The 57,671-nt window shown below is 69.4% G+C and carries 48 protein-coding genes and 2 riboswitches (2 of these 50 cut by a window edge); of the genes, 18 read left to right on the forward strand and 30 right to left on the reverse strand.

Annotated features, from left to right (window positions below):
• Positions 1-408, reverse strand: partial view of a class I SAM-dependent methyltransferase gene (locus tag ACZ3I4_RS19535; RefSeq protein WP_465383352.1) — the 5' portion only. It extends 300 nt beyond the left edge of the window; only the first 408 of its 708 coding nucleotides appear in the window; it begins with the start codon at positions 406-408; the stop codon falls past the left edge of the window.
• Positions 409-651: 243 nt separating this feature from the next.
• Between ACZ3I4_RS19535 and ACZ3I4_RS19540 the strand changes: the two genes are divergently transcribed.
• Genes ACZ3I4_RS19540 through ACZ3I4_RS19560 form a run of 5 tightly spaced genes read left to right on the forward strand, consistent with a single transcriptional unit; the run spans position 652 to position 5,318 of the window.
• Complete coding sequence (locus ACZ3I4_RS19540) at positions 652-1,770, forward strand: ABC transporter substrate-binding protein (protein ID WP_465383353.1); 1,119 nt, start codon at positions 652-654, stop codon at positions 1,768-1,770.
• Positions 1,763-2,662: an ABC transporter permease gene (locus ACZ3I4_RS19545; protein ID WP_465383354.1), complete on the forward strand. Its 900-nt coding sequence runs from the start codon at positions 1,763-1,765 to the stop codon at positions 2,660-2,662. The genes ACZ3I4_RS19540 and ACZ3I4_RS19545 overlap by 8 nt, the downstream gene beginning before the upstream one ends.
• A complete protein-coding gene (locus ACZ3I4_RS19550) occupies positions 2,650-3,453 on the forward strand; it encodes an ABC transporter permease (protein ID WP_465383355.1) in 804 nt (267 codons plus the stop codon). The genes ACZ3I4_RS19545 and ACZ3I4_RS19550 overlap by 13 nt, the downstream gene beginning before the upstream one ends.
• Positions 3,450-4,469 carry an ABC transporter ATP-binding protein gene (locus tag ACZ3I4_RS19555; protein ID WP_465383356.1) on the forward strand — a complete coding sequence of 340 codons (1,020 nt, stop codon included), beginning with the start codon at positions 3,450-3,452 and terminating at the stop codon, positions 4,467-4,469. Before ACZ3I4_RS19550 ends, ACZ3I4_RS19555 begins: the two co-directional genes overlap by 4 nt.
• A gap of 51 nt (positions 4,470-4,520) precedes the next feature.
• The gene (locus tag ACZ3I4_RS19560) at positions 4,521-5,318 is read left to right on the forward strand and encodes a M15 family metallopeptidase (protein ID WP_465383357.1); all 798 of its coding nucleotides are present in this window, start codon (positions 4,521-4,523) and stop codon (positions 5,316-5,318) included.
• Positions 5,319-5,343: 25 nt separating this feature from the next.
• Here ACZ3I4_RS19560 and ACZ3I4_RS19565 read toward each other — a convergent pair whose 3' ends face one another.
• Positions 5,344-6,339, reverse strand: a complete 996-nt coding sequence (locus ACZ3I4_RS19565; RefSeq protein ID WP_465383358.1) for a tyrosine-type recombinase/integrase — start codon at positions 6,337-6,339, stop codon at positions 5,344-5,346.
• An 86-nt stretch (positions 6,340-6,425) separates the two neighbouring features.
• A complete protein-coding gene (locus ACZ3I4_RS19570) occupies positions 6,426-7,034 on the reverse strand; it encodes a hypothetical protein (RefSeq protein ID WP_465383359.1) in 609 nt (202 codons plus the stop codon).
• Between the two features lie 964 nt (positions 7,035-7,998).
• On the opposite strand from ACZ3I4_RS19570, the gene ACZ3I4_RS19575 reads away from it, so the two are divergent.
• The 3 genes from ACZ3I4_RS19575 to ACZ3I4_RS19585 all read left to right on the forward strand — a co-directional run bounded on the left by ACZ3I4_RS19575 (position 7,999) and on the right by ACZ3I4_RS19585 (position 11,313).
• On the forward strand, positions 7,999-8,289 hold the full coding sequence (locus ACZ3I4_RS19575; protein WP_465383360.1) for a hypothetical protein: 291 nt from the start codon (positions 7,999-8,001) through the stop codon (positions 8,287-8,289).
• 271 nt (positions 8,290-8,560) lie between these two features.
• Positions 8,561-9,729 (forward strand): IS3 family transposase gene (locus ACZ3I4_RS19580; RefSeq protein WP_465383464.1). Its coding sequence is split into 2 segments (ribosomal slippage): positions 8,561-8,845 and positions 8,848-9,729, totalling 1,167 coding nucleotides; the frame shifts between segments, so codons are not numbered across the junction.
• 1,182 nt (positions 9,730-10,911) lie between these two features.
• Positions 10,912-11,313, forward strand: coding sequence for a hypothetical protein (locus tag ACZ3I4_RS19585; protein ID WP_465383361.1), 402 nt, complete (start codon positions 10,912-10,914; stop codon positions 11,311-11,313).
• Positions 11,314-11,963: 650 nt separating this feature from the next.
• Here ACZ3I4_RS19585 and ACZ3I4_RS19590 read toward each other — a convergent pair.
• Positions 11,964-12,911, reverse strand: a complete 948-nt coding sequence (locus tag ACZ3I4_RS19590; RefSeq protein ID WP_465383362.1) for a C45 family autoproteolytic acyltransferase/hydolase — start codon at positions 12,909-12,911, stop codon at positions 11,964-11,966.
• Between the two features lie 175 nt (positions 12,912-13,086).
• Between ACZ3I4_RS19590 and ACZ3I4_RS19595 the strand changes: the two genes are divergently transcribed.
• A complete protein-coding gene (locus tag ACZ3I4_RS19595) occupies positions 13,087-14,451 on the forward strand; it encodes a hypothetical protein (protein ID WP_465383363.1) in 1,365 nt (454 codons plus the stop codon).
• On the opposite strand, the gene ACZ3I4_RS19600 is transcribed toward ACZ3I4_RS19595, so the two are convergent.
• Complete coding sequence (locus ACZ3I4_RS19600) at positions 14,429-14,728, reverse strand: putative quinol monooxygenase (protein ID WP_465383364.1); 300 nt, start codon at positions 14,726-14,728, stop codon at positions 14,429-14,431. The genes ACZ3I4_RS19595 and ACZ3I4_RS19600 overlap by 23 nt on opposite strands.
• Before the next feature lie 65 nt (positions 14,729-14,793).
• On the opposite strand from ACZ3I4_RS19600, the gene ACZ3I4_RS19605 reads away from it, so the two are divergent.
• Both ACZ3I4_RS19605 and ACZ3I4_RS19610 read left to right on the forward strand, forming a co-directional pair.
• Positions 14,794-15,120: a hypothetical protein gene (locus tag ACZ3I4_RS19605; protein WP_465383365.1), complete on the forward strand. Its 327-nt coding sequence runs from the start codon at positions 14,794-14,796 to the stop codon at positions 15,118-15,120.
• A 20-nt stretch (positions 15,121-15,140) separates the two neighbouring features.
• Positions 15,141-15,503, forward strand: coding sequence for a hypothetical protein (locus ACZ3I4_RS19610; RefSeq protein WP_465383366.1), 363 nt, complete (start codon positions 15,141-15,143; stop codon positions 15,501-15,503).
• A gap of 7 nt (positions 15,504-15,510) precedes the next feature.
• Here the strand turns inward: ACZ3I4_RS19610 and ACZ3I4_RS19615 are convergent, their stop codons facing one another.
• Positions 15,511-16,008, reverse strand: a complete 498-nt coding sequence (locus ACZ3I4_RS19615) for a hypothetical protein (RefSeq protein WP_465383367.1) — start codon at positions 16,006-16,008, stop codon at positions 15,511-15,513.
• 77 nt (positions 16,009-16,085) lie between these two features.
• A complete protein-coding gene (locus ACZ3I4_RS19620) occupies positions 16,086-16,460 on the reverse strand; it encodes a hypothetical protein (RefSeq protein ID WP_465383368.1) in 375 nt (124 codons plus the stop codon).
• A gap of 490 nt (positions 16,461-16,950) precedes the next feature.
• Here ACZ3I4_RS19620 and ACZ3I4_RS19625 point away from each other — a divergent pair, with 490 nt between their 5' ends.
• The gene (locus ACZ3I4_RS19625) at positions 16,951-17,313 is read left to right on the forward strand and encodes a CU044_2847 family protein (protein ID WP_465383369.1); all 363 of its coding nucleotides are present in this window, start codon (positions 16,951-16,953) and stop codon (positions 17,311-17,313) included.
• Between the two features lie 6 nt (positions 17,314-17,319).
• Positions 17,320-21,294: a trypsin-like peptidase domain-containing protein gene (locus tag ACZ3I4_RS19630; protein WP_465383370.1), complete on the forward strand. Its 3,975-nt coding sequence runs from the start codon at positions 17,320-17,322 to the stop codon at positions 21,292-21,294.
• Here the strand turns inward: ACZ3I4_RS19630 and ACZ3I4_RS19635 are convergent.
• The 6 genes from ACZ3I4_RS19635 to ACZ3I4_RS19660 all read right to left on the reverse strand — a co-directional run bounded on the left by ACZ3I4_RS19635 (position 21,260) and on the right by ACZ3I4_RS19660 (position 29,852).
• Complete coding sequence (locus tag ACZ3I4_RS19635) at positions 21,260-23,080, reverse strand: glycoside hydrolase family 15 protein (protein WP_465383371.1); 1,821 nt, start codon at positions 23,078-23,080, stop codon at positions 21,260-21,262. The two genes, ACZ3I4_RS19630 and ACZ3I4_RS19635, sit on opposite strands and share 35 nt — an antisense overlap.
• 132 nt (positions 23,081-23,212) lie before the next feature.
• Entirely contained in the window at positions 23,213-23,785 is a 573-nt protein-coding gene (locus ACZ3I4_RS19640) for a DUF2087 domain-containing protein (RefSeq protein ID WP_465383372.1), read from the reverse strand.
• 42 nt (positions 23,786-23,827) lie between these two features.
• The gene (locus ACZ3I4_RS19645; RefSeq protein WP_465383373.1) at positions 23,828-26,041 is read right to left on the reverse strand and encodes a glycoside hydrolase family 9 protein; all 2,214 of its coding nucleotides are present in this window, start codon (positions 26,039-26,041) and stop codon (positions 23,828-23,830) included.
• A gap of 415 nt (positions 26,042-26,456) precedes the next feature.
• Positions 26,457-27,251, reverse strand: a complete 795-nt coding sequence (locus ACZ3I4_RS19650) for a class I SAM-dependent methyltransferase (protein WP_465383374.1) — start codon at positions 27,249-27,251, stop codon at positions 26,457-26,459.
• 354 nt (positions 27,252-27,605) lie between these two features.
• Positions 27,606-28,703: a hypothetical protein gene (locus ACZ3I4_RS19655; RefSeq protein ID WP_465383375.1), complete on the reverse strand. Its 1,098-nt coding sequence runs from the start codon at positions 28,701-28,703 to the stop codon at positions 27,606-27,608.
• A 222-nt stretch (positions 28,704-28,925) separates the two neighbouring features.
• Positions 28,926-29,852, reverse strand: a complete 927-nt coding sequence (locus ACZ3I4_RS19660; protein ID WP_465383376.1) for a hypothetical protein — start codon at positions 29,850-29,852, stop codon at positions 28,926-28,928.
• Positions 29,853-29,931: 79 nt separating this feature from the next.
• Here ACZ3I4_RS19660 and ACZ3I4_RS19665 point away from each other — a divergent pair, with 79 nt between their 5' ends.
• Positions 29,932-30,429 carry a DUF2238 domain-containing protein gene (locus ACZ3I4_RS19665; protein WP_465383377.1) on the forward strand — a complete coding sequence of 166 codons (498 nt, stop codon included), beginning with the start codon at positions 29,932-29,934 and terminating at the stop codon, positions 30,427-30,429.
• 68 nt (positions 30,430-30,497) lie between these two features.
• On the opposite strand, the gene ACZ3I4_RS19670 is transcribed toward ACZ3I4_RS19665, so the two are convergent.
• The 10 genes from ACZ3I4_RS19670 to ACZ3I4_RS19715 form a co-directional block, all read right to left on the reverse strand.
• Positions 30,498-31,535 carry an MSMEG_0565 family glycosyltransferase gene (locus tag ACZ3I4_RS19670; RefSeq protein WP_465383378.1) on the reverse strand — a complete coding sequence of 346 codons (1,038 nt, stop codon included), beginning with the start codon at positions 31,533-31,535 and terminating at the stop codon, positions 30,498-30,500.
• Entirely contained in the window at positions 31,532-32,356 is an 825-nt protein-coding gene (locus ACZ3I4_RS19675) for a carbon-nitrogen hydrolase family protein (RefSeq protein ID WP_465383379.1), read from the reverse strand. The genes ACZ3I4_RS19670 and ACZ3I4_RS19675 overlap by 4 nt, the downstream gene beginning before the upstream one ends.
• Positions 32,356-33,171: a carbon-nitrogen hydrolase family protein gene (locus ACZ3I4_RS19680; RefSeq protein ID WP_465383380.1), complete on the reverse strand. Its 816-nt coding sequence runs from the start codon at positions 33,169-33,171 to the stop codon at positions 32,356-32,358. Before ACZ3I4_RS19680 ends, ACZ3I4_RS19675 begins: the two co-directional genes overlap by 1 nt.
• Before the next feature lie 67 nt (positions 33,172-33,238).
• On the reverse strand, positions 33,239-34,588 hold the full coding sequence (locus ACZ3I4_RS19685) for an MSMEG_0567/sll0787 family protein (RefSeq protein ID WP_465383381.1): 1,350 nt from the start codon (positions 34,586-34,588) through the stop codon (positions 33,239-33,241).
• 141 nt (positions 34,589-34,729) lie between these two features.
• Complete coding sequence (locus ACZ3I4_RS19690) at positions 34,730-34,948, reverse strand: hypothetical protein (protein WP_465383382.1); 219 nt, start codon at positions 34,946-34,948, stop codon at positions 34,730-34,732.
• A 141-nt stretch (positions 34,949-35,089) separates the two neighbouring features.
• Positions 35,090-36,142 carry an MSMEG_0568 family radical SAM protein gene (locus tag ACZ3I4_RS19695; RefSeq protein WP_465383383.1) on the reverse strand — a complete coding sequence of 351 codons (1,053 nt, stop codon included), beginning with the start codon at positions 36,140-36,142 and terminating at the stop codon, positions 35,090-35,092.
• A 5-nt stretch (positions 36,143-36,147) separates the two neighbouring features.
• The gene (locus ACZ3I4_RS19700; protein ID WP_250029383.1) at positions 36,148-36,660 is read right to left on the reverse strand and encodes an MSMEG_0572/Sll0783 family nitrogen starvation response protein; all 513 of its coding nucleotides are present in this window, start codon (positions 36,658-36,660) and stop codon (positions 36,148-36,150) included.
• A 48-nt stretch (positions 36,661-36,708) separates the two neighbouring features.
• Positions 36,709-37,512: an amidohydrolase family protein gene (locus tag ACZ3I4_RS19705; protein ID WP_465383384.1), complete on the reverse strand. Its 804-nt coding sequence runs from the start codon at positions 37,510-37,512 to the stop codon at positions 36,709-36,711.
• A gap of 325 nt (positions 37,513-37,837) precedes the next feature.
• Positions 37,838-39,220, reverse strand: coding sequence for an MSMEG_0569 family flavin-dependent oxidoreductase (locus ACZ3I4_RS19710; RefSeq protein WP_465383385.1), 1,383 nt, complete (start codon positions 39,218-39,220; stop codon positions 37,838-37,840).
• A complete protein-coding gene (locus ACZ3I4_RS19715) occupies positions 39,217-39,495 on the reverse strand; it encodes an MSMEG_0570 family nitrogen starvation response protein (RefSeq protein ID WP_465383386.1) in 279 nt (92 codons plus the stop codon). Before ACZ3I4_RS19715 ends, ACZ3I4_RS19710 begins: the two co-directional genes overlap by 4 nt.
• Before the next feature lie 398 nt (positions 39,496-39,893).
• Here ACZ3I4_RS19715 and ACZ3I4_RS19720 point away from each other — a divergent pair, with 398 nt between their 5' ends.
• Genes ACZ3I4_RS19720 through ACZ3I4_RS19730 form a run of 3 tightly spaced genes read left to right on the forward strand, consistent with a single transcriptional unit; the run spans position 39,894 to position 47,575 of the window.
• Positions 39,894-42,455: a tetratricopeptide repeat protein gene (locus ACZ3I4_RS19720; protein ID WP_465383387.1), complete on the forward strand. Its 2,562-nt coding sequence runs from the start codon at positions 39,894-39,896 to the stop codon at positions 42,453-42,455.
• A gap of 15 nt (positions 42,456-42,470) precedes the next feature.
• Entirely contained in the window at positions 42,471-45,020 is a 2,550-nt protein-coding gene (locus ACZ3I4_RS19725; protein ID WP_465383388.1) for an ATP-binding protein, read from the forward strand.
• 14 nt (positions 45,021-45,034) lie between these two features.
• Entirely contained in the window at positions 45,035-47,575 is a 2,541-nt protein-coding gene (locus tag ACZ3I4_RS19730) for an ATP-binding protein (RefSeq protein ID WP_465383389.1), read from the forward strand.
• Between the two features lie 64 nt (positions 47,576-47,639).
• Here the strand turns inward: ACZ3I4_RS19730 and ACZ3I4_RS19735 are convergent, their stop codons facing one another.
• Positions 47,640-49,553 (reverse strand): hypothetical protein, encoded by a 1,914-nt coding sequence (locus ACZ3I4_RS19735; protein WP_465383390.1) that lies wholly within the window; start codon positions 49,551-49,553, stop codon positions 47,640-47,642.
• A gap of 814 nt (positions 49,554-50,367) precedes the next feature.
• On the opposite strand from ACZ3I4_RS19735, the gene ACZ3I4_RS19740 reads away from it, so the two are divergent.
• The gene (locus ACZ3I4_RS19740) at positions 50,368-51,189 is read left to right on the forward strand and encodes a tetratricopeptide repeat protein (protein ID WP_465383391.1); all 822 of its coding nucleotides are present in this window, start codon (positions 50,368-50,370) and stop codon (positions 51,187-51,189) included.
• 63 nt (positions 51,190-51,252) lie between these two features.
• On the opposite strand, the gene ACZ3I4_RS19745 is transcribed toward ACZ3I4_RS19740, so the two are convergent.
• The 6 genes from ACZ3I4_RS19745 to ACZ3I4_RS19770 all read right to left on the reverse strand — a co-directional run.
• Entirely contained in the window at positions 51,253-52,692 is a 1,440-nt protein-coding gene (locus ACZ3I4_RS19745; RefSeq protein ID WP_465383392.1) for an L-serine ammonia-lyase, read from the reverse strand.
• Positions 52,693-52,733: 41 nt separating this feature from the next.
• Positions 52,734-52,818, reverse strand: a riboswitch (glycine riboswitch).
• A 3-nt stretch (positions 52,819-52,821) separates the two neighbouring features.
• Positions 52,822-52,915, reverse strand: a riboswitch (glycine riboswitch).
• Between the two features lie 85 nt (positions 52,916-53,000).
• Complete coding sequence (locus ACZ3I4_RS19750) at positions 53,001-54,191, reverse strand: glycoside hydrolase family 16 protein (protein WP_465383393.1); 1,191 nt, start codon at positions 54,189-54,191, stop codon at positions 53,001-53,003.
• A gap of 38 nt (positions 54,192-54,229) precedes the next feature.
• On the reverse strand, positions 54,230-55,108 hold the full coding sequence (locus ACZ3I4_RS19755; RefSeq protein ID WP_465383394.1) for a carbohydrate ABC transporter permease: 879 nt from the start codon (positions 55,106-55,108) through the stop codon (positions 54,230-54,232).
• Entirely contained in the window at positions 55,105-55,995 is an 891-nt protein-coding gene (locus ACZ3I4_RS19760) for a carbohydrate ABC transporter permease (protein ID WP_465383395.1), read from the reverse strand. Before ACZ3I4_RS19760 ends, ACZ3I4_RS19755 begins: the two co-directional genes overlap by 4 nt.
• Complete coding sequence (ngcE, locus tag ACZ3I4_RS19765; protein WP_465383396.1) at positions 55,995-57,416, reverse strand: N-acetylglucosamine/diacetylchitobiose ABC transporter substrate-binding protein; 1,422 nt, start codon at positions 57,414-57,416, stop codon at positions 55,995-55,997. The genes ACZ3I4_RS19760 and ngcE overlap by 1 nt, the downstream gene beginning before the upstream one ends.
• A 15-nt stretch (positions 57,417-57,431) precedes the next feature.
• Positions 57,432-57,671 carry the 3' end of a sugar isomerase domain-containing protein gene (locus tag ACZ3I4_RS19770; protein ID WP_465383397.1) on the reverse strand. The gene runs 507 nt beyond the window's last position, so 240 of the gene's 747 nt are visible here — the last part of the coding sequence; its start codon lies beyond the right edge, outside the window — the gene reads right to left on this strand; it ends in the stop codon at positions 57,432-57,434.

Raw genomic sequence — 57,671 nt, forward strand, 5'->3', positions numbered from 1 at the left:
CCCGCCCGGTGCGAGGTGGGCGGCGGCGTTGCGGAAGGCCTGCTGCTGCTCGTCGCGCGTCGTCAGGTTGGTGATCGTGTTCCGCAGCAGGTATACGAGCGAGAACGTGCCGTCGACGGTCGTGGTCGCGTAGTCGCCCACGGACACGTCAACGCCGGCGCCGCCGGGCTGCGCGCGCAGTTCGGCGACCATCGCGGGTGACAACCCGACGCCGTGCACGGGAACGCCGCGGCCGCTCAGCGGGATGGCGATCCGGCCGGTGCCGACGCCGAACTCCAGCGCCCGGCCGCCCGCTGCGAGGCGGCCCAGGAAGGTCACGGTCGCGTCGATGAGGGCCGGCTCGAACAGTTCGGGCCACAGCACCGCGTAGTTCGCGGCCGTCCACTCGTCGAACCGGCTCTCCGCCATGAGCCTGACTGTAAATCAGCCCATCGCGCTACCGCGTCTTCTTGATCTCGGCGTTTGTGCAGCTATATGCATCGATCGGTCGCGGCTATACGATCACGACGACGGCTGGGAGCGGCTGGTGGAGTCGCCGGATCAGCGACGGAATGTCGCCGGGCCGACGTGTTCTGGCCGCCTGCTGTCAAGCAAGCACTTTCATGATCACCCAGCGCGTACCGGCCCGGTGCGCGTAGAGGGAGGAACACGGTGCGTACTTTCACCCGCACGATCGCCGTCGCTGTGGCGGCCACCACCATAGCCGCGGTCGCGGCCTGCTCGCCGCCCGAGAAGGAGTCCGCGTCGTCGGGATCCGGCGCCGCGAGCGCGACCAGCGCGGCCGACCTGGGCGGGCTGGACAAGCTCGTCGAGGCGGCCAAGGCCGAGGGCCAGCTCAACGTCATCGCGCTGCCGCCGAACTGGGCCAACTACGGCGAGATCATCAAGGCGTTCGGCGACAAGTACGGCATCAAGGTGAACTCGGCCCAGCCGGACGGGTCGAGCCAGGACGAGATCAACGCGGCCAACCAGCTCAAGGGTCAGGGCGGCGCGCCCGACGTGTTCGACCTGGGCGCCACGGTCGCCACGGCCAACGTCGCCATGTTCGCCGCGTACAAGTCCGAGAAGTTCGCCGACGTGCCAGAGGACCTGAAGGATGCCAACGGCGCCTGGGTCAACGACTACGGCGGCTACATGTCGATCGGCTACGACAGCGCCAAGGTGCCCGCCCCGACCAGCCTCGACGACCTGCTCAAGCCCGCGTACAAGGGAAAGGTCGCGCTCAACGGCGACCCGACCCAGGCCGGCGCGGCGTTCGGTGGCGTACAGATGGCCGCGATCGCCAAGGGCGGGACCGTCGAGGACATCAAGCCCGGCGTCGACTTCTTCGGCCAGCTCAAGAAGGCGGGCAACCTGCTGCCGGTCGACCCCGACTCGGCCTCCATCCAGTCCGGTCAGACCCCCGTGGTGTTCGACTGGGACTACCTGAACGCCGCCGAGGCCACCAAGCTCAAGACCTGGAAGACCTTCGTGCCCAACGGCGCGGTGCTGGGGTCGTACTACGTGCAGGCGATCAACAAGGACGCCCCGCACCCGGCCGCCGCCCGTCTGTGGCAGGAGTTCCTCTATTCCGACGACGGTCAGAACCTGTGGCTCAAGGGTGGCGCCCGCCCGGTGCGCGCCGAGGCGATGGAGAAGGCCGGAACGATCGACAAGGCCGCGTTCGAGGCGTTGCCCAAGGTCGACGGCACGCCGGTCATCCCGACCGAGGCCCAGAATACGAAGGCCAAGGAATACCTGTCGGCGAACTGGGCCAAGACCGTTGGCTGAGGTCGCCGCCACCGCCCCGCGGAGTGTGGCCAAGCGGCCGCGCCTGCGGGGCGTCACCTCCCTGCTCGGCACGGTGCCGTTCTTCGCGTACGTGACGATCTTTCTGCTGATCCCGACGCTGGTCGTGGTGATCGGGGCCTTCGCCGGCAACGACGGCGGCTTCTCGCTCGACAGCGTCAAGGCGCTGGGCAACCAGGTCGTCCTCGATGCGTTCGGGCGCAGCATCGCCCTTTCGGCCATGAGCGCGCTGGTCGGCGCGGTCCTGGGTGCCCTTCTCGCGTACGCCCTGGCCACCGCGAAACCGGAGGGCGTGCTGCGCCGGACGGTGACCGCGGCGGCCGGCGTTCTCGCCCAGTTCGGCGGCGTCACCCTGGCGTTCGCGTTCCTGGCCACCATCGGCCTGTCCGGGTTCATCACCGTGTGGCTGCAGGACACGTTCAACGTGGACCTGTTCGAGAACGGCGTCTGGCTGTTCGAGCTGCCCGGACTCACGCTCGTCTACACGTACTTCCAGATTCCGCTTATGGTCATCGTGTTCCTGCCCGCGCTCGACGGGATCCGTCCGCAGTGGCGTGAGGCGACCGAGAGCCTCGGCGGCACCACCTGGCAGTACTGGACGAAGGTGGCCGGTCCGCTGCTCGCCCCCGCTTTCCTCGGCTCGACCCTGCTGCTTTTCGCCAACAGCTTTTCCGCGTACGCCACCGCGGCCGCCCTGGTCAGCCAGGGCAGCCCGCTCGTGCCGCTGCAGATCCGCGGCGCGCTCACCAGCGAGGTCCTGCTCGGCCAGCAGAACGTCGGCAAGGCGATGGCGCTCGGCATGGTCGTCGTCGTGGCCGTGGTGATGGCGCTGTACACACTGCTCCAGAAACGGACGTCCAGATGGCTGGGGTAGTGGCGCGGCGTGCGCGCAGACAACGCGCGTTCCGCTGGACGGTTCTGATCGTTCTCGGCGTCTTCTTCCTGCTGCCGTTGGTCGCGATGGTCGAGTTCTCCACCCGCGACTCCGAGACGTGGCCGCTGCTGGTCAATTGGCCGGAGTTGAGCGAACGCTATCCGGCGCTGGCCGAGGGCATCACCAACTCGCTGCTGCAGGCCGCGCTCACCGCCGTGCTCATGCTCGTGCTGCTCGTTCCGACGGCCGTCTGGGTTCGTCTGCGGCTGCCCCGGCTGCGACGGCTGGTCGAGTTCATCTGCCTGCTGCCGTTGACGATCCCGGCGATCGTGCTGGTCGTGGGGCTGGCGCCGGTGTACGCCTGGGTCACGTACTTCCTGGGCGGCTCGTCGCTGACGCTCGTGTTCGCGTACACGGTCCTCGTTCTGCCCTATGCCTATCGCGCCCTCGACGCCGGGCTGTCCGCCATCGACGTGAAGACCCTGGCCGAGGCGGCCCGCTCGCTGGGCGCCGGCTGGGGCACCGTGATGTGGCGGGTGGTGCTGCCCAACATCCGCTCGGCGGTGCTGTCGGCGGCGTTCCTGACCGTGGCGCTCGTGCTCGGCGAGTTCACCATCGCGTCGCTGCTCAACCGGACCAACCTGCAGGTCGCGATCAACTTCCTGGGCAAGAGCAGCGCGACCATGTCGGTTGCCGTGTCGCTCACGGCGCTGCTGCTCGCCTTCGTCCTGCTGCTGCTTCTGTCCCTGCTCGGCGGGCGACGCCGATCCTCGAAGGAGACCCTGACATGACCGGCGTCGCCGTACATCTGCGAGGGCTGCGCCGCTCGTTCGGCACCACGCAAGCCCTCGACCACCTCGACCTGGCCATCGAGCCGGGTGAGTTCGTCGCGCTGCTGGGCCCGTCCGGCTGCGGCAAGACGACCGCGCTGCGCGTGCTGGCCGGCCTGGAGGACGCCGACAGCGGGCAGGTCCTGGTCGGCGGCAAGGACGTCACCGGGCTGCCCGCCAACCGGCGTGACATGGGCATGGTCTTCCAGGCGTACAGCCTCTTCCCGCACTTGACCGCCCTGGCCAACGTGTCGTTCGGCTTGTCGTTGCGGGGACGCTCGCGCTCCTCGCGCCGGGCGCAGGAAATGCTCGAGCTGGTCGGGATCGCCCCGTTCGCCGACCGCTACCCTCACCAGCTCTCGGGCGGGCAGCAACAGCGGGTCGCCCTGGCTCGCGCGCTGGCCATCGAGCCGAGCGTCCTGCTGCTCGACGAGCCGCTGTCGGCGCTGGACGCCAAGGTGCGGGTGCAGCTGCGCGACGAGATCCGCCGCATCCAGACCGAGGTCGGCACGACGACGCTGTTCGTCACGCACGACCAGGAGGAGGCCCTGGCCGTGGCCGACCGGGTGGGTGTCATGCGGGCCGGCAAGCTCGAGCAGCTGGCCGCGCCGGCCGACATCTACCTCACCCCCGCGACGCCGTTCGTGGCCGAATTCGTGGGTCTGAGCAACCGGCTGCCCGGCACCGTCATCGACGGCGAGGTCGAGGTTCTGGGCACGCGTCTGCCGCTGCTCTCCCCGGCGTCCCAGTCGTCGGTCACGGCCCTCATCCGGCCCGAGTCTGTGCAGGTCACCCCGGACGCGGACGGCGCCGGGAAGGTGCTGACGACCAGCTTTCTGGGGCCGATCAGCAAGGTCACCGTGACCGTCGGCGAACAGTTGGTGGTGGCCCAGGTGGCGACCGACCGCCTAGCGTCTCTCACTCCCGGCACGCCCGTACGGGTCACCCTGTCGCCGAATCCCGTCGCGCTGGCCTGATTTTCGCGTTTCGCTGCGACCCGCCCGGGACCCTTCGTACGGTCTGTAGCCGTGCGTAAACGTCTGATCGCGGTCCTCACCGCCCTGCTGCTCCTGCCGGTCCTCGCCCCCACCCCGGCCGGGGCAGCAGCAGCAACGGTCTGGCACGTGGTCCGCCCGGGCGAGTCCCTGGCCTACATCGCCGCGCTACGCGGGGTCAGCCCCACCGACCTGGCCTCCTGGAACGGCGTCCCCGTCAGCGCCCCCGTCCAGGTCGACGCGGTGCTGCGGCTCAACCCCCCGGCCATCCCACTTCCCCCCTTCCGTACGCGCATCGAGCCCGTCACCGCCGGCTCGGTCAACTGGAACCCGCTCAAGCGCTGCCCGGTGCTCCCCATCAACCTGCGCCGGGTATGGGTCTCCTACATCGACTTCAACGGCGCCTACCACGACGGCAGCGTGGTCGTCCGCAAGGACGTGGCCGCCCGGGCCCAACAGGTCTTCGGCACCCTCTACCGCTGGCGCTTCCGCATCATGGGCATGGCCCCCATGAGCATCAACCACCCCACCGAATCGAACATGGCCACCGTGACCGCCGCCTACAACTGCCGCGCCGTCGGCGGAACAAAGGTCTGGTCCGAACACGCCACCGGCACAGCCATCGACATCAACCCGTTCCAGAACCCGATGATCCGAGGCCGCTCCGTCTCCCCGGCGGGCAGCCAGTTCTACTTGCAGCGCGGCCGCTACCTGATCGGCATGCTCCACCCCGAGGGGGCCGCGCGTGCCTTCACCTGGAACGACTTCTATTGGGGCGGGCGCTGGACAAGCCTGAAGGACTACATGCACTTCAGCCTGACCAACCGCTGATGACCTGCGCATACGTAGATCCTCTCTACCGCTGGGCCGTCGCTGGGCCGTTGAAGCCATCCGGGCCGGTAAACAGCGCATCCAAAGCCCGCCGGGCACGGCCGGGACTCTCCGGCATCAGATGCGCGTACACGCGGAGCGTGAAAGCCGCGTTGGCATGCCCCAGCCACTCAGCGACAGCCTTGATGCTCTCTCCAGCATCCAGCAGCGCTGAAGCGTAGAAGTGCCGAAGGGCGTGCACCCCGTTGACCCGCTCGACCGCCACACCCGCACGCCGGAGGGCCGGGTGCCACGCGGTCGTGGCGAACACGTGCTGCCGGACCACAGTGCCGTACGTCGTCGTCAGAAGCAGCGGAACGGTGACCTGCCGGCCATGCCGCGGGTCCTCCCAGGGCAACGTGATATCCACTGGAGGATAGGCCGCGAGGTGCGCACGGACGGCGTCCGAAACCGAGCCGGGCAGAGGCACCCTCCGCTCCTTGTCATTCTTCGGCAGCCCGAACACCATCTGGGCACCTACACGCTTAACCTGCCGCCGGATGGTCAGCCAGCCACCGTCAAAGTCGAAGTCGTCCGGCGAGAGGCCGAAGATCTCTCCGCGGCGGGCACCGCATCCGGCCCCGATGTCCACCACGGGCTGGTAACGCGGCCGCAGACCGCCGCGGATCGCCGTGACTGTGGCCATATCCCACGGCACAATCTTCGGAAGATTAGGCGTCGGAGCTGAAACCGACCGCGCCGAGCACGGATTCTTCGGGATCAACCCGTCGTCGACGGCGGCGGTGAAGATCCCGCTGAGGTGAGCGAAAAGCACGGCCCGGGTGTTGGCGGCGAGCTTCTTCTCAATCAGCGCCGCGTCCCACTCCAGCACCATGCTGGGCTGGACGGTTCCGATGCCCCGCCGACCGAAAAACGGGATGATGTGCTTGCGGACCCGAGCGCGCACAGGTCCTCTCGCCGATTCGTCGAACCGGTGCGTACGTAGCCATCGTTCGGCGAATACCGAGACTTCGGCGGGCATGCGCCACCTGGCCGAGGACCGGTGTCATGCGTAAGCCAGTTCAAATTGACCTACTCGAACCTTTGTTCTAGCGAGGAGAGGTGGGCCTACTGGGCGCCTTCGGCAGTCCGGCGCTTGAGGTGCTGCACCTCGATGTCGATGCCCTCCATGTAGGCATTGATGCACATGCCGAGGATAGTCAAGTACGGCGACCTCGCGTCGCTGGTGGAGACTTCGCCGAGGTGCTCGAAGTTGCCCATGTCGATCTCCATCTGGATCCAGAATTGCCGGATGGCGCTCAAGATCTCGATGGCGTCTCTGAAGAGGTCCATGTCAGGTTCGAAGGCGGGATCGACCAGATACTTCAAGAGCTCGTGGGCGAGGTCATTGCGGTGGCTGTAGATGGCCGTAAGCTGGTCGGCCTGCGCCTCGGTGACGGCACCGCCGTTCAGCAACCACGTCAGAGACGCAGGGAACACCTTGCCCTTCGGGTGGAGGCTTAGCACGGCTTGCGCATATCGAACCTTGTCCTTAGCTGTCGCCGGCTCGACGAACGGGTTGATGTAGAAGCCCCGTACGTCATCGACCACGGCGATCTCGATCATCTGATGGGCGAGCTGGTACAGGCCGGCGAAGCCGAGTGTTGTTCGGATGCGCCACGGCTCGAACTTGGCCAGGATCTGAGCCTTCATCGCTTCGCGCTGGTCTGCGTCCACAGCGTCGAGTGTGAAGACGTTGCGGAGAAGCGGTCAATCGGGTTCGCTGGCGTTCGTAATGAGCCCTCGCTTGTAAGTCTTGGGCGACGTGTCCGGATCCGTCCGTTTACGGTTGTGACCTCGGAAAGCCGTCCACCGGTGCGTCGCGTTAGCCGAGACCATCCGGGTCGGTTGCTGTCAGCGTTGCTGTCACAGCTGCTCGCTGACGTCGGGCCAGGCTCAGATGAGCATGCACTATCGTCGATCTCGTGCTGCCTGCCTCGTTCTGGTCCTGGCCCGGTTGGAGTGCCGTTGAGGCGCTTGGTACTTCGGCCGCCGCCACCGTAGCCCTTGTGGTCTACATGAATGAGATCGCGAGACGCCGACGAGCTGACAGGAACTCAGTTCGGGTCTGGTCCGTGGCTGAAGACGGATTAACGGCGGTGCACGTAGTCAACGACTCCAGTGTTCCAATCGTCGACACTCGAATTCTCATCGTCTACCAGGCAAGCGCATGGCTTGCCGTATTCCCCCCAGGCATTAGTTGGAATGCAGTGGGATTGACAGGTAGTGGGCCAACGGTAATTCACCCCGGCCAGACGGTCATACTCGTCATGAGGCGAACACCGAGGCCCCGTGCCGCTCACTTGAATAAGCTCGAAGAGACACATCCAGCAATGGTGCAATTGACTTATGAGGCTAGCGCTGAAATAAGGAAGACCTATTTCCGACGGCAAAAACGCGCCCCACGCAAGCTTGTCATAGTTGGTTTCGCAAGGTTTTCCTTAGAGCGCCCGGTGCCATCTGCCACCGCCTCACGCACTTGACCCCCAGGCAACTTGCAATCTTGGATGAGCTTGGTCAACATGCCGTTAGCCTGCATGAATCAGTCCGTCGGCGTCCACAGACGTCCGCTGCCCTCATCGACGGTTGTCACCCAGTTAGTCACTCACGCCTGGCGCAACGATGACCTAGCCTGCCAAACATGAAGGCGACGATCGTTGCAGCATGGCTAGGTCTTGCGGTCAGCATCCTCAACCTCTTTCTAGGCGTAGCACGCACTTGGCTCAAAGACAGGACGGCCACGCCGAGGGCGCAGCTTGACCTAGTTCAAGCCCAACTGAAGTCGGGACCATCGAACGAAGTTCGACTCCTCATCACGAACCAAGGGCCGGCCATCATGAAGCAGGTCGAAGTCCAAGTCTTCGATGAGGATGGGATGTCCCTTGAGGTGACAGAGCCTGACATCTCGGCGTTCGGCCCAAGATGCCCGTAGGTGAGATGTTGCCGAATCAGTCGTTGTACCTGACGCTCAATCGATCACTCGCAACGCGGGATGCGCGGCAGGCACTTGTTCGCTGGCACGACAAACGCTCCGGTCAGCAGTCACGCATGATTCCTCTGTCCTACAACCGTGTCTAGCGTCGTCCAAGGACTGTCAGCTTGGGGAATCATGTTGAGTAAGGCGCTCGACCGGTGGGGTCTGCTGCACCGATAGGTGACATCTGAGATGGCTTGCCGTGATGGCGAGCTGGAAGGATGTTGCTGTGCCCAAGCCTTACCCTCAGGAGTTTCGCGACGATGTCGTGCGGGTCGCTCGTGATCGGGGCCCTGGCGTGTCGGTCGAGCAGATCGCTAAGGACTTCGGGGTCCACCCGATGACGTTGTTCAAGTGGCTGCGCCAGACCGACACCGACGGCGGCGTCAAACCCGGTGTCAGTGGCAGCGATGCGGTCGAGCTGCGCGAGGCGCGTAAGCGGATCAAGCTCCTGGAGCAGGAGAACGAAGTGCTGCGCCGGGCCGCGGCGTATCTGTCGCAGGCGAACCTGCCGGGAAAAGGCTCTACCCGCTCGTGAGCGAGCTCGCCGCCGACGGAATTGCCGTGGCGGTGACGTGCCGGGTATTGAATATCGCTCGTCAGCCCTATTACCGGTGGCTTGCCCGGCCGGTCACCGACGCCGAACTCGTTGCGGCTTACCGCGCGAACGCGTTCGTGGACGCGCACCGTGATGACCCGGAGTTCGGCTATCGGTTCCTAGCCGACGAAGCCCGCGCCGCCGGACAGCCGATGGTCGAGCGCACCGCCTGGAAGATCTGCTCCGGCATGGGCTGGTGGAGCGCGTTCAGCCGCAAACGGCGACGGGGTAAGGGCGGCAAGGTCGGCCCGCCGGTGCATGACGACCTCGTCAAGCGCGACTTCAACGCCAACGGCCCGAATCGGTTGTGGCTGGCCGACATCACCGAGCACCGCACGGCTGAGGGCAAGCTCTATCTGTGCGCGGTCAAAGACGTGTGGTCGAACCGGATCGTCGGCTACTCCATCGACTCACGCATGAAGTCCAGGCTGGCGGTCAACGCGGTCCACAACGCCGTCGCCCGACGCGGTGACGTGGCCGGCTGCGTGCTGCACACCGACCGCGGGTCGCAATTTCGCAGCCGAAAGTTCGTCCGCGCCCTGAACCAGCACCACATGATCGGGTCGATGGGCCGAGTCGGCGCCGCCGGCGACAACGCCGCCATGGAATCGTTCTTCGGCCTGCTGCAGAACAACGTCCTCGACCGCCGAACCTGGACCACCCGGCAACAATTGAGGACCGCAATGGTGACCTGGATCGAACGGACCTACCACCGCCGCCGACGCCAACGATCCCTAGCCCGATTGACCCCTATCGAGTACGAGACCATCATGACCCCACCGGCCAGTCAGGCCGCGTGACTTGAACTGTCACCTGCCGGTGCAGCAGACCCGTGTGAGCTGTTGATAGGCGGGACGGGAAGTGCGTAACGGATGCCGTTGTTATCCTCTGCTTACTTGTCGAACGGGCACGCTGCGGGCACGAACCCTGCTCGAAGTCTCCGAACAATCACCATGCACGTTCGACTAGGGGTGCGACGAGCCTTGGTGTCACCTTTCAGGTTCGATTTCCTCTCGTAGGATCCACAGATGGTCACTGCCTAACCGCTCTGTCAGGATTTTCTTGACTCGGTCGGCAACTCTTGATGAGAAATGATGTTCTACTGCGTCCTTAGTTACTTCTCCGTTCGCGTTGTATTCCTCCTGATCGCCTGTCCATGGCACCTTTCCCTCGATGGTCACATAGGATTGGCGAAAAGCTGGCCTCTAGGTTCTCTAGATAGTCATCCGACATGCATGCCAGCATCGCATCTTCGGCGTGTTTGGTGTCAAGAAGGAATTGACGTCCGGAAGGATGAACGAGTCGGGTGCCGGGTTTGGCGGCGCGCAACCTGTGAGGGCAGGCCATCGGCCTGCTCCTGACTCCTGCCCGAGGGTCGCAGAGGCTCCGACGCTCAAGGGCGGCCGGTTTGTGGCCGTCGCTTGCGACGCGCCAGCGCCCTTGACGTTGGAGGGGCGGCCCGGCACACTCGCGCAGCCAACCGCGGCGACCGACGACCGCGAGCTGCCCCGCGTCCTGGTGGAGCCGCCACGGCAGCACTGTCTAAGCCGAGCCAGTCGGCCGCCGGCCAAATCCTCTCCACCCAACCTCGTACCCGTGGCGAGTCTTCGGCAGGCCCGCTCTCCTGTTTTCCACGTCAGCCGACGGGCTGCCTGCGTGGCCGTCGTGTGCGACAGCTAAGCGACGGACTCGCGCCCTGGCGGCGGCGTGAGCGGCCCGGTTCGGGCCGCCTTGAAGACGTACAGAAACTCTGAACGACCGATCTGACGGTGAGAACTTTCTCTACATCTTCAAGGCGCGGCTCGGGTCCGGCGCCGCCGGCCTTCGGCCTTGGCGCCGGCCCGCCCGCGCAGACCGTCGCAAAGTCCGCCGTAAACGCAACAAGCCCCGGCTGCTCCACCAACGAGCGTCCGAGGCCGGGCGGTGTCCATCATCCGATTAGGGTCTGCTTCTACCAACCTTCATCGCATAGCTTCGATGCCATGGTGGACATCGTCTTTCGCGTGTGTCAGGTGGAGCCGGACCAGCCGCTGGAGAGCAAGCTGACCGGGTGGGAGTTAACTGAGATCGTTGTCGGGGCGATCAATAGCGGCTTGGCCGCGACGGCGAGGGTGCAGGCTGCGGTCGGGAGTGGCCCAGCGACAATCACCAGCGGATCGCTCGAGCCCTTGGCCTTCGAGTGCGAGGTCAGCTGCGACGATGCCATCATTGGAATGATTCGCAGCGCGGAGGACACTGACGAGTCGTTTGCCTTTTTCGTGACGGAGCAGTTGGCCTCGGAGGTCACGTTCCGGGCGGACGATGAGAATGCGGCGGATCTCGATCCAGAGGAAGACGCTGTCTTTGGCGTAGCCATCAAATCGGTAGGGGCAAGCGAGCAATAGGCAACCTATGCGGTACTGGACGCGTCTTCGCCAGATGCCTGCCTCCGGCGGGCAGGATCTCCGACCCTGCACCCGGGGCATGCCTCCGGCGGCCGGGCTACCCGCCCTGGACCCGGCGGCTCTGGGATGCCGAAGCTCGGCGGGTCTCCATCGCACACCGGGAGGCAGCCAGACCGCGCCTGCCCGGGCAAGGTCGTTCAGACGTAGGGTGCTCCACCTTGCCCGGGCAGGCGCGGCCCGGCCGGGCGTAGCCTGCGCGACGGGATGCCCGCTCAGGTAGGCGATTCCCTCGCTTGGGAGAAATCTGGGAGACGATCTTGCAACCCACACCGCCAGAAGCCCCGTCAGACCGATCAACACCGCCACTCCTACCAGGTCTTTAGAACGCTTGTACTGGTGAGCACTTGACTCTGACCCTGCTGGGGGTCAAGAAGTCGCGGATTCAGCCGACGGCCGATCCTGGGCCGTCTGTGGGCCGTCCGGGCCGTCAATGGGCCGTCAGATGGCGACCAACGTTGACCGCCGATGGGTAGTACTGACGTACGAATTGCCTGACGGTATGGCGTACTTAGCGCCGTCACCAGCAGGCAGATCAAAGCCCGCAGGAGAACATGCACTTCAGCCTGACCAACCGCTGATCCCACCAGCACTCAGACGATCCGGCCCAGGGTCACGGTGCGGGATCCGGGTGTGAAGTCGCCGAAAGACTGTTGCCAGGACTCACCGGGCCAGTAGTACGTCACCCGGCCGTCGACGGGGCGGTAGTGGGCTGTGTAGAGCGTTCTTGACCCCTGCTCGTCGACGGATCGGTACAGCGGCGGCTTCAGCATCGCCGCCACGTCGTCTGCACCCGCGGCGCGAATGGCGCGCAGCCGCTCCTGCGTGCGCAGGACATGTTCCTGCTCGTCGGTCACCGGCAGGTGCTGGTGGTTGGCGGCGCAGGCATCCGGCGCCATCGTCGGTGACATATCCGGCCCCACGAACACTGTCACCGCCTTGGTGGGATCGACCAGGGTGAGGTTCTGGGGGACGGCGACCGGAAGGGACCGCAGCCGGCCGACCGCCTCATCGACGGTGTCGCACGTCTCCAGCAGGTAGCGCACCACGACGAGAATGGCGAAGCCGCGTCCGTAGGCGGAACGTCCGCCCCAAGTGAGCGAGACCGCGAGACCGGCGTCGTTCATCCCGTCCAGCAAGCCCCACAGCATGTCCTGCATTTCGATCACGGGACGCAGGTAGCAGGAGGAGGCGATGGTCCCCTCGCACTGATCGGGCCGCAGGTCATAGTTGCGCAGCAGAGTGCCGTTCTCGCCGATCTGGGTGCAGGACTGGGTGAACGGCCGCAGTGCCGCGTGGGTGAGGAAGGCTTCCGCCTCGGGCCGGTCGAGTTGGCCGGCCAGGCGGTCCAGAACCGGGACCAGTTCCGGCATGTGCGTACGGAACAGTGCCCGAACACGGTCCGCGCCCTGCGGAGTGCGGCCCTCCTCGGTCAGCAGGCCCTCCATCTCCGGCCACAGGCTCCGGGCGTAGGCGGCCCACCGTCCGTCGCCGCCGTCGCCGACCTCGATCGACTGGAAGGTCTTATGGTCTTGCCGCACGGCTGCCACTCTCCCTGTGAGAATCGGCCGGGGTGAGGACAACCTAGCTTGATGGCCCCGCGGCGAGAAGGCCATCGGCGCAGGGATCGAATCACGTCCATAATAAGGCCGCTCGCTGCCCCGCGTCGCTCGGGTGAAAGGCCGTTACCCCGCTTCGGAAGCGTCCGTAAGGTCGGTGCCTGTCAACGGTGCGAGCGAGGAGGACGCCCTGCTGGTCGACGAGGCTCACCGGTCCTGGAACCCCGAAATGACACGCGCCCGGGTGCGCGGGCTGTCGCGCAACCCCGCTGTTCCGGACAGGCTGGTGCTGCGGCTTCTGGAACACCCCGCGGCCTCCATGGTCGAGGTCATGTACGGCCGCGAGTTGTCGGACGAACTGTTCGGCATCATCGCCGCCCATCCCGACGTCCACCTCCGGGCCATGGTCGCCCAAAGCCCGGCGGTGACCGTGGAACAGCGGGTACGGATGCTCGGCGATCCGGCCTTGCCCGTGGCGATGGCGCTGCTCGAGGGGCCGTTCGCCGTGGACCCGCCGCCGCTGCCGGCGTGGGCGTATCGGAAGCTGGCCGAACGCCCCAAGGTGCGGCGGATGCTGCCGCTCCTGCACCCGAGGGAGGTGTCGTCCGCCGCCGTAGCAGCGTTGGCCGGCATGGACGACGAGGAGATCGCCTCCTGGGCCCTGACCACGGCGGCGCCACCGGAGCCAATGAGCGTCGAGCGCGCCCGCGCGATCGTCACCGGCGGCTCGGCTGACGAGAGGGTGACCATCGCCCTCGAGCCGGATCTGCCGGACGACCTGGTGTCGTCTCTGTCGGCGGATCCCGACCCGGGAGTCCGTAAGTACGTCTCGATGCGGCCCGGGCTCAGCGAACGGCAGCGCACCGCGATCGGTTATGAGGTGTCGGAGGACGACCGCCTGCCCCGGCTCGGCTGGGTCCTCGAAGCCGAGGGTGAGCTGTTGCAAAGCTGCGTGTCCTCGGCGCACCCGGGATTACGTCGCAGCGCGGCCTGCAACGAAAAGTTGACCGCGGATCAGATCGCGACGCTCGCGGCCGACGAGGACTTCCCGGTCCGGTTGCTCCTCTGCGAGAACCAGAAGGCCGTGCCGACCGATCTCGTCGTGCGCGTCTTCCTGGAAGCCCGCGTCATTACCCGAGGCCAGTTGCTGTCGCATCCGGCGATCACCGGCGCGGACCTGACCCGATATGCGGACTCACCGCACTGGGGCGCGCGCGCCCTCGTCGTGCGAGACCGCCGCGCACCGGCCGAGCTGATCGAACGCCTCAGTCACGACGAGCATCCCGGCGTCCGGAGCTGGGTCGCCCGCGACGCACGGCTGTCCCTGGAGCGGGTGCTGGAACTCTTCGAGGATCCGGAAACTACCGAGGGCGCGGCCGCCAATCCGAACCTGCCCGTCGAGCTGATGACGGCCGTCCTCGAGGCGCCGACCGATCCCGACCCCCAGCCGGAGAACACGGTCCTGTGGCTGGGGCACACCACGCCGTCGCACGAGCCGATCAGACCCCCAGACCGCCCCTGATACGCGTCTCCTGGCTGGTGAACTCGCCGGTCAGCATCGGCATGGCTTTGGCGATGGCGGCCCGGGTCTCGGGGAGTTGCAGTGACGCGTCGTGGGCCTCCTTGCTGTCCCAGGCCTCGGTCACCCAGATTGTGACGTCGTCGGTGGCGTCGAGCCCGACCACGTAGAGGTGGCAGCCCGCGGCCCGCAGCCCGTCGGCGCCGCTGGTGAGAATGGCGGCGACCTCGTCGCGGTGGCCGGGCTTCGTCTTCATCGAACCCTGATATCCGTAGAGCATTCGATCATCTTGGCACGCCCGCTTGTTTCGGGTTCGGGGACTAAGGCCTCACGTAGCCTCGGGTCATGGCTGAGCTGGACGTCCTGACTCTGGAGGCGGGGCTGTTCGTCGAATACCTCGACGTGACGACATTTGACTTCCTGGTCGTAGGACTCGGAGACCCCGCTCCCCTCGGTGATCGGCTGTGGCACGGCCATCCCGGAACGATCCAGGACCCCGCGCCGCAGCACGTGCTGGTCACCTGGGTCGGGCTGGAAGACACGGTCGCCAGCTTCGCCCTCGGCTTCAGCTGCGACGACCAAGGGCGATACGCCGGATTGGGTGTCATCTCCGCTGCGGAGTATGCGACCCGGCGACTCCGTGTGCTGGCCGGCCAAGCACCGAGTGGATGAAACCGGCGTAGGTTGTCGGGGTGGATGACGACGCTCGGGTGCTGGTGATCGGACTCGACCCGTTCCGGGTGCCCGGCCCCTGGGATCCCGCGCCCGTCGCCGAGGGCATCGCCATCGGGATGGCGCGGTTTGCCGAGGCGGGCGTCGGCGCGCGCAAGTGCCTGGTCGGGCTGGACGGCAGCGACGACATCGAGGCGGTGGTGACGGCGGCGCTTCGCGAGCAGGATTGGCCTGTGGTCGTCGTCGGTGGAGGCATCCGCGGTGACCTGGAGCTGTTCGAGCGCGTCATCAACCTGGTGCGCCGGCACGCGCCGGGCTCGGCGATCGCCTTCAACAACACCCCGGACGACACGTACGCCGCCGCGGCGCGCTGGCTGAGGTGAGCCCCCGTCACCGGCGCGGCTTGCGCACATAGGAACCGGCCAGACGCGCTTGCCGGCGAGCGACGGTTCTCGCGCGGCGCAGGATGACGACGGCTCCAAGGACCACGATGCCGTTCGCGGCTCCGATGATCAAGAGCAGCCCCACGTACGAGGGGTCGTCGATCTCGAGCAGCACGAGGCCCACGGGGAACGACGTCAGATACAGCGCCGTGTCCGCAATGACGAACACGGCCAGGAAGCGAGCCCGGCCAACCGCCCGGGGCCGGCCGCCGCCGGCCTGGATCGCGACCACCAGTCCGGCCACTGCGGCGACAACGGCGGCGGGATATTCGATCAGCGGCGCGGCGGCCCCGAAGGTGAACCAGAGCGGGAGCGCGGCCAGCCCCAGCAGCGGCCCGGCCACGAAAAAGGTGCCCACGCTGACCAGAGCCCGCAGGACCACGGCCACCAGCACGGTGGCGAACGTCCACCAACGCAGGCTACTTGTTTGAACGCGTTCAACCACACATCCATCATAGACACGAAGCGATGGAAAGGGGTGACCCGCGAACCGGGCCCGGCCGCCACCGGGCCCGGCCGGTCTCAGCGGCACCTCGACACGGTGTAATTCTCTCCGGTGGAGACGTGCAGGGTGCCGATCAGGCAGGCGCCGGGGTTGGTGCCGTTCCAGGCGAACGAGTACTGGTTGACCCGGCTGGCCGTGAACCAGCCGTTGTCCCAGTGAGTGAACGCATTGGAGAGGTTGGTCCGGTAGCTGAACCGGACCGTCACCGGGTTGCCGGCCCGCTTCCAGTACCACATGTTCACGCCGGTGTTGCCGTTGATCTGCTGGATGCAGAGCTCGTTACCCGCCGTCCCGATCGAGGTACACGGATAGGGACTCGCCTGAGCCGGCGCGGCCAGGCCGGCCACCGCCGCGGCCGTCACGATCGCCGGCACCGCCAGCGCACTAGTCATGGAAAGACGCATCGGAACTCACCCCCGTGGATTGGATGGCCTGACGCTAACCAGGCACTCCATTCGGCACGGCAACCCCGGACAATCCCGGACGGTCAGCGCAGCCCCTCGGCGACGCGCGCCTCGGTCGGGGCCCGCGACGCCGTCTTGGAGTCCCAGGCCTCCGTCACCCAGATCGTGACGTCGTCGGTCGCGTCCAGCCCGACCACTTAGAAGGTGGCAGCCCGCGGCCCGCAGACCGTCGGCGCCGCCGGTGAGAATCGCAGGTGCCTCGTCGCGGTGGCCTTCAACAACATCCCGGACGACACGTACGCCGCCGCGGCACGCTCGTGGAGGTAGGGCTTCACCAGGCGCGCCCACGGACCCGGCACTCTGATCCCGGAGAATCTGGACAGCTACGGACTACACCCGGCAGATCCCATCGCCCGGTCGGCGGCTATGGATGCTTTGTAGAGGCCGGTACAGTCCAGCCAACACGGACGTTAAGCGCATGAAGGCGGCGACATTGATCGAGGCCACCAGAATTGTTCCTGTCGAATTCGACGACGGTGTCGTGGTTTACATCGAGGCTCGCGACCTCGATGTAGAGGAGTTGGAACACGGCACCGAGCGGGACATCGCCGGCCGGGCGCCCTCGATCGACCAGATCACCAAGGGCATCGGCCGCTTCGCGCGCGAAATGACCACGTCGATCGCCGAGACGATGACTGACGTCGGCGCGACCCGCTACGCGATCGAGTTCGGCTGTGAAGTGGCCGTCGAGTCGGGCTCGTTCATGGCCATGATCGGCAAGGTTGGCGCAAAGTCTCAGTTCAAGGTCACCGTGGAATGGAGCCGGGACGCGAAGGTCTAGCCGAACGTGACCGGGCGCGACAGCATCGTCCGGGCCGTGGGCGTGGCCACGGTCGCGATCACGTGCGGCCGCAACGAGGGCACCGGGTTCTTCGTTGGGCCCGGGCTCGTGCTGACGTGCGCGCATGTGATCTGCGCGCCGGGCGATCCCGTGCCGCCGGCGGCGACCGTGCGATGGCGCGGCCAGGAGCTGACGTTCGAGGTCGTCGAGGATTGGTTCTACCCCGGTCCGGACGGGCCCGACATCGCCGTGCTGCGGGCCGGGCAGGATTTGGAGAACGACTGGGCATGCCTGGCTGAGGCCGTACAGCCTGGGGATCAACTGTGGGCATACGGACATCCCAGCGGGAACTACCGGCCGGGCGACGCGGTTCGGTTCGTCTACGACGGGCCCTCGCAGCACCAGGGCCGCCCGGCCACACTGCGCGCCACGAAGGGCAAGGCGACCGGCGGTTTCAGCGGCAGCCCGGTGGTCAACTGGCGTACGGGCGGGGTCTGCGGAATTCTGCAGCGCTCGGACCTCAGCGGCACTCCGATCGCCCGGCTCGTTCCCGCGGCCGAAGCGCACGCGCGGTTCCCCTGGCTGCGCGGCCACACTGAACGCGAACCCCGACGCACGTGGCTGTCGCACCTCGACGACGACCAGCTGATGGCCGGCGAGTGGCGACATGCGGGACCACGGCTGCGCAGCTATCTGCGCGCGCTGGTGGATGTCGCGCGCGAGCACCCGTACGCGATGGCTTTGCCGACCATGCCGAGGCTGAATACGGTCTATCTCCGGCAGCAGGCCAAGCAGCGAACCGCCACGGCTACGGACAATGGTGCGGCAGTCTCGGCCGAGCGTGTGCTCCAGCGCGACGAGAAGGGCATGGCAATCTTCGGCGGTCCCGGGGCGGGCAAGTCGAGCCTGATTCGGCACCTGGTTGATCTCACCGCCCTTGGCTGGCTGACCGATCAGCCGTACGTGCCCTTCGTGCCGGTGTGGGTGCAGGCCGACGCGTTGTCCGGGGCGAAGTCTTTCCCGGAGGCCCTGGCCGACGGGGTTGCGGCGCTGGCTGGGTCGCGGATCGCCGACCGTGATCTAGCCGAGTTGTTCGAGCGGGAGCCAATCGCGGGGGTGCCCTGGCTGGTCCTCGTGGACGGCCTGGATGAGCTGCTCGACCCAATGGTCCGTCGGCGGGCGATTCAGGCCGTCTCGTTCCTGATCCAGAACCGGCCGGACTGCCGCTTCATCGTGACCAGCCGCGAACTGCCGGAGGCCGAGCTCGGGATGCTGCACGGTTCGGGCCTTCGAACGTATGACATCGAGCCGTTCACGTTTGAGCAGTTGCCGGTATTCGCGGAGCGCTGGTTCACGGCGCTCGGGGTGCCTCACCCCAGTGCGGCCGCCGTGCGGTTCATGGACCAGCTCGAACGCAGCCGCCTACGTTCCCAGGCCCGGGTGCCCCTGATCGCGACCATGATCTGTGTCGTCTTCGCCAGCGACGCCCAGGCTCGGCTGCCGCTGAGCCGGGCCGAGTTGTACGAGCGATTCACCGAACTGTTCCTGGCCAAGCGCTACACCACATCGGCGACGGAACGGCTTGGAGTCCGGACCAGGAGATTCGGCGCCGCCGTGACAACCGCGATCGACCAGTTGTCGATCGGCATCGAACGCTCCCTGACCCAGATCGCCGTCGAGTTGGAGAGGGCCTCCTTCTATCACGGAGACATCATGTTGGTGGCACGGAAGCTCTTTTCGACCTTCCAGCCCGGCGGTATCGGACAGCGTGATTGGGACGATCTGGTGTCCGAGGTGCTCCGCTTGAGTGGTCTCGTGGTACAACGCGGTCAATCGCTGGTCTTTATTCACAAGACCTTCCAGGAGTACCTCGCCGCCTGTACCGAGGCGGCAGGTGATCCCACCGAACAAAAGCTCACCGCTTTGCTCGGCGGCCAGCAGGGTGGCCGGTCCTACACCTTGTTTCGAATTGCCGTTCTTCTGCGCCGTGACCCAGGGATTGGCACCGTGGTGACGCGGACGCTGCTGCGCTCCGTCGCAGGAATGGAGTATCTGGTCGCTGACCTGCTCAATGATGGTGTGCCCGTCGACGAGACAGTGCGGCGGGCTGCAGTCGCCGAAGCGGAGAACGCCTATCGAACCGGCCCGCAACTGTCGATCAGGTTGGGGGCGCTCCGTAACCTCGCGACTCTCGACTACGGGCGGGCGGAGAGCCTCTGGAACGAGATGGCGGCAGCGCCGGAAACCTCTGTTCCCGATGCGGTCGCGCTACTCGAGGCGATGGCCGACGCCAACCCGGACCAATTGGTCCGGCTGGCTTCCCGGCTGGCGGCCAACCCCGCCCTCGACATGCGCTTCCGGCGATGGGCCTTCGACGAGCTCCGCCAACAGGTTGTCCTTGCTCGCCGCGGGCTGTCGGCCGTCGTCGCCGAGCCCGGCCATGACCCGGAGATGCGACGGTGGGCTGAGGACCGGCTGACGGAGATTCAGTCCGGCCAGTTCGCCGAGGCCATCGTCCGCCTGGCCGAGGATCCCACGGTTCCGACGTATTACCGCCGGTGGGCGGCAGAGTCGCTCGCCGACCTGGAGCATCCTCGTGGGGTCGACGTGATGGGCCAGATCGCCAACGACCAGCTGATCTCCGCGGTCGATCGGATCTGGGCGGCTACGCGCCTGAGAGACTTCAACCGCGAAGCGGCGAACGAGGCCCTTATCAGGATAGCCGTCGACGGCTGGAGCGACGCGACCGATCGCGTGCAAGCAGCTCAGCTTCTCGGCGCGGATGAGCCTGAGCCCGCGGCAACCGCCCTTGCCGTTGTGGCGGCCGATGAGACGGCCGCGGACGACGCCCGGCTCCGAGCGGCACTCACCCTCCTCGACCTCGACCTCCCGCAAGGGGTGCTGGTGGTGGCCAGACTCGCTCTTGATCCGGGCGTGGGGTCGGCCGCCAGGGTCGAGGCGGCGACGGAACTCGCGTGGATCGACCCGGACGCGGCGACGCGTGCCATGACAATTGCGGCGCGCGACCCGACCTTCGACCCGTCCTGGCGGTCCTGGCTCGGATCCCGGCTTCTCGACATCGACGAGCGGGCCGGACTCGCCGCGCTGGAGGAGTTGGCGGCAGACCGCGACCTCAGCGTGGATCTGCGGGCTCGCTCGGCCATCACCGTGGCTGGCGTCCATGCTGGGCGGGGAGTCCCGTTGCTGCTGTCCGTCGTCGCCGACCCCGAGCTGACCCCGGACCGGCGACGCGATATTGCTCTTGACTTCGCCCAGGTGGATCCGTCAGCGGGTGTCCTCGTGCTCGATGCGCTGGCGCGAGACACCCGGATGCCAGGAACGCATCGTCTAGAACTGGCCGGCCGAATCGCCCAGGCCGAGGCCGTTCCGGCACTCCTGGCGATCGTGCACGACCCCTTCGCGGATGCCCATCTGCTCCAAGAGCTTCGACATGACCCGGGTCGCCGCGGCCGGTTGAAGGGCGCCACCACCCCACGGCATGAGCGTTCGGGCGTCGATGACTGGACGGCACCGTTGGAGGTCCCACCACCACTACTGCCGCTGCGGGAGGCGACCGTCGAGGCCGAGCCCCCCTCGTTGTGGAAGCGGGCCAAGTCCTGGCTCCGCCGGGGTGGGAAGCAGCCAGTCGAGGAGGAACTCACGGTTGGACTCCTGACTGCCCGGCTAGCCCGCCGAGGGATGACGGCTCGGGCCGCCCTGAAGTTGGTTCGAGAAACGAGCCCAAGGGCCGACCGGGTCACGGCTCCGGTCCACGTTCGGCTGGCGGTCGGCGTGTCCGGACCGCAGGACGAGCTGTCCGTGCGCGTCTTGGCGGCTCGACGCATTGCCCGGGTGCAGTGGCTCGTCAGCCTGTCGGCCCTCGCCGAGCTGACCTATGACGACTGCCCTCAAATTGCCGCCCAGGCCCGCGCCGCCTACGACCAGCTCAGCGCAGCCCCTCAGCCACCCGAGCCTCGGTAGGCGCCAGTGCGGCCGTCAGGGTGCGGGCCGTGTCGATCAGCGGGACGTGGCTGAACGCCTGGGGGAAGTTGCCGACCAGGCGGCCGGCCTCGGTGTCGTACTCCTCGGACAGCAGGCCCACGTCGTTGCGCAGGGCCAGCAGGCGTTCGAAGGTCTCGCGGGCCTCGTCGTGGCGGCCCATCAGGGCGTAGTTGTCGGCCAGCCAGAACGTGCAGGCCAGGAACGCGCCCTCGCCCGGCGGCAGGCCGTCGACGTCGGTTTGCGGGTGCTGGGTGTAGCGCTGGACGAAGCCGTCGACCATCAGCTCGCGCTCGATCGCCTCGACAGTCCCGATGACGCGCTCGTCGTCGGCGGGCAGGAAGCCGACCAGCGGGACCATCAGCAGCGCCGCGTCCAGCTCGGAGGAGCCGTAGTACTGGGTGAACGTACGGCGGGAAGGGTCGTAGCCTTTGGCCAGGATCTCGGAGGCTATCTCGGATCGCAGCGCTCGCCACCGATCGATCGGGCCGTCCAGGTTGAACTCTTCCACGGCCTTGACGGCGCGGTCGGCCGCTACCCAGGCCATCAGTTTGGAGTGGACGAACTGCTGCGGACCGCCGCGGACCTCCCAGATGCCCTCGTCGGGGTCGCGCCAGTGTTCCTCGACGAACTCCATCAGCTTGCACTGCAGGCCCCACGCCGGGTCGTCGGCCTTGAGGCCCGCGCGGCGGCCCTGGTGCAGGGCGTCCATGACCTCGCCGTAGACGTCGAGCTGGAACTGTTCGGCGGCCGCGTTCCCGATCCGTACGGGATTGCCGTCATAGCCGGTCAGCCAGTCGGCGATGTACTCGTCGAGGCGCCGCTCGCCCGCCACGCCGTACATGATCTGCAGCTCGGCTGGGTTTCCGGCGATCGCCCGCAGCAGCCACTTGCGCCAGGCCGTGGCCTCGGACTGGAAGCCGCTGAACAGCAGCGACTGCAGCGTGATGGTGGCGTCGCGGAGCCAGCAGAAACGGTAGTCCCAGTTGCGGACGCCGCCCAGCTTCTCGGGCAGGCTCGTGGTCGCCGCGGCGACGATTCCGCCGGTGGGGGCGTACGTGAGCGCCTTGAGGGTCAGCAGCGAGCGCACGACCGCGTCCCGCCACTCGCCCTCGTAGGTGCAGGCCGACACCCACCCACGCCAGTAGCCCTCGGTGACGCCGAGCTGGTGCACCGGATCTTCGGCCGCGGGCGGCGGGAGATGCGACGGGCGCCAGGTCAGCGTGAACGGCACCCGGTCGCCGGCGCGGACGGTGAAGTCGGACCGGGTCGCCAGGTTCTCGCCGTGGCACGAGGCCGGCGTGCGCAGCCACACCGCGTCGGGCCCGGCCACCGCGACCAGCGCGCCCTGCTCGCGGTAGACCCACGGGACGACGTGGCCGTAGTCGAAGCGCAGCCGCAGCACCGAGCTCATCTCGACCTCGCCGCGCACCCCCTCGACGATGCGCACGACCGACGGCGACTCCGTGCGCGGCGGCATGAAGTCGATCACCCGGACCACGCCGCCGTCGGTCTCGAACTCGGTCTCGAGCACCAGTGTCTCGTCGCGGTAGCGGCGGCGGGCGGTGAACGAGCCGGCCGGGGCGAGCGTCCAGTGCCCGTTCTCCTCGTCGCCGAGCAGCGCGGCGAAGATCGCCCCGGAGTCGAATCGGGGCACGCAGAGCCAGTCGATCGACCCGTTACGCCCGACCAGAGCGGCCGTCTGTGTGTCCGCGATGATCGCGTAGTCCTCGATCGGCAGCGCCATGCCCGCACTGTTACCCAACAACCAAGATCACCAACAGCCCGATCCCGTACGCCTCGGCAACCGTGACAACCGCACCGGGACGGAACCGGGGGTGCCGGCGGCCCGGGCGGGGGTTGAGGCCGTAGCGCCCGCACGGGACAGTGGGCCGGACGGTCAGGCCGGGCCCGCCTGCTGCGGGACGAGCCGCCCGGCCCCGTACGTGGTGCCCGCCTGATCGCGTTCCAGCCAGCCCGTCTCGACCAGCATGCGGCGGGCCGCGGCGACGTCGTCGGTCACCTCGGCCAACCGGCGGTTGATCTCGTGTTCGGGGTGCAGGCCCTCGATCGCCAGGAAGCGTGACAGCAGTTCGCCGAGCATCATGTAGCGCTCGCTCATCGTCGGCGGCATCGTGCTCAGGCGCCCGTGCGTGAAGTTGCCCCGCAGCTGGGGATAGTACCCGAGGTAGGCGTTGATCGGCTGGGCCCGGTCGAGCGCCTGGGCCGCCTCGCGCAACTGCCCCGGCGACGCCCGGTAGACCCCGTTGCCCGTGCCGGTGGCCAGTTCGGCGCCGACCAGCCGGGCCAGGGTCTCGCCGGCGGTCTGCACGGGAACGTCCAGGATGTAGGCCAGCTCGGCGATCGTCGCGCCTTCCTGGCCGCGGTGCACGAGCTCCGAATAGGCCCGCAGACGCAACGGCGTGGCGAGCTGGCTCAGAATTTCGGCGGCGCGGGCGGCTTCGGACGACATTGCGTCAACCTATGCTCACCCGCGCCGCGTCAGCGACCCCTTTTACAGGGCCGCCACGTAAGCCGCGATCCACGCCAGCGGCGCGTTCCAGTTGATCGTCAGCTCGTTGGTCGACCAGGACTGGATGTCGTCGATGTAGCAGAACTGCCCGACGCATCCGGTGAGCTTGCTCTGGGCGTACGGGTCCTGGATGGAGGAGTTGGCGCCACCGGCGAGCGTGCCGACCGGCGGGTTGGGCAGGGCCGGGTCGAGCTGCTTGGCGTACCACCGGCTGTGCTGGTTGTGCGAGTTGACCTCGCCGTACCCGGTCACGTAGGAGATGTTCAGCGCGTTGCGGCCGAGGATGTAGTCGAGCCCGGTCAGCACGCCGTCGCGGTACCGGTCACGGCCGGTCAGCTCGTGCGCGGCCGCGATGACCACCATGTTGTTGAGGATGGTGCTGTTCGAGCCCCAGTCCCACATGTTGCCGGCGGGCGCGTACGGAACGCCGTACGGGTGCTGCTTCTGAATGGCCACGTACTTGTCGGCGCCGGCCACCACCGACGCCTTCACCTTGGCCAGGCCGGGCAGACGGTTCGGCACCAGCGCCAGGTCCAGGCGACCGGCCGCGGCCGTGTTCCCCCAGTCGAAGGCGCCGGCGCCGAACACGTCGGCGGTGTGCTCGGGCGACGCGAGCACGTCCACCTGGTACTGCTTCTCCCCCGTGGAGAGGAACAGTTCGGCGGCCGCCCAATAGAAGTCGTCGGACACCTTGGCGTCGTTGTAGGCGCCGCCGCCCACGCCGTCGGATTCCGGGGCGAGCAGGGCCGGGTTGGCCTTGGCGGCGGCGTAGGCGGTGCGCGCGGCGGTCAGCGCCTGCTGCGCGAACGCCCGGTCGTACTTCTTGTAGATGCGCGCCGCCTGCGCGGCCGTGGCGGCCAGGTTGAGCGTGGCCGCGGTCGACACCGGGTGCAGCTCGCGCGGTTGCGGGTCCAGGTTCGGCAGCAGCGGCAGCCCGGTCCAGTTCTGGTCGTGGATCTTGTGGTGCACCATGCCCGCGTACGGGTGGCCGGCCGGGACCTGCATCTTGAGCAGGAAGTCGAGTTCCCAGCGCACCTCGTTGAGCACGTCCGGGGTGCCGTTGCCGCTCTCCGGGATGGACAGGCCGACCTTGCGCAGGCCGAGCGGGCGCTCGTACGCGCTGAGCAGCTCCCACACCGAGATGCCGCCGTTCACCACGTACTTGCCGTGGTCGCCCGCGTCGTACCAGCCGCCGCGCACGTCCAGGCGGTAGTCGCACACGCCGGCCTGGCAGGGCACGTTCCCGTCACCCTGGTTGGGGGCGACGTCGACGTGACCGGCCGGGCGCCCGTAGCCGGGGCGCAGCGCGTCGTCGATCGCGATGCCGCTGCGCTGGGTGTAGTAGAACTTCAGGGCGTCGGTGCGCAGTTTCGCGTACGCGTCCGCGCTGATGTCGAAGGGCCGGCTGGTCTCGCCGTCCGCCGTCAGGGTGAAGCCGGCGCCCTGCTTCTTGTAGGCGCCGAAGTCGATCGTGTGCACGTTCTGCCCGCTCGACGCGTCGACCCCGCGCGGCTGCGTGCGGCCCTTGAGCAGCGACTTGCCCGCGCTGTTGCGCAGTTCCCACGCGACCGCCGTCGTCTTGTCCGTCACGACCGTGGCCGCCTTGGGCCCCTTGGGCAGGTACGCGACCTGGTTGACCCGCACTCGCGGTCCGGTGTCCGGCTGGTAGACCTCGGGCGGCACCCCGCCGACCAGCGACACGTTGTCCACGCAGAACCTCCAGGGGTCCGGGCTGCCGCCGAGCTGGAACGCGACCTGCCCCTGCGCGGTGCTCGCGCTCGCCGTGAAGGTCCACTCGTAGTGCTGCTTGTCGCCCAGCACCGGCGACTGCTCGAAGTAGGTGTCGTACGGGTCGACCGCCAGCCCGACCACCGCGCGCACCGACTTCGCCGCGCTGCCACTGGCGTCGAACGAGAACCGGTAGCTCTCCCCCGCGACCAGGTCGATGTCGTTCTGCCCGACGATCGCGTCCCATTTGTTGGCGGTGCCTCCCGGCACATCCACACAGGCCCCGCCGCCGTCCAGCGCGAGCGTCATGCCCCCGTTGGCCCAGAACGGATCCGTACCGTTGTCGAAGCCGCCGTTGACGACCTGCTCGACCTCTTCCGCGGCACTGGCCGGCACCGCCACACCAGCCGCGATCAAAACAGCCGCCCCGACCACGGCCACACTGCGGGAGCGCTCCCATAGAGACATGGAGACATATTGATGCAGGTGGTGACGCCATGTCAACGAGCCAGAAACAACGCGTTTATGACAGCGCTTCCAGTCACCCGCGCGTCCCCGGGCCCAGCCGCACGCGGCGGCGGTCGGTGCACGTCGGAGCCGCAGGCAGCAGCAGCACACAGCGGGCGGTCGCTGCACGCCGCGGTCGCACACGACAGGACGCCGGCCGCACGCCGCGGTCGCACACGGGCAGGACGCCGGCCGCACGCCGCGGTCGCACACGGGCAGGACGCCGGCCGCACGCCGCGGTCGCAACGGGCCGTGGATCGTCGGCCGCACACCGCCGGCGCAAGCCGGAGGCCATCGCCGCATACCGCCTGGCACAGCCATTGACCGTCGTCAGCCGCGCACCGCAGCCGCCGGCCACACGCCGGCGAAACGACCGTCAGCCGGCCCCACCGGCAGTCCGGGTGGCCTTGATGACGTAGTACGCGGGCAGTGCGGCGGCGGCTTCTCCCAGCCCCGCGTAGAGACGGGGCTCAGCCGCCTCGAAGAACTCGTCGATCCGGAACCCGGCCCCGACCAGCGCCATCACGACATCGCTGACCGGCCAGACGAAAGTCGAGAACCGCGGCGCATCCGCTTCTCCCCGAGCGCCCTCCGGCAGTTTGGCGTCGTCCTGCCCCGTGTGCGGCCGCCCCCGGCCGAAGTAGTCCCCCATCACCGCCAACCGGTCCGCCTCCCGGACGGACAGCACCTCCCAGGCCGGATGGTGATCGCACAACAGCACTGCCCCGCCCGGCCGCAGCCGCCCTGCCACCATGGACGCGAACCCGGCCAGGTCGGGAACCCAGCAGACAGCTCCCCAGCTGAGATGAACGAGATCCAGCCCGGCCAGATCCCCGGGCGGATCCATCATGTCCCCACGCCGGAAGTCGGCCGCGATCCCCGCTTCGGCGGCCCGCTCCCGAGCCCGTGACACCGCGACGTCGGAAATGTCGACCCCCGTCGCCCGCGCACCGAGGTTGGCCCACGAGAGCACTTCATCTCCGTACGAGCAGGCCAGCTGCACCACCCGCCGCCCGGCAACATCGCCGGCCAGCCGCAACTCGAAGTCCTCCAGGCACACCCCACCCGCCCGGAGCCGTTCGATGGCCACACCCGACCGCCGCCCCGCGATCACATTCCAGGCGGCCCGGTTGGCCTCGGTGACGTCCCGTCCCGCACCCAGTCTGCTCACGGGAGTTGAGCCCGCACCCCGCCCGTTACTCGGCGCCGCGCTGCCCGTAAAGCCCTCGGCACCCGTTTCCATGGCGGCCACCGTAAACCGGCGACGTACCGGACGCAGCCCGTTTTCCTCTGCTCACAACCCACCGAACCAACCCCGGCGAGTCCGCTCCGGCCCGGCGGGCGCCCGCGTCACGGCCGCGATCACGTCAGCGAAGACCCGCTGCTACCAGGTCCACCGCCCCGGTCCGCCGCAGACAGGACGAATCCCGGCACGGCCGCAAACACGTCAGCGCAAGTCCACTGGCGCCGGTTCGACCGCCCCGCTCCCCAGGGTTACGCCGGAGACCGGACGGCCGCGACCACGTCAGCGCAGGTCTGCCGGCGCCGGATCGGCCGTGTCGGTCCCCCGGGTCTTGGTCGGGACGGCGTTGACCAGGCGTTGCGCCCGCTGGTCGAGGTAGTGCGTGAACAATTGCTGGGCGAAGCCGAACACCAGGGCGTACGCGAGGATCTGGATCGGCTTGTCGATGGCGCTGAAGCCGGGCACGAACTCGCCGGCCAGCAGGATGATGCCGGCCAGGCCGGTCAGGGCGCCGGCCGGCAGTTTGAGCAGCGCCAACGGGACGGTGACGTTGTAGGGCGTGGCGTTGGCGTAGAGGTCGCGGATGAACAACGCCGAGGACAGGGCGCCGCCGAGCAGGCCCAGTGCCGCCACCACTCCGAAGTCCCATCGCGTGGGTGCGGTGTGCAACAGGCTCAGGTTGTCGTTGCGCAGCGCCCGGACCGGGCAGGCAATGTTGGGCAGCGGCGCGGCGGGCGGTGGCTCCTGCACGAAGCACAGCGGCGCCAGGTCGGGCCGGACGGCGGCCATCACGACGATCGCCACGAGCAGAAACGTGGCCAGGGCCATCCCCGTGATCAGCACGTTGCGGAACGTACGCAGGCGGGCCCGCTGCCGGTCGGCCGCGGCATGCCCAGCCTCGATCACCTTGGACAGGTCGGCGGCGTCGATCCGGGTGTGGTCCTTGCGGGCCTTCGCGAGATCACCGGCCAGGGAACGCATCGGGCTACTGGCCGGGATCGCCTCGATGGCCCGCCGCACCGCCTCGGGTGTCTCGGCCCGCAACTCCTCCTGGTTGTAGAGCAGGACCAGCATGGCTTCGGCGTTGTGCAGGTTGCGGAAGGCGGCCTCGATGCAGCTGCCCGACCACCAGCTGGACACCGCGCGATACCGCGGCGAGATCCCGCAGGCCGCGTCGGCGGCACACTTCAGCAGCCGCTCGACGCATTTGATGGTGACTTCCCGTTCCGCCGACGGATGCACAGGCAGGGTGCCACGGGCCACCGCGACGCGCGCCGAGGAGACCCGGAGCCGCGCCTTCAGCACTTCCACCTCGGCCATGGCGTCCTGCGCCCACAACTTGTGGCGCGGCGGCTTCTGGGGCTTCTCTTCGTCGGACACTGAGCCTCCCACTGTCGGAAGTCTCAGTAGACGGCGAAAACGGGGGCGGCCCCACCGTCTGCTCGGGCCGAGGTGGCGACCGGTCCGTGGAGGCATTCCGGGTCTCCGCCAAGGGCGGCCCTCCGCCGGCGACTCTGGAACCGGGGCGGCCGGCGACTCTGGAACCGGGGCGACGTGGACGCATTGCGGCGTCCGGGGTCAGGACGGTGGCCGGCTCACCAGTCACTTGGCGGGCAGAGCCCCCGTGTCGAGAGTCGCGCCGACGATGTTGCCGATGACGATGTCGCAGGACGTGTTAGCTGACCGATACACGCGGCCGGTGACGGCCCAGATCAGGGGACGCACCCCGGCGGGCTGCACACCGGAGAGGTGGCACAGTTCCCGGTAGCGGATGTCCTCGGTCGGCACCCGGCGAAGCGCCCGGTCGGTTGCCGAGACCGTCGTGGTCCAGCGTTCGCCGCTGTCGAGGATGTGGCCGACCGTCACGCGGCAGCCCCGGGCGGTCGCGATCGTCCGCCACTTGTCGTTTTCCTGGACCCGGGCGACGTTCACTGCACAGGACTCGCTCGGGCCGTAGATGAGGGCTTCGACCGGAAGCCACAAATTGGTGAGCGTCCGCACAATCATGATCAGCACGGCAATGCCGAGTACGGCCGCGCCGAAGGACGGACTTCCGACGAAACGCCACGGCCGGAAAGGCGGATTGTCCGGATGAATTCCCGATTTTCGGCGCCACCAGGAGGGAAAGGCGGATATCAGGCGCCCGGCGAAAACGAGACCGAGCCCGATAAGCGCGACAATTTCCAGCTGCTGCCAGAGATAGGGAGCCGGGGACACCGCCAGGGCCAGCACGGCACACAGCGTGGTGATCGTCGTGAGCGGCCCCCAGCCGTGCCGTCGCCACAGGAGGACGGCGCCGCCCGCGAAGGCGATGAAGAGCAACGGAAAGATCTGATAGCTGTACGAGGTCATGGTGCCCAGCAGCACGCTGATCGGCGCGGTGGTGAGGAGCGCAGCCGCCGTCGTCAGCGAGAAGTTCGCACTCGCGTACGCCTTGAGAAGCGTGAAGAGCACCAGCCCGGCCGCGCCATAGGTGGCCACATGCTGAAGATCCAGCGACGCGCCCTTGTCGTCCTGTTCCGTGCCCATTCCCGCGCCTCCCCGAAGTCGGTCGGCTTGACGACTCGGAGCCTATCGATTCACCCCGCCCCGGCATAGCATTCGCATCATGCCGGACAGCCGCATTTCCGACTGGACCGCCCGGGCGGGCGAATTCGTGGCCCTGGCCGGATTCGTTCTCATGCTCCTGCAATCGAGAAATGAACTCGCCATTCGATTTCTGATCTTGTCGGCGGCGATGGTTCTGCTGCGCCGGGCCGATCTGCGGCCCTCGGCGGCAGCGGCGGTCGCCTTCACCGCGGTGGCGGCCACGGTCGCCGCGACCACCAAGCTCTACGAGGTCCCCGGCGTCGACACGATGATGCATACGCTGGTGCCGGCGGCCATCGTCGTCGCGCTCGACGCCTCGGCGACACGCTTCCCGGCCGCCACCCTGGCCATCACGGCCGGCCTGGCGTGGGAGCTGTACGAGTGGCTGGCCGTGAACATCATCGGTGTCGGCTCGATCCGCATCGACGCCCCGGACACCGCCGCCGATCTGGCCGCCACCGTCGTCGGGGCGCTGGCGGCCACCGGTCTCGGACACGCCCGAAGGCTGACCGGATAGCCGCGCGCGGCAATCACAAAGGCGGGAAGCCACGCGCGCGAATCACAAGGACCGGACAGGCGCCGGAGTCAGAGGGACTCGTAGAAGGCGACGTGCCGCCGGGCGGCCGACTCCCACGTATGCGCGGCGGCCAACGCACGCCCGGCCGCCTGGCGCGCCGGGTCGGGTTCCTTGATCGCGGTGGTCAGCGCCTCGGCCAGCGACGCCGGGCCGGTGCCGTAGGTGACGGCGTCGCCGAAGACCTCGCGCAGCACCGGGAGGTCGCGGACCACCACCGGGACGCCGGCGGCCAGGGCTTCCATCGCGGCCAGTCCGAAGCCCTCCTTGGTCGAGGGAAAGGCGAACACGGCGGCGCCGGCCATCAGGGACGGCAGTTCGTCGTCGGGCACCGGCCCGAGTACCGACGGCGTCACGTCCAGCGAGGCGGCCAGGGCATCCCATTCGGCGCGATAGGCCCGGTAGTCGAACAGCGTCTCGCCGCCGGCGATGACCAGGCGCAGCGACCTGTCCATGAGGGCGTACGCCCGCAGCAGGTCCAGCGAGCCCTTGCGGGGTTCGATGCCGCCCACCGACAACAGGTACGGGTATCCCGGCGAAGCGGGCCGGGCCGAGGCGAAACGGTCGTACGCGACGCCGTTGGGGATCACGGTGGCGGTCCGGCCCCAGCCGTCGCGCAGCTCCGCCGCCACGGCCGACGAGACGCAGATGTGCGCGTACGGGCGGGTCAGGGCCTTTTCGTGGCAGGCGATCAGCTCGGGCGTCGTGAACTGGTCGATGTGGTGCACCGTGCGCACGCAACGGTCCACGGCGTTGGCGCTGATGCAGTCCTGGGAGTGCACCAAGTCGTACGCGCAAGGGGTGAAAGCCTCTCGCAGAAGCTTGATCGAACGCAAAATGCGGGCGCCGACGGACTCGCCGGGGCGGTCGGGGAACGGCACCACGGCGAGGTGCACGCGCGGGTCGACCGGACGGAAGAAGCCGCCGCCCCGGCCGAGGGTCCATACGGTGACGTCGTGTCCGAGGGCGGCCAGCGCCTCGGCCAGCGACAGGGTGTGCACGACCCCGCCGCGGGGCCGTGTCGAATAGGTCAACAGCGCGATCTTCACCGGTACGCTCCGGGACGCAGCTCGTCGAGGTGGCTCAGGACCCGTCGCGCGGCGGCGATCTCCCCCGCGACGTCCAGCTCGGCCACGGCCAGACCCGCTTTGGCCCACGTACGGGCGAGGACGTTGCCGGCCGGGCCGACCACCTTGGCCTGGCCGAGGAAACGCATGCCGCCCGCGGCCCCGGTCTGGTTGGACGACACGACGACGACCTGGTTCTCGGCGGCGCGGGCACAGTCATAAAGGTCGAACAGCCGCGACTGACGGTCCTGCGACATCTTCGGCGCGGCGTTGGTGATGCTCGCGGGCCACGCCGACAGGCAGGCCACGATCTGCGCGCCGTCGCGGGCCAGCGTGCGCGCCGATTCCGGGAACGTCTTGTCGTAGTCGATCAGCATGCCGATCCGCCCGACCGGCGTGTCGAACGCGGCGAACGTGTCCCCGGCCCGGTACGCGATGCCCTCGGCCGCCGGCAGGTGAACCTTGCGATGCCGGCCGAGCACGGCGTCGCCGGTCAGGCAGACGGCCGCGTTGTAACGATCGTCGCCGTCGGCCTCGCAGAACCCGACACAGACGACCATGTCCCGGGCCGCCGCGGCGATCTGCTCGAAGATCGAATCGTCCGGCTTGAGGGCGGGCGGCAACGCGGCCGGGTCGGGACGGCGCAGGTCGGCCAGGTATCCGCCGAGCGCCGCGTCGGGCAGCACGAGCAGTCCGGCCCCGGCGTCGCGGGCGTCACCGATCAGCTTTCCGATCCGCCCGAGGTCGTGCTCGAGGTCGCGCCCGAAATGCGCCGCGGCGGCCGCGATCCTGGTAACGGCCATCAGAGGTACGCGGCCGGTCGGCGATCGCGCAGATGTCCCATGTACCGCCGCGCGGCCGCGAGCGACCCGGCGACGTCAACGGTGGCGACGGCCATCCCGGGCGCGCAGCCGGTCGTGGCCAGCACATCCCCGCCCGGGTCGACGACCTTGGCGCTGCACACGAACCGCAACGACCCGAACGTGCCCGCCTGATTGGCCGACAACCACACCACCTGGTTCTCCAGAGCTCGGGTCCGGTCGAACAGGTCGAACCGGCGCGTCCACCGATCCTCGGCCAGGTCCTCCGGCGCGTTCGTCCGCGACCCCGGCCAGGCCGACACACAAACGATGATCTCCGCGCCGTCCAGGGCCAGCGAACGCGCCGACTCCGGAAACGCCTTGTCATAGCAGATCATCAGCCCGACCCGCCCGACCGGAGTGTCGAACGCCGCGAACGAGTCCCCCGACGAGTAACTGGCATCTTCGCGCAGCGGCTGGTGCACTTTCCGATGATTGCCGAGCACGCGCCCATCGCCGACGCAGACCACGCTGTTGTACCGCGCGCCGTCGCCCCCGTCCTCGCAATAGCCCGCGCACACCACCATGTCGCCCGCGAGCTCGATCAGCCGCCCGATCTCGGCCCCGTCGACGCGCAGTGCCGGAGGCCGTTCGGCGTCCCCGTCCAGATCGGCGAGATAGCCCCCCAGACAGGCCTCAGGCAGAGCCAGCAGCCGTACGCCCTCAGCCCGGGCCGCCGCGATCAGCTTCTCGATGCGGTGGAAGTCCTCGTCGAGATCACGGTCGAACCCCTCCGCGACCGCAGCCACTTTGATCATGCCGTCCCTCCTCGCACTCACCGTGCCCGCCGTTCATGCCACAGATCCGGTTTCCCGTACGCGCCACTCATGCCACGGCCCCCATGCCGGTCACGGCGCCGGCCAACGCGGTGGTGACTTCCCCGTCCGGCCAGCGCAGGCCGACGCCACGGCCGGCGACGAGTTCGCCGCATTCGGCGGTGACGGCCGGCCCGGTCGGCGCCGGACGCTGCGGCCCGGCCGTCAGCATCGCGAACCCCGGGAAACACGTGAGCCAGTCCCCCATCGTCGCCGCGGCCGGTCGTGGCACCGCCGCCACGTCGAGGACTGCCCCGCAGCCGCTGGCCTCGGCGAGCATCCCGAGCGTCCCGACGACACCCGCCATCGACACGTCCTTGGCCGCCGCGGGCCGGGCCGCCGCCACGAACCCCTGCATCGCCCGCAGATCCGCACCGCTTCGCCGGCTGGTGGAATCCCACTGCCGCCCCTGATATCCCGGACGCCACCCGCCACCAAGGTCGGCCGTGAGCCGAATCCGCTGGCCGGCCCGGCCGCCACCACCCGGCACCGGGTGCGCGGCCCGCCCAAGAGCCGTCGCCGACAGCGCCGCCGGCACGCCCAGCTGAGTGTGCCCACCCAGAATCGGGATCCCGTACGCCTCGGCGCCCGCCCGCAGTCCAGCAAGAATCCCGGCCGCGGCCGTCGCATCGCGCGCCCCCACCGCGTTGAGCAGCCCGACCGGCGTGGCCCCCATGGCCGCCAGATCATTCACATTGACCAGAACCGCACACCAGCCCGCCCAGGCCGGATCCCGCTCCACCATCGACGGCAGAATCGCATCACAGGCCGCAATCAGATCCGTTCCCGGTACGGGAGCCCCGTCGTCCCCGACGAACCCGGCCCCACCCGGGTTGAGCCCGTCCAGCAGCCCGCCCAGCGGATTCTTGGTCGCCGCAGCCAGGGCCGCGATCCGCCCGATCGGCCACCGCATCAGGTGGTGGGGCCGCCCGGCCACGCTCACTGCCCGCACCGCCTGCCAGCCCAGCCGCTCGAACATCCGCCGGAACCGAACCTGAACCGTCGCCTCGAACCGCAACGCCCCCGCCTGCTCCGCCGCCGCACACGCCGCACGCACAAGCGCCGGCCCGATCCGCTGCGCCCCCCGCACAGCCGGATCGACTACCAAACGGCCACCTTGCCACCACCCGATGTCCGGTCCCTCCGCAACCGGCCCCAGCCGTACCCCACCCAGCAGAGCCCCACTCGAATCGCGCGCCTCGAGCACAATCGTGCGCGAATCATCATCCCGGTCATCCAGGTCGCTACCCGCGAACAGCCCTTGCTCCCCCACGAACACCCGCCGCCGCAGCCGGTAGTAGTCAGTGCGCACTCGCGCAGGCTCAATCAAAAACCGCGGCGCCCCCAGCAGCGCCGGCACAAGATCAGTCACCGCCGCCCCCTAGAAAGCTCCGCTCAAAACAGCGCACTCGCTCATCCACGCGCACCCGCTCAGCCAGGTGCTCATCCACGCGCACCCGCTCAGCCACGTGCAGTCGCTCATCCACAAGCAACCGAGCAACTACGCGCGACCGTTCATCCCCGCGCATTGCGCCGATCGCCCACCGCCGCGAACCCACTCCCCGCTGCTCAAATGCGCATGACCGCTCAACTCTTCGCGCACCCGCACCCGCACGTGCCCGTGGTTGCTCAATCGCGCAGCGTCGCTCATCCCCGTGCAGTCGCTCATCGCGCACTCGCTCAACTGCGCGCAGTTGCTCATCCACGCGCGGTCGCTCATCCACGTACGGTCGACGGTCCTCGCCCGGTTGACCGTGTATGCGCGAGCTTATGAACATGAGCGGACGGTCGGCGGCTTGGGCGCGGGTGCTTTGTGCGGGAGTGGTTGACTGCGCGTTGCTGCGTGACGTTGCGCGTTTGGTCATCCGCCGGCCGCCTGCAGGACGCCGCAGGCGCCGCACGCGGCGCAGCCTGCGGTCTGGTCGGCTCCTAGCATTCCGGCTTCCTTCAGCAGGGCTGCTACTCGGGCGGAGACGTCGCGCACGAGCGACGGCGCCGGGGCGGGCACCCCGTCTCGGCGCGCGAGCGTTCCCGGCATCGGGCGGAACGGGACAACGAACGGGTAGACGCCGCGCGCGATCAGGTTGCGGCAGCCTTCCACCAGGTCGTCGGGGTTCTCGCCCAAGCCGATCAGCAGGTACGTCGAGACCTGGTTGCGGCCGAAGACCGAGACTGCGTAGTCCCACGCCGCCTCGTACTCGGCCATGGGCACGGAACCCTTGCCGGGCATCCATCTGCGGCGGATCTCGTCGTCGAGGGCCTCGGCGTGGATGCCGATCGACACCGCGCCGGCGTTGTGCAGGTCCTGGATGACGGTCAGGTCGCCGGGGGGCTCGATCTGGACCTGGATCGGCAGGCCGGGGACCCGGTCGAGCACCGCGCGCACCGAACGCACGAGGTTGCGCGCACCGCGGTCGGGGCCGACGGTGGTTCCGGTCGTCATGACCATCTGGCGGATGCCGTCGAGCCGGACGGCCGCCTCGGCGACCTCGGCCAGCTGAGCCGGTGTCTTGGCGGCTACGGTTGCGCCGGCGTGCAGCGACTCCTCGATCGTGCAGAAACGGCAGCGCTCGTTTTCCGCGTACCGGATGCACGTTTGCACGACTGTGGTCGCCAGCACGTCGCGGCCGTGCAAACGCGCAATTTTCTCGTACGGGATGCCGTCCGCTGTGGACAGGTCGTAGAAACGGGGGCGGTGCACGACTGTGAGCGAAAGGCCGGTGTCCGACTCGCCGAGCCACAGCCGGTCATCCCGTACGGAATAGGGACTTTGCGGGTTGATCGGGAGGGCGGCGTTGCCCCCGTCGATCACCAGGTGGCCGTCGTCGCTGGGACCGGCCCCCGCCGGGCGGCGCACGGGTGTGGGCACCCGCACGCCGCGTACGGCGAGGTCGGCTCGAACGTCGAGGGACATCGGGATCAGAGCTGGTACGTCGAGTTGATGATCGCGCCCTTGCGCGCATAGTGGATGAGCGCGTCCTGCACGTCGAGCGGGTGCGTGGGGATGACGCCCTCGATCAGGTCCTCCTCGCGCGCGCCGTGCAGCGACAGGCCGAACCGGCAGCAGTAGACCTTGCCGCCCTCGGCCATGAAGGTCTTGAGCGAATTGTTGATGTTGTGCTCGCCCGGGAAGGCGCTCGTGCCGGTGGTCGGGAAGCCGCGGGTGGCCAGGCAGTTCAGCGAGCCGGGGCCGTAGAAGTAGATCGCCGCCTCGAATCCCTTGCGCAGCGCCCGGGTGGCCTGCAGGACGGCGACGAAGCTGACGGACGACTCGTGCGCGATGCCGTGCACGAGCGTGAAGTAGCTCTGCCCCTCCTCGGCCTTGTAGTCGGGGAAGACCTTGGTGCCGCCGTAGATGCTGGATCCCTCGGACAGGGCCGGGTGCGGGATCTCGTTGAGGCTCTTCTGCTCGAGGTCGGTCAGATCGGTCACGGTCGTCTCCTTGTGTCTTGTGTCTTGTCGTCTTTGTTGTCGATGGGGTCAGCCGTACAGCTTTTCGAAATTGGTCCGGAAGACGGCGTCGCCGAGCTCACGCCCGGACGCCGCGGCTTGGAGGCGGGCCAGCTCGCCGGCGTGGTCGCCCCACGGCTCGTCGCTGGCGAACAGCACCCGGTCGTGCCCGATCCCGCGGTGGTCGATCTCGTCGGCCAGCCACCGCGGGGCGAAGCCGATGGCCCACGACAGGTCGGTGTAGACCTGCTTGCCGGCCGTGATCCAGTCGAAGAACCGGCCGCTGATCAGCTTGATGTGACCGCTCATCCCGCCACCGAAATGAACAAGATGGATGCGCACATCGTCGCCGTGCCGCTCGACCAGCTGCCCGACCCTGTCGATGTCGGACGCCGCGCCGGGCGAAGTGTGCACATGAACGACCAGGTTGTGTTCGCGGGCGGCGGCGAAGATCGGCTCGAGCCCCGGGTCGTCGATGCTCCCGCCGAGCAGAAAACTGATCTTGAGGGCCCGTACGCCGGGTTCGCCCGCGAGCTTCAACGCCTGCGCGGTGCGCGCACGATCGCTCTCCAGAGCGCTCACCCACAGACCGCAACGCAGACGCTCGTCCCGCTGAGCGGCCTCGACGACGAGATCGTTGAAGCCGAACGCCACCTCGGGGTCGGGCACCCCGTAGTTGGGCAGGATCAGCGCCCGCGAAGTCTTCTCCCGATCGAGGTCCCGCACCAGCTCGTCGATCGTCGCCCGCGCGGTCACGTCCGGTTTGACCGGCGGCCCGCCATAGAACGGATAGGCCGGCAGCACGCCGAGATGGCGGTGCGCATCGTGCGTCATGCCGCACCTCCGCCGACCACACCGGCGGAACCGGTCGGACCGCTCGCACCATGGGCGGGAACGCCTGCCGCACCGGTCAATCCGCGCACTCCAGAACCGCACAGGCCGCCAGCGAAAATGAGCACGCCGCCAGCACTCGTTGCGGCTGGGCACCTCGTCGGCGGCGCCGGGCAGGTCGGCGTCACACCACCCACTCCGCAACCGGGCACGCCGACAACATCGTGAGTCATGCGGCCCCTCTGGGTCCGGGAACGCCGGCAGCGCCGGTCGGTCCACTCACTCCGGAACCGCACACGAGGCCAGCACCGGTCATGGCCAGCACCGGTCATGCCGCCCACTCCAGGTCCGGGTATGTCTCGGTCGGCGTTCCGGCCAGCCAGCTCACTCCCTCGGCCACCTGCATGCGCCGGGCCCGGCTGATTTGATCGCACAGGTGCTCGGCGTCGCGCGCGACGCCGGCGAAGCGCCCCGACCCCCACGTGTGCTGCCACGGCAGCCCCAGGAAGTACAGCCCCGGGCAACTCGTGACGCCGCGGTCGTGGGTCGGATAGCCACGGCCGTCGAAGACCGGCACCTCTACCCAACGGTGATCGCGGTGGAAGCCGGTGGCCCAGACGACGGCGCCGAGTCGGCGAACCTCGAGCGGAGCCGCGGGCACGCCGGGCGAAGCTGTGGGAACGCCGGACGAACCTGCGGGCACGCCGGGCGAAGCTGTCGGCGCCCCGGGTGAAGCTGCGGGCACGCCGGGCGTCCACACCGGCTCGTACCGCTTCTCCACGGGCGCCTCGATCCCACGCTGTCCGATATATGCGTCGATAGCGTCTTTGATGCCTTCGGCCACGGCGTCGGCGTTGTCGAGATTGCGCGCGAGGTCGTCGGCGAACGTCACCGACGAAGCGGATATGTCAAGCAGACGGCCGTGAAGCTGCATCCCCTCGGTGGCGAACCGGCGCAGATCGATGTCGCGGCCGCCGCCGCGTCCGGTCATGTAGTGGTTGGCCCGCAGCCGCACCTCGTCCGCATTGCCGAACTCGTGCACGCTCTTGTCGTAATGGCCCATCTCCTCGAGCCAGGCCAGAGTGTCCCGGCCGCGATACCGCCGGGCCGCCCGGGGCGCGCTGCCGACCGCCAGGTGCACCCGCCGCCCGGCCAGGTGCAGGTCCTCGGCGATCTGGCACCCGGACTGCCCGGTCCCCACCACCAGCACGTCGCCCGCAGGCAGCTGGTCCGGGTTGCGGTACTGCGACGAGTGCACCTGCAGGACGTCCGGCGGCAGCTTCTCGGCCAGCCGCGGCATCGCCGGCCGGTGATAGCCGCCCGTCGCGATCACGACCTGGTCGGCGGTGAGCGTGCCGTCGCTGGTGAGCAGTTCAAAGACGTTTCCCGTACGACGCAGGCGCGTCACCGCCACCCCTTCGCGCAGGGGCGGGTCGAAGCTCGCGGCGTACTTCTCGAGAAACGTGACCACCTCGGAGCCGGCCATGAAACCGTCCGGATCGTCCCCGCTGTAGGCATAGCCCGGCAACCGGCACTGCCAGTTGGGGGTGACCAGGCAGAACGAGTCCCACCGCCGGTCGCGCCACTCGTGCCCGACCCGGTCGCGCTCGAGCACCACGTGGTCGGCCCCGCGTTGCCGCAGATACCAGCTCATGCTCAGCCCGGCCTGGCCGCCGCCGATCACCGCGACGCCGGTGTGGGCCGCGCTCACGACTCGATCCCCTCGACGAGCACGTCGCCGGAGGGCTGCGCCACGGCGCGGGCCTCGACGAGGGCCAGGCTGCGGGCGGCGTTTCCGCACGGGAACCCGTACGCCTGCCGCACCCGCTCGCTCGCCTCGGTCAGAGCCGTCCGGCTGGTGGCGACGAACTCGCCGACCGGCATCCGCTGCCCGGCCGAGAAGAAGTCCTCGACCACTGTCGAGGGTGAGTAGATCCGTTGCGCCACGCCGTCCGGCCAGCGCACCAACACGTACCGTTCCGGCATCGCGTACCCCTCCACCGGCCCGTCCGCCCAGGTCGGGCGGCTGGTGATGGAGCTCAGTCAAGGAATCGCGGGTTTCGGCGGAGTTTCATCCGGAACAAGGGGCCGTTAGATGGTCCTCACTTCGGCCGCGCATGTCGGGCCCGTTACGGGCGTGCTGCGCCGGAGAGCAGACCGGTCCCGCGCCGTGTACTGGGGCAGGGCGCGGGACCGGGGTCCGGGTTCGACCGGCCTGCCAGGGCGCCGCACCAGCGACCCCCTGACCCCCGTGGCCGGTGACTCCACGCAGATGAGTGTGCGGCGCGAGCGGGCCGGATGACCGAAGTCTGGACGATTTTGGACGCCGGGCCGACGGACCCCTAGCCTTCGAACTTCTGACCTTCGATCCCCAGGAGCCGGCGATGCCGTTGACGCAGCTTCCCGACCCCGCCGGCGCGGGGTCGTTCGACGAGCTCGTCGAGTGCCTGCGGCTGCTCAAGGTGTGGGCCGGGGACATCTCGTACGAAACTCTCAAGGACCGGGTCAACTCGGCCTGGACCGCCGAGGGGCGCCCGGCCGCCGAGCTGACCCGCCGTTCCACGGTGGCCAACGCCTTCACCACCGGGCGACGGCGGCTCAACAACGACCTGGTGCTGGCGATCGTGCGGGCGCTGCATCCCGACGAGGACTACGTGGACCAGTGGCGCCAGGCCCTGCGCGTGGTGGCCGGCGAGATCGAGGCGGTGTCGCAGGTCCGGGTGCACGGCAGCCTGCCGCTGGACCTGGCCGGCTTCACCGGACGGGTGGGCGAGCTCGACACGCTCGCGCTGACCGGGGGCGCCTTCCTGATCTCGGCCATCGAGGGGATGGCCGGAGTCGGCAAGACCCAGCTGGCGATCCACGCCGCGCACCGGCTGCATGAGCGCAAGCCGTTCGAGCACGTGCTCTTCGTGAACCTGCGCGGGTTCCATCCGGACGCGTCGCAGCCCCCGGCCGAACCGGCGGCCGTGCTCGACGGGTTCCTGCGTCTGCTGGGCCGGCCCGCGCATCGCATCCCGCACGGCTTGGAGGCGCTCACCGCGGCCTATCGGCAAGAGCTTTCCCGCGTACGGGCGCTGGTTGTCCTGGACAACGCGGGCAGCGCGGAGCAGGTGCGTCCGTTGCTGCCGGACACCCCGGGCTGCGTCACCCTGATCACCAGCCGGCGGCGGCTCGGCGACCTGACGTCGGTGACCCACATCGCCGTCGACGTGTTCACGCCCGAGGAGGCGGTCGAGTTCCTGGCCGGTGCGCTCCCTGACGTGCCGGTCGGTCCCGAGCCGCTGGCCCTCGCGCAGATCGCCCGCAGCTGCGGCTATCTGCCTCTGGCCCTGGGCCTGATCGCCGGGCACATCCGGAACACGCCCGGCTGGAACCTCACCGACCACGCCGACCGGCTCGACGAACGCCACCGCGAACGCCGGCTGGACTCCGGTGTGGAGCTCGCGCTCGACCTGTCGTACCGGCATCTGCCCGCCGGTCAGCAGCGGCTGCTCCGGCTGGCGTCCCTGCACCCGGGGCAGGATTTCGACGCGTACGCGATGGCTGCCCTGGCCGGCGCGGATCTGGCCGAGACGCGGGCCGGGCTGGCCGCGCTGCGCACCGACCACCTGATCCAGGAGCCCAGCCCGGGCCGGTACACGCTGCACGACCTGGTCCGCGCCTTCGCCGCGTCCCGCGCGCACGACGAGGACACCCGCTCGGACCGGCACGCGGCCCTCTCCCGGTTCTTCGGCTACTGCCTGAGCGCCGCCGCGGCCGCCATGGACAGCATGCACCCGGTGGAGTTCAAGGACCTGCGGGCGCGTATCCCGCAAGCCACGTCACCCCTGCCCGATCTCAGCGACCCCGAGGTGGCGCTGGTCTGGCTCGACACCGAACGGCCGACGCTGGTGGCCGTGGCCGCGCACACCGCGACCCAGGGCTGGCCCGGTCACACCACGCTGCTGGTGCGCACGCTGGCCCGCTACTTCGGCGGCGGTCACAAAGACGACGCGCTCACCGTCTACGGTCACGCCCTGCGCGCGTCCCGCGACAACGGCGACCTCGAAGGGCAGGCGTTCGCGCTGACGACGCTCGGCGATCTGGAGGGGCAGCTCAGCCGGCCCAGCCGGGCCGAGAGTCACCTGCGCGAGGCCCTCGAGCTGTTCCGGCGGCTGGGGGACGCCGCCGGTCAGTCGACGGTGCTGTTCAACCTGGGCCGGCTCGCGGAGAAGAAGGGCCGCTACCCGGAATCGATCGAGTTCAAGCTGGAAGCGCTCGCGCTCGACCGCTCGATCGGGAACCAGGTCGGTGAGGTCGGCGACCTGGCCGGGCTGGGCGCGGTGCTGGAACGGGCCGGCCGGTACGACGAGTCGGCCTTCTACTACCGGCAGGCCCTGGCGCTGTCTCTGGAGATCGGCGACCCGTGGGGCGGGGGGTACGCCTCGAACGGTCTCGCCGAGCTGGCGCTGCACGCCGGTGACTACGCGGCGGCGGATGAGCATCTGCGTGAGGGTCTGCGCATGCACCAGCAGGTCGGCAACTTCTCCGGAACGGCCGGGCTGCTGACCACGTCCGGGGTGCTGCACACCCGGCTCGGCCAGATCGACCAGGCGGTCGCCTGCTACGAGGAAGCGCTGGCGATCTTCCGGGAGACCGGCGACGACCTGTACGAGGCGTGGGCGCTCAACGACCTGGGCGATGCCGTCCGCGTCTCCGGCCGTGACGCCGAGGCCCTGGGCCACCACACCGACGCGCTGCGCCTGGCCGAGGCGATCGACAGCCCGCACCAGACCGCCCGGGCCGAGCACGGCATCGGCCGGTCGTACCAGGCCCTCGGCGATCCGGACCGGGCCCGCGTCCACTACGAGCGGGCCCTGTCCCTCTACATCGACCTCGATGTCGTCCCCGAGGCCGCCGAGGTCCGCGCCCACCTCGAGTCCCTGTCCCCGGCCCGGGCCTGACCCATGGAGTTCGTGATGCCGCACGCCCCGCTGCCCGATCCCGCCGAGGCCGGCTCCCTCGACGACCTTGTCGAGCGGCTGCGCCGGCTCAAGGCGCACAGCGGCGACCCGTCGTACGACACCATCACGGAACGGGTGAACTCCGCCTGGACCGGGGCCGGGCGGCCGGCGGCCGAGCTGGCCCGGCGGTCCACCGTGGCCAACGCGTTCGCGCCCGGCCGGCGGCGGCTGAACACCGAGCTGGTGCTGGCCGTGGTCCACGCCCTGCACCCCGACGACGGCTATGTGGACCGGTGGCGGCAGGCGTTGCGGGTGGTGGCCGGGGAGCTCGAGGCCGTGTCGCAGGTGCGGGTGCAGGGCAGCCTGCCGCAGGATCTGCCCGGGTTCACCGGTCGGGACGGCGAGCTGGACACCCTGGCCAAGGCCGCGTACGCCGGCGACGCCGTGGTGATCTCGGCGCTGGAGGGCATGGCCGGGGTCGGCAAGACCCAGCTGGCCGTGCACGCCGCGCACCGGCTCCACGAACGCGATCCGTTCGAGCACATCCTGTTCGTCAACCTGCGCGGGTTCCACCCCGACCGGTCGCAGCCGCCGGCCGATCCCGCGGCGGTGCTCGACGGGTTCCTGCGCCTGCTCGGGGTGCCCGGCACGAAGATCCCGCACGGGGTCGAGGCACTCGCCGCCGCGTACCGGGAAAGGCTGGCCGGGCGGCGCGTGCTGGTGGTTCTGGACAACGCGGCCGACGCCGAGCAGGTGCAGCCACTGCTGCCGGACACGCGGGATTGTCTCACGTTGATCACCAGCCGGCGCCGCCTGACCGGGCTGCGCACGGCGACCTATCTGGCGGTCGACGTGTTCAGCCCGGCCGAGGCCGTCGGTTTCCTGGCCGCTTCGGTGGGCGACGTGCCGCCCGGCCCTGACCCGGGCGCGCTCGACGTGATCGCGCGATGCTGCGGATACCTGCCCCTGGCGCTGAGCCTGATCGCCGGGCACATCCGCAACACCGCGGGCTGGACGCTGTCCGACCACGCCGACCGGCTGGACGAACGCCACCGCGAGCGGCGCCTCGACAGCGGCGTGGAGCTCGCGCTCGACCTGTCGTACCGGCATCTTCCGCCCGCGCAGCAGCGGGTGCTGCGGCTGGCCGCGCTGCACCCCGGGCAGGACTTCGACGCGTACGCGATGGCCGCCCTGACCGGCGCGAGCCTCGAGGACGCCCACCTGTGGCTGGGCCGCCTGCGCGACGACCACCTGATCCTGGAGGCCACACCGGGCCGGTTCAGCCTGCACGATCTGGTGCGCGCCTACGCGGAGAGCCAGGCGCACGACGTGGACCGGCCCGCGGAGCGGCGAGCCGCCCTGACCCGCCTGTTCGACCATTACCTGGCCACCGCGGCCGCCGCCATGGACACGCTGCACCCCCTGGAAGACGAGAAGCTGCGTTCGCGGATTCCCGAAGCCCGTACCCCCGCACCCGCCCTGGCCGAGCCGGAGACCGCGCTCGCCTGGCTCGACACCGAGCGGCCCACCCTGCTCGCTCTGGCCTCGCTCGGCTGGCCGGAATACACCACCCTGCTCGCCCGGACCATCGCCCGTTATCTGGGCGGCGGCCACCACAACGAGGCGCTGACGTTGCACAGCCACGCGCTGCGCGCGACCCGGGCCGACGACGACGCGGAGGGCCAGGCGTTCGCGTTGTCCGGCATCGGCGTGGCGCACGTGCGGCTGGGCCGGTCCGATCCGGCCGAGGAGCACCTGCAGCAGGCGCTCGAGAAGTTCCGGGAGCTCGGCGATGACGCCGGGCAGGGCCGCGTGCTGTTCAACCTGGGCGTGGCCGCGGAACGGGCCGGACGATATCCCGCCGCCATCGACTACAAGCTGCAGGCTCTCGAGCTGGACCGGCGGGCCGGCAACCGGATCGCCGAGGCCACCGACCTGGTCGGGGTCGGTTCCGTGCTGGAGCGGGCGGGCCGTCCCGACGAGGCCGTCCCCTACTACGAGCAGTCGCTGATCCTGTCGCGCCAGACCGGCAACCAGGTCGGCGAGGCGTGGGCCCTGCACGGCCTCGGGGAGCTGCACGAGCGATCGGGACGCTACGAACAGGCCCGCGAGCACCTGCTTCAGGCCCTGCAGGCGCACCGCCAGACCGGCAACGGCCACGGCGTGGGCGGCGCGCTGGACAGCCTCGGCGTGCTGCACACCCGCTTGGGCGAGGTAGACCAGGCGGTCGTCTACTACGCCGAGGCGCTGGCCATCTTTCGCGAGGCCGGCAACCAGGACCACGAGTCGTGGGTGCTCAACGGCCTGGGCGAGGCGGTCCGGGTGGCGGCGCGGCACGCGGAGGCCCTGGAGTACCACTCGTCGGCCCGCACCCTGGCCGCCGCGCTCGACAACCGCCATCAGCTGGCCCGGGCCCACGCCGGCATCGCCCGGGCCCACCAGGCGCTGGGCCACCCGGCCCGGGCGCGCCCCCACTACGAACAGGCTCTGGCCCTCTACACCGACCTCGGCGTCCCCGACGCCGGCGAGATCCGGGCCGAGCTCGCATCTCTGCCCCGCCCCTGATCCTGGAGTCACCGATGCCCTCCGCGCAGTTGCCCGACCCGGCCGAGGCCGGCTCCCTCGACGATCTCGTCGACCGGCTGCGGCTGCTCAAGGCCCAGGCCGGCAACCCCTCGTTCGATGCCCTGACCGAGCGGGTGGCCGCGGCCTGGACCGCGGCGCGCCGGCCGGGCCGCTCCACCGTGGCCGAGGTCTTCCAGCCCGGCCGGCGCCGCCTCAACACCGACCTGGTCCTGGCCGTGGTCGGGGCGCTGCACCCCGACGAGGACTATGTGGACCGGTGGCGCCGGGCGCTGCGGGTCATCGCCGGTGAGACCGAGGCGGTGTCCCAGGTGCGGGTACAAGGCAGCCTGCCCGACGATCTGCCGGGGTTCACCGGCCGCCTCGGCGAGCTGGACGCGCTCCGGCAGGCCGCCGACGCGGGTGGCGCCGTGGTGATCTCGGCGCTCGAGGGGATGGCCGGGGTCGGCAAGACCCAGCTCGCCGTGCACGCCGCGCACCGGCTCCACGAGAAGGAGCCGTTCGACCACGTGCTGTTCGTCGACCTGCGCGGGTTCCACCCCGACGAGTCGCAGCCCCCGGCCGATCCGGCGGCCGTCCTGGACGGGTTCCTGCGCCTGCTCGGCGTGCCCGGCAACCGGGTCCCGCACGGCCTGGACGCGCTGAGAGCCGCCTACGCCGAGCGGCTCACCGGCGTACGGGCCCTGGTCGTCCTGGACAACGCGGGCCACACCGACCAGGTCCGTCCGCTGCTGCCGGGCGCCCCGGGGTGCCTCACCCTGATCACCAGCCGGCGGCGCCTCACCGGCCTGCCCGCTGCGACCTCCCTCGCGGTCGACGTCTTCTCGGAGGCGGAGGCGGTCGACTTCCTGACCGATGCCGTCGCGGGAGTCCCCCTCGGGCCCGACCCGCGGGCGCTCGCGGCGATCGCCCGGCACTGCGGCTACCTGCCCCTCGCGCTCAGCCTGATCGCCGGGCACATCCGTCACACGACGGGCTGGAACCTGACCGACCACGCCGAGCGGATGAGCCGGCGCCACGAGGAACAGCGCCTCGACTCCGGTGTCGAGGTGGCCCTCGACCTGTCCTACCGGCACCTGCCCGCCGCCCGGCAACGGCTGCTGCGCCTGGCCGCCCTGCACCCGGGTCAGGACTTCGACGCGTACGCGGCGGCCGCGCTGATCGGCACCGACCTGGCCACCGCGCGGGCCGGGCTGGAGGAGCTGCGCGCCGACCACCTGGTTCTGCCGGCGTCCGAGGGCCGCTACTCGTTCCACGACCTCGTCCGCGCCTACGCGGCGACGCAGGCCCTCGAACAGGAGCGCCCGGCCGACCGCCACGCGGCGCTGACCCGCCTGTTCGACCACTACCTGACCACGGCCGCGGCGGCCATGGACACCCTGCACCCGGGCGAGGAGGCGGACCTCCGCGCCGAGATCCCCCCGGCCCGTACGCCCGCACCCGATCTCAGCGGTAGCGGGGCCGCGCTGGCCTGGCTCGAGACCGAGCGCCCCACCCTGGTCTCGGTGGCCGCGCACACCGCTTCGCACGGCTGGCCGGCGCACACCACCCGGCTCGCGCGGACCGTCGCGCGGCACCTGGGCGGCGGCCAGCACAACGACTCGCTGACCATGCACGGTCATGCCCTGCGCGCGGCGCGGGACGCCGGTGACACCGAGGGGCAGGCGGTCGCCCTGTCCAACATCGGGGTCGCCCACCTGCGGCTGAGCCGTCCCGAATCCGCCGAGGAACACCTGCGGCAGGCCCTCGAACTGTTCCGGCAGGCCGGCGACGACGCCGGACAGGGCCGCGTCCTGTTCAACCTCGGCCTCGCCGCCGAGCGCGCCGGACGGTACCCCGCGGCCATCGACTACAAGGTCAAGGCCCTCGAGCTCAACCGCCGGGCCGGCCACCGGGTGGTCGAGGCGACGATGCTGGCCGGCATCGGGTCGGTCCTGGACCGGGCGGGACGCCTGGCCGAGGCGGCCGACTACTACCGGCAGTCGCTGGCCGTGGCCCGCGAGGTGGGCAACCCGGCGGTCGAGGCCGGGGCGTTGCACGGGCTCGGCGAGATCGACGTGCGGGAGGGCCGGCCCGAGGCGGCCGACGACCACCTGCGGCAGGCGATCGAGCTCTATCAGCAGACCGGCAACCGCCACGGCGAGGCAGGCGCCCTCGACAGCCTCGGCGCGCTGCACGCCAGCCTGGGCTCGATCGACCGGGCGTGCGAGTCCTACGAGCAGGCCCTGGCCATCTTCCGCGAGGCCGGTAACCAGGACCACGAGTGCTGGGTGCTCAACAGTCTCGGCGAGGCGCTGCGGGCGGCCGGCCGCGACGCCGAGGCGCTGGCGCACCACACGACGGCCCGCGACATCGCCGCCGCCCTCGACAACCGCCATCAGCTGGCCCGCGCCCATGAGGGCATCGGCCAGTCCCTGAGCGATCCCACCTCGGCCCGAGCCCACTACGAGCTGGCGCTCTCGCTCTACACCGAGCTGGGCGTCCCCGGCGCCGACGAAGTCCGTGCCCTGCTCGCCGGGGTCACCGGCAGCCGCTGAGCGGGGGCCTCCTCCGGTGACACGTGGCCGGCGGCGGGCATCGACCCGCCGCCGGCCACACTCGTCACGGCTGGGCGCGGGGGCCCTGCGGGTCGAGGGTGTCGATGAACTCGTGCGGGCTCTTCACGTCCGGTTTCGCCCGCTCACCGGCGGCCTCGGCGGCCATCGCCTTCGCGGCCGAGGACGGGTCGACGCCCGCCTTCTTGGCTCCCGCGACGACCTTGCCGTACGCCGTATCGGCCAGGGCGTACGCGGTCCGGTACTCGTGCTTGGCGAACGCGGCCTTGGCCAGCCCCAGCAGCGCGTCGGCCGCGGCCAGGTCACCGCGGGCCTTGCCGCCCGGGATCGTCGCGGCCAGCCGATTCGCGGCCTCCCAGTAGGCGGCGGTCAGGAACCGGTCGCTGTTGTCCCGGTCGAACTGCGAGAAGTCCCAGTTGACGTCGATGTAGCTCATCATCGAATTGCTCTCGTCGCCCGACCAGGCGAAGAACGTGGGACCGCTCGGGCCGTAGGCGAGGCCGCTCTCGCTGTCGTAACCGTCGTGCGGGTGCGACATGCCCAGGTGGTGGCCGACCTCGTGGATCGTCGTGGTGGTCAGCCCGTAGCCGCTGTCGACGATGCTCTTGGAGAGGAAGTTGAACACGTACGACTGGGTGCCGGTCGCCCAGTCGTCGTCGGCGAACCCGAGCAGCGACGGGTCGACCTCCGGCGGCAGGACGTAGTTGAAGACGGGCAGCTCGTAGTCGACCTTGCGGCCGTCGTCCTTGGTGCGGGCCAGGTTGTCCCGGTTGTAGAGGAACAGGTTGGCGTCCGACGGCAGCCCACTGTCGGGATAGCAGCTCACGCCCGTCTCGAAGCCGTCGTAGCACTCACGATTCTTGGCGTCGAGCGCGAAATCCTGGTTGTCGTAGTCGAGCCGGTTGCGCCAGCGCAGCTCGGACAGCTCCTTCACCACGAGCTTGGGCGTCATGTACTGCTCGGACGCGTCCACGCCGGGCCAGCCCTCGTACGTGTTGCTGTCGATGTTGATGGATCGCGGCGGCTCGGCCGTCGGCAGCTCGACCGGGTAGAGCGGCGACGTCGTCATCAGCAGGTTCATCGCCACATAGCGCGTGATCTTGCCGAGGTCACCGGCCAGCGCGCCGGGCGCACGATAGCCGTTGGCGGCATATTCCCAGATCGGCGGCATGCGATAGTCGGGCTCGTCGTCACCGTCGACGTCGGGGTTGGTCACGTCGTAGTTCTCGGTCACCGACTCGGGCCCGGCCGACAGGTCGTGGAACCAGACCCGCCGGGTGGCGCCGAGACCGGTCTCCTCGTCGTCGGCGGTCGTGCCGCCCCAAGCGATCATCTTGCGGCTGTCACGGTTGGCGCCGAAGTCGTAGCCGGTGTCGGGATCGGGCTCGCCGGTCTTGGTGTAGACGTGGAACTTGAAGTCGGACCGCCCGTACCAGTTGACGAAGAAGACCGTGTTGCGCCGGGTGTCCACGCCCGACGGCGGGTGGAAGGCCAGGTATTTCTCCACGCTCGGCGCGTCGATCGTGTGGTTGGCCGTGATGTCGAGGACGGCGCCGGGCTGCGCGTTGTAGGCCGTCTGATACTGCGTGAGCGGCGCCGGCTTGGCCAGCTTGGCGAGCTGCTTGAAGAACCTGTCCTCGTACGCCCGGTCGGTGTATTTGAGGCGGTAGTCGTATTTGTAGGTGATGCCGAGTTTCTCGACCACGTCGTACGACAGGCGCGAGCGCACGACCGGCTCGTACCGCTTCGCGAGCTCGCCGCTGAAGGCGCCCGCCCCGACCTGCCCCGGTTCGTAGCCGACGAAGACCACGTTGACCGGCACCGTCTCGGTGAGCTTGGGCTGCCCGCCGGGCGTCAGAAAGTGATAGCGGTATGCCGGAGCCGCCGCGCCGGCCGGGGTAGCGGAAGCCCCGACCAAGGCGGCGACCAGCAGTGCGATGAAGGCGCCTCTCCGTCTCATGCGCACACGTAACCATCAGCGCCCGCCGATGGGAAGTCCCCTGTGGATAACTTGCATCGAAGCCGGTCAATTGTGGATAACCGCCGGCCGACCGGGAGAATTCGCTACGGTGCCGCGCATGAATCCCGATGCCCCGGTCGTCACTCGTTCGATTGATGCGGCCATGTTCCGCACCCGGCCGCTCCCCCGGTCCGCGTCCGGCAATCCCGGCCAGGATCTTCGCCGGCAGCGTCCCCACCAGCGAAAGCAACCGTCCGCGGCCGAGATTCAAGACCGTTTCCCGGTACGCCCGCGGGGCCGGGCGCCCGCGGGGCGGCGGCTATAACCCATGTCGTACGCGCACGTGCATCCCGCCGTCGAGGAGGTTGCCGTCATGGGGGCGCCAGAGTCCGTCCCGGCCGTCGAGCCCGGGTCCGCCGTCCCGAGCGCCGCCGTCCCGTCACCCCGGCCCGCAGCGGACCCGCCAGGCACCGGCGACACACCCGCCGCCGCCGGCGGCCGGCCGCCCGGTCCGTCGGGCCCGGCTGGTCCAGCCGATGCGACCCGTCCGGCCGGACCCACCGGTCCAGCTGATCCCGCCGGCCCAGCTGATTCCGCTGAGCCGGCTGACCGCGCTGGGTCGGCTGATGGCGCTGGGCCGGCCGACCCCGCTTGGCCGACTGATCGCACTGGGCCCACTGATCGCGCTGGGTCCATTGACGGCGCTGGGCCGGCCGATGGCGCTGGGCCCACTGATGGCGCTGGGTCCACTGATGGCGCTGGGCCGGCTGATCGCGCTGGGCCGGTCGGGACGGTGGGGACATCCGTGCCGGGGGTGCCGAGGCAGCGGGGACCGGCGGGGGCGCCCGACGACATCGGGCGGGCGCTGGAGACGCTCAGCGAGCAGCATCCGGCGGCCGCGCAGCTGCTGTGTTTGTGCGCGGTTCTGCATCCGGCGCCGGTGCCGGTCGACGTGTTCACCCGGTCGCTGCCGATCTTGCCGCGCCCGCTCGGCGGGGTGGCGCCGTTGCAGTTCAACGGTCTGGTGGCGGCGCTGGCCGAGCCCGGCCTCGTGCAGCGGGGCAGCCAGGGTCTGCGGGTGCCCGATCCGGTGCGGGCGGCCGTCCGCGACGATCTGGGCGACGAGGCGGCGGGGGTGTGCCGGGCGTACGCGGGAATTCTGGTCGCCGCGGCCGTGCCCGATCAAGTGGCCGACCCGTCGGCGTGGCCACGCTGGGCCGCCCTGGCGCCCCACCTGATCGCCTCGGACGCCGCGCACAGCACCGACCCCGTGCTCCGGGCGGCCGCCTGCAGCCTGGTGGTGAGCCTGCTCCACCGGGGGAAGGCGCGCCCGGCCCGGACGATCGCCACCGAACTGCACACCGGCTGGCGCGAGACGCTGGGCCCTGACCATCCCGACACGCTGCGCTGCGCCCACGAGCTGGCCCGTTCCCTGGTGGCCGCGGGCGCGCTGCTGCCCGCCCGCAAGCTGCTCGACGACACGGTGGACCGCCTGGTCGGCACGCTCGGCACCACCCACCCGCAAACCCGGGTGGCCGCCGAGACCCGTCGCGGGGTCCTGCTGCGCATGGGCGGAAAGCCCCGGCCCGACGGCACGCGGGGAAAGGCCGCCCACCGCCGCCGGAAACAGCCCTGATGTGAAACGCCCAGCACGCAACGGGGGCCGGGCTCAGCTAGTCACCCGTTGACGTCAGGGTGATCAGCATTCGATGACGTTCACGGCCAGGCCGCCCCGCGCGGTTTCCTTGTACTTGACCTTCATGTCGGCGCCGGTCTCCTTCATCGTTTTGATGACCTTGTCGAGGGAGACGTGGTGGCGGCCGTCGCCGCGCAGGGCCATGCGGGCCGCGGTTACCGCCTTGACCGCGGCCATGCCGTTGCGCTCGATGCACGGGATCTGCACCAGGCCGCCCACCGGGTCGCAGGTCAGGCCCAGGTTGTGCTCCATGCCGATCTCGGCCGCGTTCTCCACCTGCTCGGGGGTGCCGCCCAGCACCTCGGCCAGCCCGGCCGCGGCCATCGCGCAGGCGCTGCCGACCTCGCCCTGGCAGCCGACCTCGGCGCCCGAGATGGAGGCGTTCTCCTTGAACAGCAGGCCGATCGCGCCCGCGGCCAGCAGGAAACGGACCACGCCCTCGTCGTCGGCGCCGGGGACGAAGTTCATGTAATAGTGCAGAACGGCCGGGATGATGCCGGCCGCGCCGTTCGTGGGGGCGGTCACGACCCGGCCGCCGGCCGCGTTCTCCTCGTTCACGGCCATCGCGTACGCGGTCAGCCACTCCATCGAATGCTCGACCGGGTTGCCGGCCGCCCGCAGCTGACGGGCCGTCGCCGCCGCCCGCCGGCGCACCTTGAGCCCGCCCGGCAGCACGCCCTCGGCCTCGAGCCCGGCCGCCACGCAGTCCCGCATGACCCGCCAGATCTCCAGCAGGCCGGTACGGGTCTCGGCCGCGGAACGCCACGCCGTCTCGTTCTCCAGCATCAGCCGGGAGATCGACAGCCCGGTCGACGAGGTCAGGCCGAGCAGGTCGGCGCCGCTCGCGAACGGGTGCGTCAGCGGGGTGCGGTCGGCGCGGACGACGCCCGTCTCGTCCAGCACGAACCCGCCGCCCACCGAGTAGTACGTCCTGCGCAGAATCTCCGAGCCGTCGGCGGCGTACGCGGAAAAGGTCATGCCGTTGGGATGCCCGGGGAGCGTGCGACGGCGGTGCAGCACCAGGTCGACGGCGATCTCGGCACCGGACGGCAAAGTCAGCGCCCCGCGCGCGTGGATGGCCGCGGCCCGCGCGTCGGCCGTGGTCACGTCGACCGTCTCGGGGTCGGAGCCCTCGAGCCCGAGCAGCACCGCCTTGGGCGTGCCATGCCCGTGCCCGGTCGCGCCGAGCGACCCGAACAACTCCGCCCGAACGAGCGAGACGGGCGAAGCCTGCGGAAGCGAGACGGGCGAAGCGGGCGGAACCGACACGGGCGAAGCCTGCGGAAGCGAGACGGGCGAAGCGGGGGGAACCGACACGGGCGAAGCGGGTGGAAGCGAGCCCAGCAGGGTGGAGAACATGCGGGCGGCGCGCATCGGGCCGACCGTGTGGGAACTGGACGGGCCGATGCCCACCGAGAAAAGGTCGAAAACAGACACGGCCATGGGGAGGCTCCCTAATCCGGCAAAAAGGTAGGCCTCCCTCGCTCTGTCATGGGGCCTGAGAGCTTCATCGGCCGGCGAACGGCCGATTTGCACCTTGGGCGCGGGAAGGTTCCCGGCTTTCCAGAGTTGCCGGCCACAGCGGTACGGGTGCCTGAGAGATTCTGAGGGAGAAGTTGCTCCTTCGGCGCCCCCCAACCCGAGGGGACTCTCCCGCTGCAGCCAAAGCGGTATGAAGTTGTGTGGACGCAACGTATCAAGATCCTGCGGGAAGCGGGACGTGAGCGCCCCGCTTCCCCCAGGTTAACCGGCTAGCAGCGGCCGAGGTCCTGCCACTGCTCGGTCCAGCCCGGCTCCGAGCCCTGGGTCCAGTAGCGGGCGCGCCACAGGTGCACGCCCTCCCCGGACTTGGGGCCGCTCGGGTCGCCGTACTTGCTCTTCTCGTGCTTCACCAGGTTGCCGCCGGTGTAAACCGAGCCGAAGGCCCAGTTCGGCGAGTTGGCACAGCTCGTACCGGGCGGCGTCGTCGGGGGTGTGGTCGGCGGCGTCGTGGGTGGGGTGGTGGGCGGCGTCGTCGGCGGGTTGCTGGTGCACCCTCCGGTCGAGGCCACCGTGTCGACGAACCGGCTGCCCGCCGTACGGTAACCGGCGGTCTGTGACGTCACCTGCGACGGCGACAGCACCTGGTTCTTGGCGAACAACACCCAGTCCACCTGCTCGACATACGTCGAGAGGCCGCCGGTGTGTGCCGCCGTGTCGATGAACCACAGGTTCCAATTGATCGTCATCGTCTGGCGCGGGAAGAACTTGCCGCCGTGATCGCCGACCTGCACGCCGTCGATGTAGTAGACGACGTGCCCGTTGGCCACCTGGGCCACCAGGTCGTGCCACCCGTCGAGGGAGCTGCGCTGCTCGGAGTGCAGGTTGTCGGCGTACCAGGGCTCGGCGCGGTACGTGTACCAGGTGGTCTGGTAGTTGATCGGCCCCTGCTCGCCCCAGCCCCCGTTGGGCAGGTACTCGCTGATGTCCAGCTCGCTGTAGGTCGGGTCGAGGTCGCCGTTGAGCGGGCTGATCGTGAAGAACGTCTGGTTGATGTGGTCGCCGTCGTTGCCGCTGACGGGGGTGTCGGTGAACCGCACCCGGCTGGCGTAGGTGCCTTCCAGGTAGCGCTTCTGGGTCGAGTACAGCTCGGCGTGGTTGGTGCCGGCGCCGGTGCCGTCGGTCGAGGCGGTCAGTTGCAGCACCTTCTGGCCGCCGCTGGTCGGGAACGTGATGTTGCTGGGTGACCAGTTGGCGCCGGGCACGCCCGGTCCGCCCTGGTAGCTGCGCGGGGTCCAGCCGTTGGCGGTCAGCGCGGCGTCGGAGGATGAGTTGTAGTGGAAGTCGTCGAACAGGTAGCCGCAGTCGGCCGCGGCGGCCGGTTCCGAGGAGAGGGCAACGGCGCCCGCCCCCGCGAGAACGGCGACCAGGGTGGCCGCTAATTGACGTCTGTCGATCTTCACGAGCAGACTCCTCCCAAAGAGGAATGGGGATGGGGGTGTTACTTGACCGCGCCGGCGGTCATTCCGGCGCGGATGTGCCGTTGGAACGCGACGTAGGCGATCAGCACCGGCAGCATGGCGATGGTCAAGCCGGCGAACAGACCGCTCCAGTCGCTGCGATACCCCTGGCTGACCGACAGGGCGGCCAGACCCTGCGCCAGGACGTACCGGTCCGGGTCGGGATTGAGAACCAGCGGAAGCAGGTACTGGTTCCAGAGCCCGAGGAAATTGAAGATGCCGACCGCGAACAGCCCGGGGCGGGCCATCGGCAGCATCACGCGGAAGAACACCGCGCCGTGCGAGCAGCCGTCGAGAAACGCGGCCTCGGCGATCTCGCTGGGCAGCGTGCGGAAAAAGGAATGCAGGAAGAACACCGTGAACGGCACCGCGTACGCCGCGTAGACCAGGATCAGCCCCGGATAGGTGCCGAGCAGTCCCAGTTGCTGCACGACGAAGAAGAGCGGGACCAGCGCCAGGAACACGGGGAAGAACATCGCGGCGACGAACAGGTAATAGATGACCCGGTTGCCGCGGAACTGATAGCGGGCCAGCGCGTACGCCACCAGCGAGCCGAGCAGCATCGTCAGGATCAGCGCGCCCCCGACCACGATCAGGCTGTTGAGGAAGTAACGCCCGATGCTGGCCGCCGTCCAGGCCCGTTCCCAGTTCTCGAAATGCAGGGTCGAGGGCGGCGACCACGGTTCGTTGAGGATTTCGTTGTCCGACTTGAACGAGCTCACCACGGCCCAGAGCAACGGCAGGGCGGTGACCACGGCCCAGCAGAACATGGCCAGGCCGGGAAGGGGATTGCGAACGGTCCGCCGGGCCGGCGCGGGCGGGGTGACCTGCGGAACCGGGCGGGTTTGCAGCATCGTCATGCCAGCTCCAACCGCTCTTTGCGACCCGCCCGGAGGGCGAAGACGGCCAGGGTCAGAGTGGCGAAGAACAGCGCCACCCCCATGGCCGAGGCATAGCCGAATTTCCCGTACGAGAAAGCGGTCCGGTAGAGCGACATCCCGATGACCTCGGTGGCGCCGTCCGGCCCGCCCGGCCCCACGGTCATGATCTGCACGACCGCGAAGGCGTCGAGCGCCGCGATGCCCAGATAGACGAAGGCGACCTGCACCGATTCGCGGACGAGCGGCAACGTCACATTCCAGAACGTGGCCCATTTCCCGGCCCCGTCCAATTTGGCCGCCTCGAACAGCTCGCCCGGAATGCCCTCGATGGCCGCGCTGAACAGCACGACATAGAAACCGACCGACGACCACACGAGCACCGCCATCACGGCGATCAATGCCCACGCCGGTTCCGCCAGCCACGACCTCGCCAGCCCGCCGAGTCCGATCGCGCGCAGCCCCGAATTGAGCAGGCCGGTGTTCGGGTTGTAGACAAAACTCCACAACACCGCGATCACCACGAGCGACAACAGCTGCGGGAAGAAATACACGATCCGATAGCCCTGTCCGAGCCGCGACGACGAATGCCGCAGCATCGAGGCCAGGAACAGGCCGATTCCGATCGTCACGAGCGGCACCACGGCCAGGAGCACCAGGTTGTTGCGCACCGCGTCGAGGAAGAGGGAGTCGCCGCCGAGGCGGACATAGTTGTCCACCCCGACGAACGACGCCTGGCCGGCCACCCCGGTCCAGTCGGTCAGCGACAGGTAGAAGGCCTGCGCGTACGGCGACAGCACGAAGACGACGTGCAGCACCAGAGCCGGCACCAGCGCGCCGAGCAGGAACCGCCAGCGGCCGTGCCGCATCAGCGCGTGTACTTCGTGACGGTGGAGTCCTTGGCCAGCGCGTCGGCCGCCTTCTGGATGCGGTTCGACCAGTCGGTGGGCGAGATCCGCTTGTTGACGAGCTCGCCGGTGGCGTCGTCGACGGCCTTGGCCAGCGGGCCGTACCAGGTCCGGAACTTGTAGGCGAACGCGTCGGTCTTGGCCGCCGTGACCGTGTCGCGCACCGAGCCCAGCCCGGACGACAGGGTGAGCCCGTCGGTCGCGCCGGCCACCGACGGCAGCGTGCTGTTGGCCTCGGCGAACGCGGTCGCCGACTCCTTCGAGAACAGGAACCGCAGGTACTCCTTACCGCCCGCCGCGTTCTTGGCCTTGGCCGGCACCACGAACGACTCGCTGCTGGCGGCCTGCACGGCGGTGACCGGCAGCTTGTCGGACGCTCCGAGCGCCGGAACCGTGCCCATGACCATGTCGAAACCGGCCGGGGCGACGCCCTTCTGCTCGCTCTCGAGCCACGACCCGCACGGGATGAAGGCCGCCTTCTTCTGGCACCACGCGGCCTGCGACTCGGTGTGCGACAGCGCCTCCGAACCGCTCATCAGATAGCCCCGCCCGGCCAGCTCGGCGAACGCGGTCGCCGCCTGCACCAGCCCGTCCTGCTTCCAGGCCCCCGGCTGCAGGTTGTCGACCGCCTTGACCAGGTCGAGGCCGCCCGCCTTGGCCGCCATGGTGAGCAGCGGGTCGTTCATGTACTCGGGATACTTGCCCTGGTAGGTCCAGGGGGCGACACCGGCCTTCTTGATCGTGGCGCACAGCGCCAGCATCTCGTCCCACGTCTTCGGGTACGTCCAGCCGCGTTCGGCGAAGAAGGGCTTGGAGTACCAGAGACCCCAGACCGTGTACGTGAAGTTGAGCGCGACGGTCTTGCCGGCGAACGTGCCGTCCTCGATCACGCCGGGCAGCAGCGTGTCGCGGACCTTCTTGCCGGGCTGATCGAGGCTGGGCGCGTCCAGCAGGTCGGTCAGATCGCTCACCTGCGAGGCGCTGACCAGGGTGCCGATGTCGAGGCGGCCGGCGCCGGTGTTGTCGACCACGTCGGGCGGGTTGCCGCCGACGAAGCGGGGCTGCATGGCCTCGCCGACCTTCTGCAGGCCCTTGTGGTCGATCTTGGCCTGCGGGTACTTCGCCGTGTACTTCGCCTCGGCCTTGATCGCGTAGTCGTCGCCGTACCCGCCCTTGAAGACGACCACCTCGAGGGGCGCGTCGGCCTTCACCCCGAGCGGGTTCTCCGTGGTCTTCTCGGCGCCGCTGTCCGCGGGCGCGTCGCTGTCCTTGCCCGAGGTGACACAGGCCGACAGGGCGGGCACGGTGACCGCGGCCACGGCGGCCGTCTTCAGCAGGGCTCTGCGTGTGGGATATGGTCCGAGCTGGGAATCAGGGTTCATCACAGGGCTCTCTTCCTATGCGGTGCGCCGGATGCGCCCGGCGTACCGCGCCTCGATCTCTGCGTTGTGTTCCTTGCCGCCGGGCACGTTGTCCGACAGGTAGACGGGCGGGGTGATCCCCGCCTCGAGCAGCCGCGCGACGACCTCGGTGATGATCTGCTGGGCCAGCAGGGCCGCGGTGATCGACGAGACGGCGCCGACCGCTCCCCCGCCGGGCAGCGGGATCGTGGCGTCGCCGTACGGGGCGCCGTTGTC

The organism is Actinoplanes sp. NPDC021490, assembly GCF_055562135.1.

What these genes read in the sequence shown, in the direction of transcription:
- ACZ3I4_RS19550 (WP_465383355.1), top strand. Translation starts at nt 2,650, where the DNA reads ATGGCTGGGGTAGTGGCGCGGCGTGCGCGCAGACAACGCGCGTTCCGC.
- ACZ3I4_RS19555 (WP_465383356.1), top strand. Translation starts at nt 3,450, where the DNA reads ATGACCGGCGTCGCCGTACATCTGCGAGGGCTGCGCCGCTCGTTCGGC.
- ACZ3I4_RS19565 (WP_465383358.1), bottom strand. Translation starts at nt 6,339, where the DNA reads ATGCCCGCCGAAGTCTCGGTATTCGCCGAACGATGGCTACGTACGCAC.
- ACZ3I4_RS19575 (WP_465383360.1), top strand. Translation starts at nt 7,999, where the DNA reads ATGAAGGCGACGATCGTTGCAGCATGGCTAGGTCTTGCGGTCAGCATC.
- ACZ3I4_RS19585 (WP_465383361.1), top strand. Translation starts at nt 10,912, where the DNA reads ATGGTGGACATCGTCTTTCGCGTGTGTCAGGTGGAGCCGGACCAGCCG.
- ACZ3I4_RS19600 (WP_465383364.1), bottom strand. Translation starts at nt 14,728, where the DNA reads ATGCTCTACGGATATCAGGGTTCGATGAAGACGAAGCCCGGCCACCGC.
- ACZ3I4_RS19605 (WP_465383365.1), top strand. Translation starts at nt 14,794, where the DNA reads ATGGCTGAGCTGGACGTCCTGACTCTGGAGGCGGGGCTGTTCGTCGAA.
- ACZ3I4_RS19620 (WP_465383368.1), bottom strand. Translation starts at nt 16,460, where the DNA reads ATGACTAGTGCGCTGGCGGTGCCGGCGATCGTGACGGCCGCGGCGGTG.
- ACZ3I4_RS19625 (WP_465383369.1), top strand. Translation starts at nt 16,951, where the DNA reads ATGAAGGCGGCGACATTGATCGAGGCCACCAGAATTGTTCCTGTCGAA.
- ACZ3I4_RS19640 (WP_465383372.1), bottom strand. Translation starts at nt 23,785, where the DNA reads ATGTCGTCCGAAGCCGCCCGCGCCGCCGAAATTCTGAGCCAGCTCGCC.
- ACZ3I4_RS19645 (WP_465383373.1), bottom strand. Translation starts at nt 26,041, where the DNA reads ATGTCTCTATGGGAGCGCTCCCGCAGTGTGGCCGTGGTCGGGGCGGCT.
- ACZ3I4_RS19660 (WP_465383376.1), bottom strand. Translation starts at nt 29,852, where the DNA reads ATGGGCACGGAACAGGACGACAAGGGCGCGTCGCTGGATCTTCAGCAT.
- ACZ3I4_RS19665 (WP_465383377.1), top strand. Translation starts at nt 29,932, where the DNA reads ATGCCGGACAGCCGCATTTCCGACTGGACCGCCCGGGCGGGCGAATTC.
- ACZ3I4_RS19675 (WP_465383379.1), bottom strand. Translation starts at nt 32,356, where the DNA reads ATGGCCGTTACCAGGATCGCGGCCGCCGCGGCGCATTTCGGGCGCGAC.
- ACZ3I4_RS19680 (WP_465383380.1), bottom strand. Translation starts at nt 33,171, where the DNA reads ATGATCAAAGTGGCTGCGGTCGCGGAGGGGTTCGACCGTGATCTCGAC.
- ACZ3I4_RS19690 (WP_465383382.1), bottom strand. Translation starts at nt 34,948, where the DNA reads ATGAGCGACCGCGCGTGGATGAGCAACTGCGCGCAGTTGAGCGAGTGC.
- ACZ3I4_RS19695 (WP_465383383.1), bottom strand. Translation starts at nt 36,142, where the DNA reads ATGTCCCTCGACGTTCGAGCCGACCTCGCCGTACGCGGCGTGCGGGTG.
- ACZ3I4_RS19705 (WP_465383384.1), bottom strand. Translation starts at nt 37,512, where the DNA reads ATGACGCACGATGCGCACCGCCATCTCGGCGTGCTGCCGGCCTATCCG.
- ACZ3I4_RS19715 (WP_465383386.1), bottom strand. Translation starts at nt 39,495, where the DNA reads ATGCCGGAACGGTACGTGTTGGTGCGCTGGCCGGACGGCGTGGCGCAA.
- ACZ3I4_RS19720 (WP_465383387.1), top strand. Translation starts at nt 39,894, where the DNA reads ATGCCGTTGACGCAGCTTCCCGACCCCGCCGGCGCGGGGTCGTTCGAC.
- ACZ3I4_RS19725 (WP_465383388.1), top strand. Translation starts at nt 42,471, where the DNA reads ATGCCGCACGCCCCGCTGCCCGATCCCGCCGAGGCCGGCTCCCTCGAC.
- ACZ3I4_RS19730 (WP_465383389.1), top strand. Translation starts at nt 45,035, where the DNA reads ATGCCCTCCGCGCAGTTGCCCGACCCGGCCGAGGCCGGCTCCCTCGAC.
- ACZ3I4_RS19735 (WP_465383390.1), bottom strand. Translation starts at nt 49,553, where the DNA reads ATGAGACGGAGAGGCGCCTTCATCGCACTGCTGGTCGCCGCCTTGGTC.
- ACZ3I4_RS19745 (WP_465383392.1), bottom strand. Translation starts at nt 52,692, where the DNA reads ATGGCCGTGTCTGTTTTCGACCTTTTCTCGGTGGGCATCGGCCCGTCC.
- ACZ3I4_RS19755 (WP_465383394.1), bottom strand. Translation starts at nt 55,108, where the DNA reads ATGACGATGCTGCAAACCCGCCCGGTTCCGCAGGTCACCCCGCCCGCG.
- ACZ3I4_RS19760 (WP_465383395.1), bottom strand. Translation starts at nt 55,995, where the DNA reads ATGCGGCACGGCCGCTGGCGGTTCCTGCTCGGCGCGCTGGTGCCGGCT.
- ngcE (WP_465383396.1), bottom strand. Translation starts at nt 57,416, where the DNA reads ATGAACCCTGATTCCCAGCTCGGACCATATCCCACACGCAGAGCCCTG.